This window comes from Mycobacterium sp. 852002-51152_SCH6134967, assembly GCF_001667105.1.
In the GTDB taxonomy this organism is placed as follows: domain Bacteria; phylum Actinomycetota; class Actinomycetes; order Mycobacteriales; family Mycobacteriaceae; genus Mycobacterium; species Mycobacterium neumannii_A.
Genome location: NZ_LZIK01000060.1, coordinates 1 through 57,671 on the forward strand (window position 1 = coordinate 1; position 57,671 = coordinate 57,671).

Sequence of the window (57,671 nt, forward strand, 5' to 3'; positions counted from 1 at the left end):
CCAGCGAGCGTGGCTCATGCTTGTCTTCGCGCGATTCCAGCGTCGCCTGCTGGGCCAAAGCGATGATCTCGGTGTTGCCGGGGGCGGGCTCGGGGTTGGCCGGTGGGTCGCCCTGGTGGACGTCCGACGACGCCGGTCCGTGCGTCGAGGGCTGTTGATCGCTGTCGTCGCTCGAGCTGCCACTGCTGCCGCTGCTGGAGCCGCTGCTGCTGCTTGAGGACTGACCGCTGGTGGACTGAGAGGTGTTGGCCGGCTCGTTGTCGGTGATCGGGATCGGCGGGAAGTTCAGCCGCTCTTCGGGGATGTCCGGGGGCGGTACCGGCGGCTGACCGTTGATCAGCAGCGGGCCCTTGGCGCTGTTGAGCAACGTCGACCAGCCGCCGTTGCCCAGCGTGGCTCCGATGCTGCAGGACACCTGACGACTGCCCGCCGCCCAGCTCGGCAGCGAGATCGTGCTGTAGATCAGCGTCAGCGTGGTGCTGCGTAGCTCGATGGGCGCCAGGTAGGCGTCCGTCATCCGGGTGCACGCGTCCTTGATGAAGCTGTCCTGCTCGGGCTCGGGCGGCAGTCCGCCGGGGAACCTCTCGGCGAGGTTCACCGCGCCGGTGACCTCCATCGCATGCGGCGCCGCGCAGTCGACCGGGATGTCGGTGGGCTGGTTGGTGGTGGGGTCGATGCCCAGGCAGGTGCCCGCAGGCCACACCTTGGACTGGTCGACCTCGGCGACCTTGCCGGAGAACGCCAGCTGCTGGTTGTTCGGGCCGGGCAACTGCAGCCCGCACAGCATGCGGCGCTCGCCGGACTGGCGCCAGGCCTTGTCGCCGGACCACAGCATGCTCACGGTGAAGCGGCTGTTCGGGTCGAAGCGCGGACCCAGGTAGTTCTTCACGGCCGTCGAGCACTGCTCCTGGCTGATCTGCTGGATACGCGCGCTCGACGGCGGCGCGGCGTCCGGACCGTATTCACTGCCCGGGAAGGTCCGCATATCCACCGACTCGGCGACCTCGAACCGGTGCTCCTGGCTGCAGTCGACTATCTCGGCGGCGTCGGGTGTCCGGTCGGGCCAGTTGAGGCAGTCGCCCGCCTTGGCATGTTCGAACGTCGCATTGCCCCGGGGCCCGAGGGAGATCGTGCTCGCGGTCAGCCCGCTGGCGCCGTCGTTCTGCGGCAGGGCGGTGATGAGGCCCGCGATCAGCAACCCGCCCAGCGCCGTCAACACGAGCGCTCGGCGCGTCGGCGTGGCGTGCAAACTGGTCCACCACGCCACCCGCTGCTGCGCCTGTGCGTCGCCTTGCTGCAGATCGGCGGGTTCATGCTCGCCGAACGGGCGACCGGGTGCCTCCAACATCTGCTCCATTGTGACAGGCGTGTCAGGTGCTGTGACAAGTGATGCAGTTGTAAAGTTACGCGGTTGTGCTGGCCTGGGTGCTCGACCAGTAGGGTTGCGCCCGTGATCGACCTCAAGTTGCTGCGCGAAAACCCGGATGTGGTCCGTGCCTCGCAACGCGCCCGCGGCGAAGATCCGAGCCTCGTCGACGCGTTGCTCGAGTCCGACGCCGCGCGCCGGGCCGCGGTGTCGGCGGCCGACAATCTGCGCGCCGAGCAGAAGGCCGCGAGCAAGAAGGTGGGCAAAGCGTCGCCGGAGGAGCGGCCCGCACTCCTGGAGCAGGCCAAGGAGCTCGCCGAGAAGGTCAAGGCCGCCGAGACCGCGCAGGCCGACGCCGCGCGGACGTTCACCGAGGCGCACATGGCGCTGTCGAACGTGATCATCGACGGGGTGCCCGCGGGCGGCGAGGACGACTTCGTCGTACTCGACACGGTCGGTGAGCCACCGCGCATCGACGACCCCAAAGATCACGTCGAACTCGGTGAGTCGTTGGGTCTCATCGACCTCGAACGCGGCGCGAAGGTGTCCGGTTCACGCTTCTACTTCCTCACCGGGGCCGGCGCCCTGCTGCAGCTGGGCCTGCTCCAACTGGCCGTCAAACTCGCCACCGCGAACGGGTTCACGCTGATGATCCCGCCGGTGCTCGTGCGCCCGGAGATCATGGCGGGCACCGGTTTCCTCGGCGCGCACAGTGAGGAGGTCTACCGGATCGAGTCCGACGACCTGTATCTGGTCGGCACCTCCGAGGTGCCGCTGGCCGGATACCACGCCGACGAGATCCTCGACCTGTCCGACGGGCCGCTGCGCTATGCGGGGTGGTCGTCATGCTTCCGGCGCGAAGCGGGCAGCCACGGCAAGGACACCCGCGGCATCATCCGCGTGCACCAGTTCGACAAGGTCGAGGGCTTCATCTACTGCAAGCCCGCAGACGCCGAGGCCGAACACGAACGCCTGCTGGGCTGGCAGCGCCAGATGCTGGCCGATATCGAGGTGCCGTACCGCGTGATCGACATCGCCGCCGGTGATCTCGGATCCTCGGCGGCGCGCAAATTCGACTGTGAGGCTTGGGTTCCCACGCAACAGACCTACCGGGAGCTGACCTCGACGTCGAACTGCACCACGTTTCAGGCCCGCCGGCTGGCGGTGCGCTACCGCGACGAGAACGGGCGTCCGCAGACCGCGGCAACGCTCAACGGGACCTTCGCGACGACGCGGTGGCTGGTGGCGATCCTGGAGAACCACCAGCAGCCCGACGGCAGCGTCCGGGTGCCACAAGCGCTGAGGCCGTATGTCGGAACCGACGTCCTGATGCCGGTCAAGTAGGACAAGCGCCTCGCAGGGCGAAGAGGTGGTTTCGCGCGCCCGGACACGGGTAGACGCGTTCGCATCCCGACTCTAGGAGGCGCCGTGAAGGCGATGGTTTACCGCGGCCCGTACAAGGTACGGGTCGAAGAAAAAGACATTCCGCCGATCGAGCATCCGAACGACGCGATCGTGCGGGTGACCCTCGCGGCGATCTGCGGTTCGGACCTGCACCTGTACCACGGCATGATGCCCGACACCCGGGTCGGCATGACCTTCGGCCACGAGTTCATCGGTGTGGTCGAGCAGGTCGGGCCCTCGGTGCGCAACCTCAAGGTCGGCGACCGGGTCATGGTGCCGTTCAACATCTTCTGCGGTTCGTGCTACTTCTGCGCCCGCGGGCTGTACTCCAACTGCCACAACGTGAACCCGAACGCGACGGCCGTCGGCGGGATCTACGGCTACTCGCACACGTGCGGTGGATATGACGGCGGGCAGGCGGAGTTCGTCCGGGTGCCGTTCGCCGATGTGGGCCCGGCGCTCATCCCCGACTGGATGGCCGACGAGGACGCGCTGATGTGCACCGACGCGCTGGCCACCGGCTACTTCGGCGCGCAACTCGGCGACATCGTCGAGGGTGACGTCGTCGCGGTCTTCGGCGCAGGTCCGGTCGGCCTGTACGCCGCGAAATCGGCATGGCTGATGGGCGCGGGCCGGGTGATCGTCATCGACCACCTCGAGTACCGGTTGGAGAAGGCTCGCACGTTCGCCCATGCCGAAACCCTCAACTTCGCCGAATACGACGACATCGTCGTGGAGATGAAGAAGACCACCGGTTATCTCGGCGCCGACGTGGCGATCGATGCCGTGGGCGCCGAGGCCGACGGCAACCTGCTGCAGCACGTCACGGGCGCCAAGCTCAAAATGCAGGGCGGTTCGCCCGTCGCGCTGAACTGGGCGATCGACGCGGTGCGCAAAGGCGGCACGATTTCGGTGATGGGCGCCTACGGACCGATCTTCTCCGCGGTCAAGTTCGGCGACGCGTTGAACAAGGGACTGACGCTGCGGATGAACCAGTGCCCCGTCAAACGCCAGTGGCCCAGGCTGTTCTCGCATATCCAGAACGGCTATCTCAAACCCAATGACATTGTCACCCACCGCATTCCGCTCGAGCACATCGCCGAGGGGTATCACATCTTCTCCGCCAAGCTCGACGACTGCATCAAACCGATCATCGTGGCGAACGCCGCCTGAGGGGAATCATCATGACCTACACCGCCGACCGTCCACCCGTTCCGACGTCCGAAGACCTGCGTGCTCGCATCCCGGGGTGGGGTGCCGACCTCGACCCGGCCGACCGGCCCTCGGTGCCCAAGCTGAAGGCGGTCGAGACCGGTGCGCATTGGGACTTCCCCGACCGCCAACCCGAGAAGTGGCCTCGGGAGCGGTCCATCGAACACAAGTTCCTGACACCGGTTTTCGGTACGTCGATTCCGCCGAGGGGGCTCTCGGGTGCGATCCGGCGCTACTCGTACCGCACGTACAGCGAGGGCCGTGCCGCGCACTGGCTGCTGCTGATCCTCGCCGACCGCGTCGACGCCGTAGAACACCACGTGCAGTCGCTGCTCAGCCTTCGCCCGGACAACCCCATCACCCAGACCGGAGTCATGACCGAGCTGACGCACAACGGCCTGGCCGCGCGCGCGAAAAGTAAACGTGCGGACGTCAACCACATGTGGCTCGACCCGCTGATCGTCGGTGGCCCATGGGTAGCGACGGCCGGGGTCGGGCTGCTGGCGGCGCGCCGGTTGCGTCGCAACCGGCGCTAAGGCCGCAGCAGCTCGTCGAGGACCTCGATGAGCTGGTCGGGGTGTTCGGGCGTGAACGCCGGTCGCCACCGGTTGCCGTCGACGTCCAGGGTGACCAGCGTGGCCTTCAGCGGCCTGCGCACGTCCAGCGGCAGCCAGCGGCGCAGATCCGAGCTGCCCCAGAACCGGTAGCGGTGCATCCAGTCCAGTGGTGAGGCGGTGTACCCGCGGATCGCCGGCAGCGGAATGACTTTCGATGTGCCAGAGGGGAAGTGGTACCGGCGCAGCGTGACCGCCTCCCGGTCGACCTGGATCATGCCGTCGTCGTAGAGCTGTTGCGGCACACTCACTTTCGCTCGCTCCGCAACTCGTGGCCCTTGGTGGTCAGGCAGCGGCCGTTCTGCAGATTCCACTGCCATCCGTGCAGATTGCAGGTCAGCGTCGAACCCTCCACCACGCCGAACTTCGACAGGTCGGCCTTCAGGTGCGGGCAGCGGCGCTGAATCTCCCAGCCGTCCAGCGTGATCGACGCGGAGTCGTCGTGTGCCTCGGCGAACCAGCCGTCGGCGTACGCGATCCGCTCGTCGGTCAGGCACTTGAAGAACGTGTACAGGTACTCGTTGTATCCGCCGACTCGCCAGGCCCGAAATCGGGTGGACAGGAAGATGGTGTTGACCCAGTCGGGTTCGTTGTCGCGCAGCACGGTGCGCACCAACTCCGGCGGGATCGCAAAGCCGTAACGGAACTTCTCTGCAGAGATCGGTTCGCGAACAACGCGTTTCGGAAAGTCGACGACCACGGTCTCGGACCCGAGCCGCAACTCGACGGGGTAGCCGATACCGTCGCAGATCTGATCACTCTGGATCATGATCGGCTCGAACGCGGTGCGTAGCGGCTCCAGTAGCGACTCGCCCGCCGCGTCGGCCCAGCTCGCCTTCTCCGCGGCCAGCACCGGAGCCATCCGCTCGGCGTAGTCGGCGATGTAGTCGGCCTTGCCGGTGGTGAAGATCGACTCCACCTCGTCGTCGGGCAGCGGGTGGTTCAGTGAATCCAGTTGCGAGCCGGTGAAAGTGGCCGTCGAACCCGGAATCAGCAACAGCCCGCCGTCGTGGCCGTGTGTGCGCATCTGCTCCAGAAAAACCATCTGGTCGGGGAAGATGTTGGCCGGGTCGTCGTGGTCGTCGTTGAGGTCGCGCAGGTCCGGATCGAGGAAGCACGGCGGGCCTGCCGACGGGATGACCCAGGTGGCGCCGACCTGTGCGATGTACTGGCGGCAGCGGTCCATCTGGCGCTGGCGCTTCTGGATGCCGAACGCCTCCTTGGCGCGCACGGGCATGTCGTAGACCATCGGGTACCAGATGGCGCCGGAGTACTGGAGCATGTGCACGTCGACGTGGCCGAAGTCGGCGTGCACGACGTCGAGGTCGACCGGGCGTGCGTCGTTCATGTTGAACGCCACGGTTTGACCATCGTCGACGACGAGTCCCGAGTCGCCGATCGGGCCGTCGGCCGGGGCTCGCAGCGCGATGATCATCACACCGAGGTCGCCCTTGGGGCCGGACACGGTGTGGCGCACCGAGTCGACAGTCTCGAAGAACCGGTGAAAGCCGAGCTTCTCGAGTTCGCGCCGCAGGTCGGGCACCGGATAGTCCGGCAGCAGCACGACGGCGTCCTTGTTGACGTGCTCGCGCAGTAGTTTGGGGTCGAAGTGGTCGCGGTGCAGGTGCGAGACGTACAGGTAGTCGCAATCACCGAGCGCTTCCCAGTCCAGGTCGCTGTTGTCGGGGAACGGGAACCACGACGCGAAGTAGGCAGGGTTCACCCAGGGGTCACACAGGATGCTCCCGGCCGCTGTGTCGATGCGGAAACCCGCGTGGCCGATGCTGGTGACCTGCACAAATACCCTTCCTGCGAATGTGGATGCCTGCCGCGAGTCTAGCCCGCCGCAGGCTCGTCCCCATCCCACGCGCGGCGGAGCCCCGGGGTGGCGCAGGCATCGGCGGGCCTCGACGAACTCGGCACCGCCGACCTCGAAGGTCGTGTGGTCACGCGACTAGGCTGCCTGATGTGGAACCCGTATACGGCACCGTCATTCAGCTGGCGCGGCTGATCTGGCGCGTGCAGGGACTCAAATTCACCGTCACCGGTGTGGAGAACCTGCCGAGAACCGGCGGCGCGGTCATCGCCATCAACCACACGAGCTACTTCGACTTCACCTTCGCGGGGCTGCCCGCCTACCGGCAGGGCATGGGGCGCAAGGTGCGGTTCATGGCGAAGAAGGAGGTCTTCGACCACAAGATCTCGGGCCCGGTCATGCGCAGTCTGCGCCACATCGAGGTGGACCGCGAGAGCGGGGCCGTGTCGTTCGAGCAGGCCTGTCAGAGGCTCAAGGAAGGCGAGTTCGTCGGCGTCTATCCGGAGGCCACGATCAGCCGCAGCTTCGAGATCAAGCAGTTCAAGTCCGGCGCCGCGCGCATGGCGATCGCGGCTGGCGTGCCGATCGTTCCGCACATCGTTTGGGGCGCCCAGCGGATCTGGACCAAGGGTCATCCGAAGAAGATGTGGCGCCCCAAGGTGCCGATCACCGTGGCCGTCGGCGAACCGATCGAGCCGACGTTGCCCGCGGCGGACCTGACGGCCCTGCTGCACTCCCGGATGCAGCACCTGCTCGAGCAAGTCCAAGACGGCTACGGCCCGCACCCCGCCGGCGAGTTCTGGGTGCCGCACCGGTTGGGCGGGGGTGCGCCGACGCTCGCCGAGGCCGACCTGATGGACGCGGAGGAGGCCGCAGAGAAGGCCGCCAGGCGTGCCCAGCGTCCCGACCCCAGCGGAGCAACCGGGTAGCCGCCATGGAGCCGGTCTTCTACACGCTCGAGGTTCTGGTCAAGGCGGCGGTCAGGATCAATGGCTACAAGATCAGCTACCGGGGCTTGGAGAACATCCCCGCCAGCGGCGGTGCGGTGATCGCGATCAACCACACGAGCTACGTCGACTGGTTGCCCGCCGCGCTTGCGGTGCACTATCGCAAGCGGCGCCTGCGGTTCATGATCAAAGAAGAGATGCAGGACGTGAAGGTGGTCAACTTCCTGATCCGCCGCACCGGCACGATTCCGGTGGATCGCCGCGCCGGTGCGGGCGCCTACGCCGTCGCGGTTGAACGCCTGCGCGCCGGTGAGCTCGTCGGCGTCTACCCGGAGGCCACCATCAGCCGAAGCTTCGAGCTCAAGGACTTCAAGACCGGCGCGGCCCGCATGGCCCTCGACGCCGATGTGCCGCTCGTTCCGCTCATCGTCTGGGGTGCGCAGCGGCTGTGGACCAAGGACCATCCCCGTCGTCTGAGGCGCAACAGGATTCCGATCACGGTGCAGGTGGGTAACCCCCTACGGGCCGGCGAGACGATGGAGCAGACATTGCAGGAATTGCGTTCGGCGATGACCGAAATGTTGCACGAGGCGCAGCGCGACTATCCGCACCCGGAAGGGGCGTACTGGGTGCCGCGCCGACTCGGCGGTTCCGCACCCACCCTGGACGAGGCGAAGGCTCTCGACGAGGCCGAACTGGCCGAGCGTGCCCGCAAGCGTGCCCTGCGCGAAGCCAAGAGTCACCGGTGAGCCCGGACACCGGCGAACACGGATTCCCCCGGCGGTCCCGGCTATGAACCGGCCCTTGCTGATCGCCTCCGACGTCGATGGGACGCTGCTCGACGACGACGAGAAGGTCTCGGCGCGTACCAGGTCCGCGGTCACCGCCGCGGTGGAGTCGGGCACCGAGTTCCTGATCGCGACGGGGCGGCCGCCGCGGTGGGTGCAACCGGTCGTCGACGCGTTGGGTTTCGCCCCGATGGCGGTGTGCGCCAACGGTGCGGTGCTCTACGACCCGGCCACCGACCGCATCGTGTCGGCGCGCACGTTGACCACCGACGTGCTCGCCGAGCTCGCCGACATCGCGACGCGGATCATCCCGGGGTCTGGCCTGGCCGTCGAGCGGGTGGGCAACAGCGCCCACGACGCCGCAACCCCGCAATTCGTCAGCTCTCCCGGGTACGAACACGCATGGCTCAATCCGGACAACACCGAGGTGTCGTTCGAGGACCTGCTCAGCGCGCCCGCGATCAAACTGCTCGTCCGGAAGGCGGGCGCGCGCAGCTCGGACATGGCGGCCGAGCTCGCCGATCACGTTGGGCACGTTGCCGATATCACGTACTCGACCAACAACGGCCTGATCGAGATCATGCCGGTCGGCATCAGCAAGGCCACCGGGGTCGCCGAGGTGGCCGAACCGCTGGGCATCACCGCCGATGAGATCGTCACATTCGGCGACATGCCCAACGACGTGCCGATGCTGCAATGGGCCGGTCTGGGGGTCGCCATGGGCCACGCCCATCCGGCCGCGCTGGCCGCGGCCGACGAGGTCACCTCGACCAACAACGACGACGGCGTCGCGCGCGTGCTCGAGCGGTGGTGGGGGTAAGCCTTAGGTGCTGATCGGTGGGGTGAATCGCTCGAGTTGCACGGGCGGGGTGTCGAAGTCCGGCTTCGGCAGTTCCACGGGGATCCCGTCGAAAACGCGTGTCACCGTGCCCTTCTCGCGGTCGAAGTTCAGCGTGCCGTGCTGGAAGTTCTGCACGATCCACAGCGGCTCCTGGATCTCACCGCTGGTGGGAAGACCGAGCGCACCGCGTTCGAAACCCAGTGTCCCCCAAGCTTTGTAGATCTCACCGGTGACCGGTTCGGCGCCGCTCACCGGTGACCAGTAGATCGCGCCGCGTTCGAACGTGACGTAGCGTGCGCCATCCTGGCCCGAGGCCTCCAGCGACGTCGGCCTGCCCAGCGGGCTCTTCATCCCGCCCATCGCTTCCCACTTCGCGAATATCGCGCCCCCGCGCAGTGATTCGGCCAGGTCGTCGGGTCCTGGCGGTTGGTTGAAGCGCGCGGCGATGTCGCGGATGTGGTCCATCAGCGCGTAAGCCGCGTTACCGGGGCATTCCGTGGCGCCGACGTCGCGGTGGGTGAAGATCGCGGGCAGCCGCGGTGTCGCCCCGGTCGGGAACTTCGAGAACGACCCGCCGCCCGACGCCAGCACCACGGCGCCGCGGGGGTCGACGTGGTCGAGGCCGAGCCGCCATCCCAGCAGCCGGGCCGTGGTGCGCAGCTGGATCGGCGTCGGCGGCACCACTTCGAAGTTGCCCATCATCGCGACACCCCAGGTGTCGTGGTTGAACCCTCCGGTGTGCGCACCTTCGACGGGTCTGGTGATACCGCCCGCGCGTCCCTCGAAGACCTGTCCGAACTTGTCGACCAGCGCGTTGTAGGCGATGTCGCACCAGCCCAGTGTGCGGGTGTGGTACTCGTAGATCGATCGGATGATGCCTGCCGAGTCCTGCGGTGCGTACTCGTTGCTGCCCGCGGTGTGGTGCACCACCCCCGCCCGAACTCCTGAGTCCAACCGAGGGTCTCCGCACCGCATGGATTCGTCGGCGCCCCACTGCGCGCGGTTGATGATGTTGGGCGGCACCCCGGGCGCGTTCACCGCCGACGGGGGAGGCAGCGTGTCCACCGGCGGCGCCTCCGGCGGGCTGATCAACACCGCGTTGAGGTTCTGCCCGAAGGAATGTTGCGTGTTCGCCGGGACGTAGCCCAGTTCCGGGGCCGACTGGGGCGCCGCTTGCGGGATCCTGGGCGCGTCGGGCGGACGGGTCACGGCGATCTGCACGGTGGTGGTGCGGCCCACGAACACGGGTTCGGTGCCCGCCGGTCCCGCCGACGGAGTATCCGGGCCGACACCTTCGAGGGGTTCGGCGTCGTACCAGGGTCCCCAGGTGCCGTCGGCTTTCTTGGCGCGTACGCGTGCGGTGGTGCCGGTGAAGTCCTGAGCGGTCAGCGCCACCAACGAGAATGGCGTGTCCTGGTGGATCTCGCGGATCGTCTCCCCGCCGCCCAGCCCCGTCAGCGGTCGCTGCGCCAGTTGCGGTGCCTCGGCGATCGCGTCGTCGTCACCGCCGCCGGGCAATCCGAACAACGCCGTCGGCAACATCACGACCGTCGCCGCAAGCGCGGTGAACAGCAGTGACGGCGTGGGACGGCGAGTCGGCACGGACTGATGTTACGTATGTGCCAGGTGATGCTCGTGGTGCGACACGGTTCGAAGCAGGACTAATCGATCGCCGAACCGGCACCGGCACCGCAGAGCCGAAGCGGCTTCTGCGGTGCCGTCTGGTGACAGGTCTCAGGCGCCGGGTGCGGGTGCCGGCACGGGGGCCGGGACCGGAGGCACCGCCGGCGCGCCGGGCGGCTTGGCCGCCGACATGATCGCCGGCATCACCATGCCCTTGAGCAGGTCGATCGCCTGCCCCGCACCGAGTTGATCGGCCATGCTGGACAGCTCGCCGATGATGCCGCCGCTACCGGAGGTGCCGGTCGCCGCGGGCATCGTCGCCAGCGAGGGGTCGCCGAGGATCGGATAGGTGCCTGCGGCCGGGTCCAGCCCGATCGGTGCCGCGATCGGCACTTCGCTCGGAGCGGGCAGCCCCGTGGCCGACGAGATCGGGGTGGCACCCAGCGCCGGATCGGTCAGCGCCGGCGGCGTCGACAGTCCCGGCGTGGTCAGCCCCGGCGTGGTCAGGCCGGTGTCACCGGTCGGGCTGGTCAGCGCAGGGCTGGTCAGCGCGGGGTTGGTCAGAGCCGGATCGGTCAGTGAGGGAGCGGTCGCGGTCACGCCGGGAACCGTCGCGCTCGGGGCCGTCAGGCTGGGAGCCGTCAGGCCGGGTGTGGTGAGCCCGGGCGCGGTCAGGCTGGGCGACGTCAGCTCGGGCGTGGTGAGCGCCGGCGTGGTCAGGCCCGGAGAGGTCAGCGTGGTGGGCGAGCTCGCGCCCGTTCCGGTCAGGACGCCGGTCGGCATAGGCGGAAGGTTGATGCCGAACTGCGAGAGGCCCTGGGTCAGGGCGGACATCAGCTCGTTCGGAAGATCCGTGATCGTCGCCGCCTGGACGAATTCGCGGTGCTGGGGGGCCGGCTTGGTGGCCTCCGTCAGCTCGGTCACGGCGACTACTGCTGCGGGACTCGCGACTGCCAGGGCCAGGACTGCGCTCGTGGCTGTCGACAGCCTGCGTCGACGTCGGTTCGGCACGGAAGTCTCCTCAATACATGGGCTACGACTATTAGTGGTCGCTTGTGGTTCGGCTAGGCGATTCAGGTGAACAGCCCAGGTCGTGCACTGTCGGTAGTCGAAACCGACGTGATCGACGGTACTGATGTGACTTCTGAGGCGAAAGTGACGATATGTAATCGTGAGCCGATCGCAATATTCGGCTCCTGTCGGATTCGGGCGGTGCGCTCGCGGTCGGATACCCTTGCTGCCGATGACCACGCCTGTTTCTCCGGTCGCTCCGCTCTCCGGAGCCCGTTTTGACCTCTTTGTCGTCGGCTCCGGATTCTTCGGCCTGACGATTGCCGAGCGCGTGGCAACACAGCTGGACAAGCGGGTGCTGGTCATCGAGCGCCGCCCGCACATCGGCGGTAACGCCTACTCGGAGGCCGAGCCGCAGACCGGTATCGAGGTGCACAAGTACGGCGCGCACCTGTTCCACACCTCCAACAAGCGGGTCTGGGACTACGTGCGTCAGTTCACCGAGTTCACCGGATACCAGCACCGGGTGTACGCGATGCATGGCGGGCAGGCCTATCAGTTCCCGATGGGGCTGGGGCTGGTGTCGCAGTTCTTCGGCAAGTACTTCACCCCCGATGAGGCGCGACAACTGATCAGGGAGCAGGCCGCCGAGATCAAGACCGAGGACGCGCAGAACCTCGAAGAGAAGGCCATCTCGCTGATCGGGCGCCCGCTCTACGAGGCGTTCGTCAAGGGCTATACGGCCAAACAGTGGCAGACCGATCCCAAGGACCTGCCCGCGGCCAACATCACCCGGCTTCCGGTGCGCTACACGTTCGACAACCGCTACTTCAACGACACCTACGAGGGGCTGCCCGCCGACGGCTACACCAAGTGGTTGGAGAACATGGCCGCCGACGACCGCATCGAGGTCCGGTTGGACACCGACTGGTTCGATGTCCGCGACCAACTGCGCGCCGAGAACCCCGATGCGCCGGTCGTATACACCGGTCCGCTCGACCGGTACTTCGACTATGTCGAGGGACGGCTGGGGTGGCGAACCCTCGACTTCGAGATGGAGGTGCTCGACACCGGGGACTTCCAGGGCACGCCGGTGATGAACTACAACGATCTCGATGTGCCCTACACCCGGATCCACGAGTTCCGGCACTTCCACCCCGAGCGCACGTATCCGACCGACAAGACGGTCATCATGCGCGAGTTCTCCCGGTTCGCCGACAACGACGACGAGCCCTACTATCCGATCAACACCGAAGCCGACCGCGCGTTGCTGGCCGCTTACCGGGCCCGAGCGAAGGCCGAAACCGCTTCTGCCAAGGTGTTGTTCGGGGGCAGGCTGGGGACCTACCAGTACCTGGACATGCACATGGCTATCGCCAGCGCGTTGAGCATGTACGACAACACACTCGCACCGCACCTGCGTGACGGTGCACCACTGACCGAACCAGGCCCAGAAAGCAGTAGCGCATGAGCGAGATTCCCTCCGGCGCACTGGAATCCGTGGAATCGAAGGCGGTCAGCCTGCTGGCCCGCGTCATTCTGCCGCGTCCAGGCGAACCGCATGACGTCCGCAAGCTCTACATCGAGGAAGCGGAAACCAACGCCAAGCGCGCACACGCGCCGTCGCGCACCGAACTCGAGATCGGCACCGAATCGCAGGTGTCGTTCGCGACCTACTTCAACGCGTTCCCGGCCAGCTACTGGCGGCGTTGGTCGATCCTGCAGTCGGTGGTGCTGCGGGTCGAGTTGACCGGCAGCGCGCGTGTCGACGTCTACCGGTCGAAGGCCACCGGCGCGCGGATCACCGTCGGTGGCGCCCCGATCGTCAGCGAGCGCGACGGTGAACCCGCCCACGTCGAGTTCGAGGTCGAGCTGGGCCCGTTCGAGGACGGTGGCTGGATCTGGTTCGACATCGCCACCGATGCAGCCTCGACGCTGCACCACGCCGGTTGGTACGCGCCGGTGCCGGCACCGAGCCGGGCCAACATCGCCGTCGGCATCCCCACCTTCAACCGTCCCGCGGACTGCGTCAACGCGTTGGCGGCGCTGACGTCCGATCCGTTGGTGGACGAGGTGATCAGCGCCGTCATCGTCTCCGATCAGGGGACCAACAAGGCGAAGGACCATCCGAACTTCGGCGAGGCGGCGGCCGCCCTCGGGAACCGGTTGACCATTCACAACCAGCCGAACCTCGGGGGCTCCGGCGGCTACAGCAGGGTGATGTACGAGGCGCTGAAGAACACCGACTGCGAACAAATCCTGTTCATGGACGACGATATCCGCGTCGAGCCCGACTCGATCCTGCGGGCGTTGGCGATGAACCGGTTCGCGAAGACGCCGACACTGGTCGGCGGCCAGATGCTCAACCTCCAGGAGCCCTCGCACCTGCACGTCATGGGGGAGATGGTCGACTCCGAGAACTTCATGTGGACCAACGCGGTCAACACCGAGTACGACCACAATTTCGCCAAGCACGCTCTGGCGGACGAGGATTCAGCGCGTAGCAGGTTGCTGCACCGCCGCATCGACGTCGACTACAACGGCTGGTGGATGTGCATGATCCCGCGTCAGGTCGCCGAGGAGCTCGGCCAGCCGTTGCCGCTGTTCATCAAGTGGGACGACGCCGACTACGGCCTGCGCGCCGGTGAGCACGGTTATCCGACCGTCACGCTTCCCGGCGCCGCGATATGGCACATGGCGTGGAGCGACAAAGACGACGCGATCGACTGGCAGGCGTACTTCCACTTGCGCAACCGGTTGGTCGTCGCCGCGCTGCACTGGGACGGCAACGTCAGCGGCCTAATCGCCAGCCATCTGAAGGCAACACTCAAACACCTTCTGTGCCTTGAGTATTCGACAGTCGCGATTCAGAACAAGGCGATGGACGATTTCCTGGCCGGGCCCGAGCACCTGTTCTCGATCCTGGAGTCGGCGCTGCCCGAGGTGCGCAAGATGCGCCAGCAGTACCCGGACGCGGTGGTGCTGCCGAGCGCGGCCGAGCTGCCGACGCCGTCGGACAAGCGCTGGCGCAAGAAGGTGCGGATCCCCACCAACGCGGTGGCCATCTCGACGCGGTTGTCGCGCGGCGTGATTCACCAGCTGCGGCCGCATGACCCCGAACACCATCGGCGGCCCCAGATCAACGTCGCCACCCAGGACGCCCGGTGGTTCTCGCTGTGCCGGGTGGACGGCGTCACCGTGACAACGGCCGACGGCCGCGGTGTCGTGTACCGCCAGCGCGACCGCGAGAAGATGTTCGAGCTGCTGCGCGAATCGCTCAAGCGCCAGGCGCGCCTCGCACGCAAGTTCAACCGGATGCGCAAGGTCTACCGCGAGGCGTTGCCGACTCTGACGAGCAAGCAGAAGTGGGAGACGGTCCTTTTGGAGTCGCCTGCACATGGATGAGAGCTCTCTCCTGAGCCCTGCGGTCGGGGACGCAGCTCTTCGCCCGCGGGACCAGCGCGGCGAGGAGGCCGCTCTGGTCGCGGTGCAGTCCGCGCTCGGTGACCGCCCCGCGGTCCTTTCGGCGGCGCGCGCGTTGTCCCATTTCGGCGAGCACAGCCTCGGCTGGTTGGCAATCGCCCTGTTGGGGGCGCTCTTTCAGGCCGACCGTCGGCGGGACTGGCTGGCCGTGGGCGCAGGTGCGTTCGCCGCACACGCCGCAGCGGTGTTGATCAAGCGGGTGGTCCGCCGGGAACGGCCGCACCATCCCGCGATCTCGGTCAATGTCGGCACGCCGAGCCGGCTGAGCTTCCCGTCCGCGCACGCGACGTCGACCACGGCGGCGTCGGTGCTGATGGCCAGGGTCACCGGGTTGCCGCTGCCTGCGCTGCTGGTGCCGCCGATGGCGTTGTCGCGGTTGGTGCTCGGCGTGCATTACCCCAGCGACGTCCTCACCGGCGTCGCGGTCGGGGCAGTCGTCGCGAAGGCCGTCGGCACGGTGGCCGACCGCGCCGAAGGGAACGCATGAGCATCTCCAGTGACAGCAGCGCAGAGAGCGTACGGCCGATGAATGGACAACCGGCACCGCAGAAGGGCCCGCCGCGCAACGCCGCGACGGGTCTCATCAAGGCGATCCGACCGCGGCAATGGGTGAAGAACCTGCTCGTGCTGGCCGCGCCGATCGCCTCCCTCGGCGGCGATGTCCAATACGACTACGGCAGCGTCGCGATCAACATCCTGATCGCGTTCGTGACGTTCTCGCTGGCCGCCTCGTCGATCTATCTGGTCAACGACGCCCGCGACGTGGAAGCCGATCGTCAGCATCCCACGAAGCGGTTCCGGCCGATCGCTGCCGGTGTGGTCCCGGAATGGTTGGCCTACACCGCAGCTGTGGTGTTGGCGGCCGCGGCGCTGGCCATCTCGGTGCTCGCCTCGACCAACCTGACGGTGGTCATCGCGGTTTACATCGGCATGCAGTTGGCGTACTGCTTCGGCCTCAAACACCAAGCGGTGCTCGACATCTGCATCGTGTCGTCGGCGTACCTGATCCGCGCCATCGCGGGCGGCGCCGCGGCGGGCATCCCGCTGTCGCAATGGTTCCTGCTCGTGATGACGTTCGGTTCGCTGTTCATGGTGGCCGGCAAGCGGTATGCCGAACTACAGCTCGCCGAACGCACGGGTGCCAAGATCCGCAAGTCGCTGGAGAGCTATACCGCGTCGTATCTGCGCTTCGTGTGGACGTTGTCGGCCACGGCGATGGTGCTCTGCTACGGCCTGTGGGCCTTCGAACGTGACGGCACCACCGCATCGTGGTATGCGGTCACGATCATTCCGATCACCATCGCAATCCTTCGGTACGCGGTCGACGTCGACGGCGGATTGGCCGGGGAGCCCGAGGAGATCGCGCTCAAAGACCGGGTACTGCAGCTGTTGCTGCTGGCGTGGATCGGGACCATCGGTGCCGCCGTCTTCCTCAGCTGAGACCCTCCGCCGACCGGTGCCGGGCGGGTGGGTCGGTGAGATCGAACGCAGCCTCGCCCGCTGGCCAGCGTTCCGTTACGACAACACGGTCCGGATCAGCCTGTGGATCAGCGTGCTGGTGGTCGTGGCGCTGTTCGGCTGGGGCGCATGGCAGCGGCGCTGGATAGCCGACGACGGCCTGATCGTGCTGCGCACCGTGCGAAACCTGTTGGCAGGCAATGGGCCGGTGTTCAACGCCGGTGAGCGCGTCGAGGCCAACACCTCGACCGTGTGGACCTACCTGGTCTACCTCGGCGCGCTGGTGGGTGGTTCCGTGCGGCTGGAGTACGTCGTGCTCGTGCTGGCGCTGGTGCTCACCCTGTTGGGTGTGGCGTTGGTGATGTTGGGCACCGGCCGGTTGTATGCGCCGAGCCTGCAAGGCCGGCGTGCGCTGATGCTGCCTGCGGGCGTGCTGGTCTACATCGCGCTTCCGCCCGCGCGCGACTTCGCCACCTCCGGTCTCGAAAACGGTTTGGTGCTGGCGTATCTGGGCCTGCTGTGGTGGATGATGGTGTGCTGGTCCCAGCAGCTGCGCGGCCACCGGACGACTCCTGCCCCTGTCCTCCGCGGAGGCGCACCGACAATCCGCAGACAACCCCTCGGACCCCAGGCGCCACCCCCGGCAGGCGGAACCTTCGACATCGCACTGGCTTTCGTTGCGGGCCTGAGCGTGCTGGTTCGGCCCGAGCTCGCCCTGATCGGCGGGTTGGCTCTCGTCATGATGCTGATCGCGGCGCGCGACTGGCGCCGCCGCGCGGTGATCATCGTCGCCGGAGGCCTGCTTCCGGTGGCCTATCAGATCTTCCGGATGGGCTACTACGGCCTGGTGGTCCCCAATACCGCGGTGGCCAAGGACGCCAGCGGAGCGAAATGGTCGCAGGGCTTCGTCTATCTGGCGAACTTCAACCAGCCCTACCTGCTGTGGGCGCCGGCGATCCTGCTCGCCGGGCTCGCGGGGGTCGTGTGGGTGATCCGCGGACGTCCCCGACCGAACCGCGCCGCGATGGCCTCGGGCTCCGGACGCCTGGCGCGGATGGTGCAGAGCCCCGCCGCCGTGGTGATCTTCTTCCTCGTCAGCGGTCTGCTGCAGGCGATCTACTGGATCCGCCAGGGTGGGGACTTCATGCACGGCAGGGTGCTTTTGACCCCGCTGTTCGTCATGCTGGCGCCGGTCGCGGTGATCCCCGTCGTCCTCCCCGACGAAGCCAGGATGGCGCGCGGCGCGGGCTATCTGTTCGTCGGCGCCACCACCGTGCTGTGGCTGGCGGTCGCCGGATGGGCGCTGTGGGCGGCCAATTCGCCGGGAATGGGCCGGGACGCCACCCGCGTCACGTACTCCGGCATCGTCGACGAGCGGCGGTTCTACTCCCAGGCCACGGGCCATGCGCACCCGCTGACCGCCGCTGACTACCTCGACTATCCGCGGATGCGCGCGGTGCTCGAGGCGTTGGAGAACACACCCGACGGTGCCCTGCTGCTGCCGTCGGGCAACTACGACCAGTGGGACGTGGTACCCGCGCTGCCGCCGCCACCGGACGCGCCGGAGGACTACCAAGGTCCGCACACGGTCTTCTTCACCAACCTCGGCATGCTGGGCATGAACGTCGGACTCGACGTTCGCGTCATCGACCAGATCGGGCTGGCCAATCCATTGGCCGCACACACCGAGCGCCTCGAGGACGGCCGAATCGGCCACGACAAGAACCTTTTCGCCGACTGGGCGATCGCGGAGGGGCCGTTCCTCAAAGAGCCGCCCTTCATTCCGGGTTACATCGACGAAGACTGGGTCAGACAGGCCGAGGCGGCGCTGAAGTGTCCGGAGACCGACGCGATGCTGAACTCGGTGCGCGGCCCGATGAGCCCGCGTCGGTTCCTGTCCAATCTCGTGCACGCCTACCAGTTCACGCAGTACCGGATCGACCGCGTGCCCCTCTATGAGATCGAACGCTGTGGGTTACCCGTTCCGGAACCGGAATCCGAGCCGTACACGGGCATGCCCGCCACGGGTCCGTAACGCCGCGACCCCTCCGGGCCGATAAACAGACGCGAACTGCTCTTTTCGCGGCGCCCGAGATACGAACGGATGGATCGACCTGTGCGAACTTGGCTTCGCCGCGTACTGGCGGCGACAGCCGCGGCCGTGGCGCTGCCGAGTGCGGCTGCCGTGGTCGGTGCGGCGCCGCCGGCGGGCGCGTTCTCCCGCGAGGGACTTCCCGTCGAGTACCTCGACGTCTACTCCCCGGCGATGAGCCGCATCGTGCGCGTCCAATTCCAGCCTGCCGGAACGGAATCGGGCGATCAGAGGGCGGTGTACCTCCTGGACGGCATGCGGGCCCGCGACGACTACAACGGCTGGGACATCGAAACCGCCGCATTCGAGTGGTTTTTCGAGTCGGGGGTGGCCACCGTGATGCCGGTGGGCGGGGAGGCCAGCTTCTACGCCGACTGGTACACGCCTTCGAGTTTCAACAGCCAGCCCTACACATACAAATGGGAGACCTTCCTGACCGACGAGCTGCCCGCCTGGCTGGCCGCCAACAAAGACGTCTCCACCACCGGCAATGCGGTCGTGGGCGTGTCGATGTCGGGCAGCGCGGCGCTGATCCTGTCGGCCCACCACCCGCATCAGTTCGCTTATGCTGCGTCGCTTTCGGGGCCCCTGAACACGTCGGCGCCGTCGATGCAGCAGGCGATTCGGGTGGCCATGCTCGACGCCGGCGGTTACAGCGTCGACAACATGTGGGGTGCGCCGTGGGACGGGGCGTGGAAGCGTCACGACCCGGTCCACCAGGCGGCCAGGTTGGCGGCCAACAACACTCGCCTCTGGATTCACTGTGCCCCAGGCGGATCCGCGCCGTCAGAAGCCGACACCGACCCGAACCAGACCTTCGACGCCCGCAGCCTGGAATCGATGGCGCTGAAGAGCAACAAAGACTTCCAGACGGCCTACCTGACGGCCGGAGGAAACAACGCCACGTTCGAATTCCCTCCCCAGGGAAATCACGCGTGGCCGGACTGGGGTGCGCAGTTGCAAACCCTGAAACCCGACCTGGTCACAACGCTTCGTGGTGGAGCGGCGTGACCAGCGTGGACATCGCTCGAATGGGTAGATCACGCCGACGTGTGGTTGACTGCACGGGTTACGCGGCTTGCCTGAGGGGCGGTTCCGCGTGCGGCATACAACAGATGGGATAGATGACGCATGAAGTTCGTTGGCAAGATCCGGGGTGCCTGGGTCCGCCGGCTGGCGGGAGCCGCCCTGGCGGCCGCCGTGCTGCCGGGCTTGGTGAGCGCCATCGGAGGCTCGGCCACCGCGGAGGCTTTCTCTCGTCCGGGTCTGCCGGTCGAGTACCTCATGGTTCCGTCCGCAGGGATGGGCCGTGACATCAAGGTTCAGTTCCAGAACGGCGGGCCGAACGCGCCGGGCGTGTATCTGCTCGACGGTCTTCGTGCCCGCGATGACTTCAACGGCTGGGACATCGAAACCGCGGCGTTCGAGTGGTATCTGGACTCCGGCCTCGCGGTGATCATGCCGGTGGGTGGCCAGTCCAGCTTCTACAGCGACTGGTACAAGCCGGCCTGCGGCAAGGCAGGTTGCTCGACCTACAAGTGGGAGACGTTCCTGACTCAGGAACTGCCCGCGTACCTCGCGGCCAACAAGGGCGTGAACCCGAACCGCAATGCCGCAGTCGGCTTGTCCATGGCCGGATCGGCCGCGATGACGCTGGCGATCTACTACCCGCAGCAGTTCCAGTACGCCGCCTCGCTGTCCGGGTTCCTGAACCTGTCCGAGGGCTGGTGGCCGATGCTGGTCGGGCTGTCGATGGGTGACGCCGGCGGCTACGAGTCCGAGGACATGTGGGGCCCGTCGAGCGATCCCGCGTGGAAGCGCAACGACCCGATGGTCAACATCGACAAGCTGGTCGCCAACGGCACCCGCGTCTGGGTGTTCTGCGGTAACGGCAAGCCGGCCGAGATCAACGGCCGCGTCGCCGGTGACAACTTCAACGCGAAGTTCCTGGAGAGCTTCACGCTGCGCACCAACGAGACGTTCCAGGAGCAGTACCTGGCCGCGGGCGGTAAGAACGGCGTGTTCAACTTCCCGCAGGGCGGCACGCACGACTGGCCGTACTGGGGTCAGCAGCTCCAGCAGATGAAGCCGGACATCCAGCGCGTGCTCGGCGCCACGCCGCAGCCGTCGACCCCGATCGCGACCGAGGCCTCGGTCACGACGACGGACGCCGGTAACTGACTGGTACGGCAATAGGTTCATAGTTGGCGGCGGCGATCCTTCGGGGTCGCCGCCGTCGGCTTTCTTGCTTTCGCGTGCGCGGTGGCCTTTTGCTCCTCGCGTCCGCGGGGCCTTTTCCGACCACGCCCGCGCCGGTGTGTGATTGACTACCTCGCGCGGGGACAGCAGATCAATGTGAGGTGGGCGAACCGATGCAGGGGATCTTCCGGGCGATCTTGACCGTGGCGCTGGCCGCCGGTCTGTGGACCGCGGGTACGGCCGTCGCGCCGAAGGCCGAGGCGCAAGTCGAGATGCTGATGGTGCCCTCGGCGGCGATGGGACGCGACATCCCGGTCGCCTTCCAGGGCGGCGGCCCGCACGCGGTCGTGCTGCTCGACGCGTTCAACGCCGCACCCGACGTCAGCAACTGGGTCACCGCGGGCAACGCGATGAACACCCTGGCGGGTAAGGGCATCTCGGTGGCCGCACCCGCGGGCGGCGCGTGGAGCATGTACACCAACTGGGAGGCCGACGGCAGCCGCCAGTGGGAGACGTTCCTCGCCGACGAGCTGCCGAACTGGCTGGCCGCCAACAAGGGTCTGGCCCCCTCGGGGCACGGCATCGTCGGTGCGGCGCAGGGCGGCTACGGCGCGATGGCGATGGCCACCTTCCATCCGGACCGCTACCGCTTCGCCGGCTCCCTTTCGGGCTTCCTGACCCCCGAGCGCACCGGCGTCGACGGCGCCATCACCGCCGGACTCGCGCAATTCGGCGGTGTGGAGACCCGCAACATGTGGGGCCTGCCACAGCTGGGCCGGTGGAAGTGGCATTCGCCCAATGTCCATGTCCAGTTGCTGGCCGACAACAACACCCGGCTGTGGGTGTGGAGCGGTCCGGTCGGAGGGTGCACCGATCCGCCCGCGATGATCGGCTACTGCGACATCGCCGCGGGCACCAATCGCGAGTTCTACCAGCACTACCGCTCGGTGGGCGGCAAGAACGGACACTTCGACTTCCCGCCGAGCGGCAGCCACGACTGGGGTTCCTGGAGCGGTCAGCTCGCGGCGATGAGTGGCGAATTGGCGACGACGATCGCTTAGCCGGCGACCCGCTCTTTTGGAACCGGGGCCGTACGTCGGCAGCCGGTACCTTGGAGGAGTGCAACGCTCGGTACGGACGACTGCGGCAGGGTCGCTGCTGATCGCTTCGGCGACGGCGCTGCTCACCGGGTGTTCGGGCCCCGACGTCATGGCGGCCATGGGTTTGCCGACGTCGGAGACGGCGCCCGCGCCCGGGCAGCCCGCCGAGACCACGGCCCCGCCGTCGGCGACCGGGCACTCCAGCACGCTCGTGCTGACCGATCGCCAGCGTGGTTATCTCGACGCACTCACCGCGGCCGGGGTGAAGCCGTCGAGCGACCTGCTGGCGCTGCGTGTCGGGTCGTACGTGTGCCAGGCGCGTGCCGCCAAGCACGACGACCAGAAGGTCTGGGATTCGATCTATCCGCTGGTGCGTGGTGATGCGATGGACCACATCTCCGGTAGGGCGCCGACCGTCAACGTCGACGCGGCAACCGCCGATTACATTCGCATCGCAACCGAACGACTCTGCTAGCAGGAGCCCAACCGACACATGGCCACTACCAACCGGCGGAAACGCCACCGTATCCTCGCGCTCATCGCGGCCGGCGCGATGGCGCTCGTGGTGGTGCTGCTCATCATCATCGTCGTCGTGATCCTGCGTAAGCCCGAGGGCCCGACCGGCGTCCCACCCACGGGCGTGCCACCGACCGCGATCAGCCCGACCAAGAAGCCGCGGCCGGAGTTCCAGGATGCGAGCTGCCCCGACGTGCAGATGATCTCGGTTCCGGGCACGTGGGAGTCCTCCCCGCAACTCGATCCGTTCAACCCGACTCAGTTCCCGATCGCGCTGCTGCTCAACGTCACCAACCCGATCCGCGGGCAGTTCGGAAACGACCGGCTCGAGGTGTTCACCGTCCCGTACACGGCGCAGTTCCACAATCCGTTCTCGCAGGACGGACAGATGACCTACGACGACAGCCGCGCCGAGGGCTTCCACGCGACGGTCAAGGCCATGACGGAGATGAACGAGCGCTGCCCGCTGACCAGTTACGTGATCGCCGGGTTCTCCCAGGGCGCCGTCATCGCCGGTGACATCGCCAGCGATATCGGCAACGGGCGCGGCCCCGTCGACGAGGATCTGGTGCTGGGTGTGACGTTGATCGCCGACGGGCGACGGCAGACCGGCGTCGGGGTGGACGTCGGCCCCAACCCGCCGGGTCAGGGTGCGGAGATCACGCTGCGCGACGTGCCCATGCTCGACGGGATGGGCCTGGCCATGACGGGTCCCCGGCCCGGCGGGTTCGGCGCACTCAACGACCGGGTCAACGAGATCTGCGCCCCCGGTGACCTGATCTGCTCGGCGCCGCCGGAAGCGTTCAACATCATGAACCTGCCCAAGACCATCGACATCCTGCTCGGCGGTGCGGGCCAACCGATTCACGCGATGTACGCCACCACGCAGTTCTGGAGTCTTGACGGGCTGTCGGCCACCCAGTGGACGCAGCGCTGGGCACAGGAAACGATCGATAACGCTCCGCAGCCGAAACATGGCTGACCTGTGACCAGACCTGATTTGGACGGCGACACCACGTCACCTAACATTAAGAAAAAACTAAGAGCAGTAAGCGAATAGCCGACCGGTACCATTCTGCGGGGTGCGGGGCTTGGGGGCGGCTCGGAATAGTTAAGTGCAATCGGCATCGAGAAGCGTGTGCCGCTGACAGGAGAGTGCGATGGGGTTCCATAACCCGTTCATCAAGGACGGACTGATCAAGTTTCCCGACAACGGGAGCCTGGTCAAACACGTCGAACGATGGGCGAAGGTGCGTGGAGACAAGCTCGCCTACCGCTTCCTGGACTTCTCCACCGAGCGCGACGGAGTCGCCCGCGATCTGCGCTGGGCCGACTTCGGCGCCCGCAACCGCGCGGTCGGTGCGCGTCTGCAACAGGTCACCCAGCCGGGTGACCGCGTCGCGATCTTGTGCCCGCAGAACCTCGACTACCTCGTCGCGTTCTTCGGCACTCTGTACTCGGGCCGCATCGCGGTGCCGTTGTTCGACCCGAACGAACCCGGCCATGTGGGCCGCCTGCACGCCGTGCTCGACGACTGCCATCCGTCGGCGATCCTGACCACCACCGATGCGGCCGAGGGTGTGCGCAAGTTCTTCCGCACCCGCCCGGCCAACCAGCGTCCGCGCGTCATCGCCGTCGACGCGGTGCCCGACGAGGTCGGCGCCACCTGGGAGCAAGTCCCCGTCGACGAGCACACCATCGCCTACCTGCAGTACACCTCGGGCTCCACGCGGATCCCGACCGGCGTGCAGATCACTCACCTGAACCTGGCCACCAATGTGGTGCAGGTGATCGAGGCACTCGACGGGCAGGAAGGGGACCGGGGCGTGTCCTGGCTCCCGTTCTTCCACGACATGGGCCTGATCACCGTGCTGCTCTCGCCGATGCTCGGCCACTACATCACATTCATGACCCCTGCCGCGTTCGTGCGCCGTCCCGGCCGTTGGATCCGCGAAATGGCCCGTAAGGAAGGCGACACCGGTGGGACCATCTCGGTGGCCCCGAACTTCGCGTTCGACCACGCCGCCGCCCGTGGTGTGCCCAAGGACGGCGAACCGCCGCTCGACCTGTCCAACGTCAAGTGCATCCTCAACGGCAGCGAGCCGATCTCGGCGGCCACCGTGCGGAGGTTCAACGAGGCCTTCGGCCCGTTCGGATTCCAGCCCAAGGCGATCAAGCCCTCCTACGGTCTGGCCGAGGCCACGCTGTTCGTGTCCACCACGCCGATGGAGGCCGAGCCGACGATCACCCTGGTCGACCGCGACGAGCTCAACAAGCACCGCTTCGTTCCGGTCCCGGAGGATTCACCCAAGGCCGTCCCGCAGGCCGGCGCGGGCAAGATCGGCGTCGCCGAATGGGCGGTCATCGTCGACAACGAGACCGCCACCGAGCTGCCCGACGGGCAGATCGGCGAGGTCTGGATCAGCGGGCAGAACATGGGCACCGGCTATTGGGGCAAGCCCGAGGAGACGACCGCGACCTTCCAGAACATCCTCAAGTCGCGGACCAACCCGTCGCACGCCGAAGGGGCCACCGACGACCAGACCTGGGTGCGCACCGGCGACCTCGGCGCCTACTACGACGGTGAGCTCTACATCACCGGCCGCGTCAAGGATCTGGTGATCATCGACGGGCGCAACCACTACCCGCAGGACCTGGAGTACTCCGCGCAGGAGGCCACCAAGGCGCTGCGCACCGGGTTCGTCGCAGCGTTCTCGGTGCCCGCCAACCAACTGCCCGACGAGGTGTTCGACAACGCCCACTCCGGACTCAAACGCGATCCCGACGACACCTCCGAGCAGCTGGTGATCGTCGGTGAGCGGGCACCCGGCGCCCACAAGCTCGACATGGGTCCCATCGCCGACGACATCCGCGCCGCGATCGCGGTGCGCCACGGTGTCACCGTCCGCGACGTGCTGCTGACCCCCGCCGGCGCGATCCCGCGCACCTCGAGCGGCAAGATCGGTCGCCGGGCGTGCCGCGCGGCCTACCTGGACGGCAGTCTGCGCAGCGGGAAGATCGCCAACGCGTTCCCCGATGAGACAGACTGAGACTCCCCCCGAATATGGCTGATACACACGACGATTCGCAGCAACCCGAGATGCCGTCCGGCGACGAGCTCCAGCTCGCGCCCGAAAAGCCGGATTCTGATGACGCCGCCGGGGCGGCTCCGAAGGCCGCGCCCAGGACCGACATCACCGTCAACGAGATGCGCGAATGGCTGCGCAACTGGATCGGCAACGCGACCGGACAGTCGCCCGACTCCATCAGCGAGAGCGCGCCGATGGTCGAACTGGGCCTGTCGTCGCGCGATGCCGTCGCGATGGCCAGCGACATCGAGGACCTGACCGGCGTCACATTGACCGCCACCGTGGCGTTCCGCCACCCCACCATCGAATCGCTGGCGACGGTGATCGTCGAGGGCGAGCCGGAGCCCGACGACGCCGGCGACGACGACGAGGACTGGACGCGAACGCGCGACGTCGAAGACATCGCGATCGTCGGCCTGGCCACCCGCTTCCCGGGCGACATGAACACCCCCGACGAGACGTGGCAGGCGCTCATGGAGGGTCGCGACGCGATCACCGATCTGCCTGAGGGCCGTTGGGAGGAGTTCCTCGGCGAGCCACGCATCGCCGAGCGCGTCGCGAAGGCCCGCACCCGCGGCGGCTACCTCTCCGACATCAAGGGCTTCGACGCCGAGTTCTTCGCACTGTCGAAGATGGAGGCCGACAACATCGATCCGCAGCAGCGGATGGCGCTCGAATTGACCTGGGAGGCACTGGAAAACGCCCGCATCCCCGCGTCGAGCCTGCGCGGCGGCAACGTCGGTGTCTACATCGGCAGCTCGCTGAACGACTACAGCTTCCTGGCGATGTCGGACCCGTCGATCGCCCACCCGTACGCGATCACCGGCACGGCGAGTTCGATCATCGCCAACCGGGTTTCGTACTTTTACGACTTCCGCGGCCCCTCGGTGGCCGTCGACACCGCCTGCTCGAGTTCGCTGGTCGCCGCACACCAGGGCGTGCAGGCGCTGCGCTCGGGTGAGGCCGATGTCGCCGTCGTCGGCGGTGTCAACGCGTTGATCACCCCGCTGGTGACAGTGGGCTTCGACGAGGTCGGCGGGGTGCTCGCGCCGGACGGCCGGATCAAATCGTTCTCGCAGGACGCCGACGGCTACGCCCGTTCCGAGGGCGGCGGAATGCTGGTGCTCAAGCGGGTTTCCGACGCCCGCCGCGACGGCGACGACATCCTCGCGGTGATCGCGGGCAGCGCGGTCAACCACGACGGCCGGTCCAACGGTCTGCTCGCGCCGAATCCCGATGCGCAGGCCGAGGTGCTGCGTAAGGCGTACAAGGACGCCGGCATCAACCCGCGCGTCGTCGACTACATCGAGGCGCACGGCACCGGCACCATCCTCGGCGACCCGATCGAGGCCGACGCGCTCGGCCGCGTCGTCGGCAGGGGCCGGGCGGCCGACAAGCCGGCACTTCTGGGTGCGATCAAATCCAATGTGGGACACCTGGAATCGGCCGCGGGCGCGGCGAGCCTGGCGAAGATGGCGTTGGCCCTGCGCAACGACAAAATCCCGCCGTCGATCAACTACGCAGGCCCCAACCCCTACATCGACTTCGACGGTGTGCACCTCAAGGTCGCCGACACCGTCACCGACTGGCCGCGCTACAGCGGTTATGCGATCACCGGCGTCTCGGGGTTCGGTTTCGGCGGCGCCAACGCCCACCTGGTGTTGCGCGAGGTGCTGCCGTCGGACCTCGTCGATCCCGAACCGGAGCCGGAACTCGAAGCCGCGCAAGACAAGTCGTCCGACGCGAACGCTGTCTACATCGGCGGGGTGCGGATGGACGAGTACGGCGAGTTCGTCAATGAGGACGATGACGACGACGCCTTGGACCGCCCCGCGCACGCGCTGCAGGACGAGCCCGAACTTCCCGGTCTGACCGATGAGGCCAAGCGCCTGCTCGAGGTCGCCCGCGAGGAGATGGACGCCGAAGAGCAGGCCGCACCGGTTGTGCCGCTTGCGGTTTCGGGTTTCCTGACGTCGCGCAAGAAGGCCACGGCCGCCGAGCTCGCCGACTGGATCGACAGCCCGGAGGGGCGCGCATCGTCGCTCGAATCGATCGGGCGCGCGCTGTCGCGGCGCAACCACGGGCGTTCGCGAGCGGTGGTGCTGGCCCACGATCACGACGAGGCCATCAAGGGCCTGCGCGCGGTGGCCGAGGGCAAGCAGCACCCGAGCGTGTTCAGCGCCGACGGTCCGGTGACGAACGGGCCGGTGTGGGTGCTCGCGGGTTTCGGTGCCCAACACCGCAAGATGGGCAAGAACCTGTATCTGCGCAACGAGGTGTTCGCAGAATGGATCAACAAGGTCGATGCCCTCATCCAGGATGAACGGGGCTATTCGATCCTCGAGCTGATCCTCGATGACGCGGTCGACTACACCAATGAGACCTGTGAGTACCCCATCGAAGTCGTCCAGACCGTGATCTTCGCCCTGCAGATCGCGCTCGGTGAGTTGCTCAAGCACCACGGCGCCAAACCGGCTGCGGTGGTGGGCCAGTCGCTCGGCGAGGCCGCCGCCGCGTACTTCGCGGGCGGCCTGTCTCTGGAGGACGCCACTCGGGCGATCTGTTCGCGTGCTCACCTGATGGGTGAGGGCGAGGCGATGCTGTTCGGCGAATGGATCCGGTTGATGGCGCTGGTCGAGTATTCGGCCGACGAGATCGACACCGTGTTCGCCGATTTCAAGGATCTCGAGGTGTGTGTCTACGCCGCACCGACCCAGACTGTCATCGGCGGGCCGCCCGACCAGGTCGACGCGATCATCGAGCGCTGTGAGCAAGAGGGCAAGTTCGCCCGCAAGATGCAGACCAAGGGCGCCAGCCACACCTCCCAGATGGATCCGCTGCTGGGCGAGCTGGCCGCCGAGCTCGTCGGCATCGAACCGCATCCGATCAAGATCGGTTACTTCTCGACGGTGCACGAGGGTCGTTACCTGCGGCCCGGTGAGACCATCCACGATGTCGACTACTGGAAGAAGGGGCTGCGCCACAGCGTCTACTTCACCCACGGCATCCGCAACGCCGTCGACAACGGCCACACCACCTTCCTGGAGCTGGCGCCGAATCCGGTGGCGCTCATGCAGGTCGGCCTGACGACGGCGGCCGCCGGTCTGCACGACGCCCAGCTGATTGCGACGCTGGCGCGCAAGCAGGACGAGGTCGACTCGATGACCGTGGCGATGGCCCAGCTGTTCGTACACGGCCACGATCTGGACTTCCGCACGCTGTTCCCCCGGCGGTCCAAGGGGTTGGCCGGCGCGTTGGATTTCGCGAACATCCCGCCGACCCGCTTCAAGCGCAAACCGCACTGGCTCGACGCGCGGTTCACCGGCGACAGTTCGGTGATGATGCCGGGCAACCACGTCGCTACCCCGGACGGCAGGCACGTCTGGGAGTACGCCCCCAAGGGCGAGCCGGATCTGGCCGGGTTGGTCAAAGCCGCTGCGGCGCAGGTCATCCCCGATGCCAAGCTGGTCGCCTCCGAACAGCGCGCGGTGCCCGGTGAGGGCGCGCGGCTGGTGACGACGCTGACCCGCCATCCGGGAGGCGCCAGCGTGCAGGTGCACGCCCGCATCGAGGAGTCGTTCACCCTGGTGTACGACGCCGTGGTGAGCCGCACCGGCACCGCGGCGGCGCTGCCCGTTGCGATGGCGACGGGATCAGCCGTCGCCGAACAGGTTTCGGCGGCACCCGCCGACGAGCCCGAGGACGATGCGGCTCCGGAGATCCTGCAGGACAACCTGACTGCGGGTGCGGGTCTTGCCGCCGGCTTCGCGAAGTGGTCGCCGGACTCCGGTGAGTCGATTCGCGACCGCCTCGGCGCAATCGTGGGCGGGGCAATGGGTTACGAGCCCGAAGACCTGCCGTGGGAGGTGCCGCTGATCGAGCTCGGCCTGGACTCCCTGATGGCCGTGCGGATCAAGAACCGCGTCGAGTACGACTTCGACCTGCCGCCGATCCAGCTGACCGCGGTGCGCGACGCCAACCTGTATGCGGTCGAGAAGCTGATCCAGTACGCGATCGAGCACCGCGACGAGGTCGACCAGCTCGCCGAGGCGCAGAAGGGCAAGACGGCCGAGGAGTTCGCCGCCGAGCAGGCCGAGCTGATGGGCGGGGCGAGCACCGTCGCCGAACTCGAGGAGAAGCTGGCCGAGGCCGGGCACCCGCTGGGAACCCAGGACGACGACAAGGGCCGGGCCGAGGTGCTCAGCGGCGCCAGCCCGGACACCGTCGGCGCCCCGGCTCCGGATCCGCAGGCCGAGCCGTCCACACGGGCCATGGACATCCCGCCGCCCCCGACCGACCCGAGCGGCCCCGCGCCCCAAGCAGCGGCGGGCGGCCCGTCGAAGTCGACGGTCGCAGCGGCCAGCAAGGTGCTCACCCAGGAGGCGGTCACCGAGGCGCTCGGCTCCGACGTGCCGCCACGCGACGCCGCGGAACGCGTCACGTTCGCGACGTGGGCGATCGTCACCGGCAAGTCGCCGGGCGGCATCTTCAACGACCTGCCCGACGTCGATGACGCGACCGCGACCAAGATCGCCGAGCGGCTGACCGAGCGGGTCGACGAGGGCACCATCACCGTCGACGACGTCCGCTCCGCGAAGACCATCGAGGAGCTGTCCACCACCGTCCGCGACTACCTCGAGGGCGGCAAGGTCGACGGCTTCGTGCGGACGCTGCGCGCCCCGTCCCAAGACTCGGACCGGATCCCGGTGTTCGTCTTCCACGCCGCGGGCGGTTCGACAGTGGTCTACGAGCCGCTGCTCAAGCGGTTGCCCGCGGACACGCCGATGTACGGTATCGAGCGCGTCGAGGGCTCCATCGAGGAGCGCGCCCGCGAGTACGTGCCGAAACTGTTGGAGCTCAACGGTTGGACGGGAGACAAGCAGGGTCGACCGTTCATCCTGGCCGGCTGGTCGCTGGGCGGTGTGCTCGCCTACGCGTGCGCGATCGGACTCAAGCAGGCAGGGGCCGACGTGCGGTTCGTCGGTCTGATCGACGCGGTCCGTCCGAGTGAGGAGATCCCCCAGACGAAGGAGGAGACCCGTGCCCGCTGGGATCGCTACGCGCGCTTCGCCGAGCGCACGTTCAACGTCGAGATCCCCGAGATCCCCTATGAGGAACTCGAGGCGCTCGACGACGAGGGCCAGGTGCGCTACGTCCTCGACGTGGTGAGCCAGAGCGGGGTGCAGATCCCGGGCGGCATCATCGAGCACCAGCGCACGTCGTATCTCGATCAGCGGGCCATCGACACCGCCGAGATCAAGCCGTACGACGGCAAGGTCACGCTGTACATGGCCGACCGCTACCACGACGACGCGATCTACTTCGAACCGCGCTACGCCACCCGCAAGCCGGACGGCGGCTGGGGTGAGTTCGTCTCTGACCTGGAGGTCGTCCCGATCGGGGGCGAGCACATCCAGGTGATCGACGAGCCGTACATTGCGAAGGTCGGGGCTCACATGAGCGAGTCGATCAGCCAGATCGAGGCCGAAAACACCGATCAGGAGAAGCAGGGCAAGTGACGACCAAAACCACCGCGGAGCTGCTGGCCGATCTTCACGAGAAGCTGGAGTTGGCGAAGGAACCCGGTGGAGAGAAGGCCATTGCAAAGCGCGAGCGCAAGGGCATCCCGAGTGCCCGCGCCCGCATCCACTCGCTGGTGGACCCCGGCAGCTTCCTCGAGATCGGCGCGCTGGCGAAGACGCCCGGCGATCCGAACGCGTTGTATGGCGACGGGGTGGTGACGGGTCACGCCAGGATCAACGGCAGGCCGGTCGGCGTGTTCAGCCACGACCAGACGGTGTTCCAGGGCTCGGTCGGTGAGATCTTCGGCCGCAAGGTGGCCAAGCTGATGGAGTGGGTGGCGATGGTCGGCTGTCCGATCATCGGTATCAACGACTCGGCGGGCGCGCGGATCCAGGACGCGGTGACCTCCCTGGCGTGGTACGCCGAGCTGGGCCGCCGTCACGAGCTGCTCCGGGGGCTGGTTCCCGAGATTTCAATCATCCTCGGCAAATGTGCTGGGGGAGCGGTGTACTCGCCTATTCAGACCGATCTCGTGGTGGCCGTTCGGGACCAGGGCTACATGTTCGTCACCGGACCCGACGTCATCAAGGACGTCACCGGCGAGGACGTCTCGCTCGACGAACTCGGCGGCGCCGATGCCCAGGCCCGCTACGGCAACATCCACCAGGTCGTGGAAAGCGAGGCCGCGGCGTTCCAGTACGTCCGCGACTACCTGGAGTTCCTGCCCGCCAACACGTTCGACGATCCGCCGATCGTCAACCCGGGTCTGGAGCCCGAGCTCACGCCGCACGACTACGAGCTGGACTCGATCGTGCCGGACAGCGACAACATGGCCTACGACATGCATGAGATCCTGCTGCGGATCTTCGACGACGGCGACGTCTTCGATGTGGCCGAGCAGCAGGGTCCGGCGATCATCACCGCGTTCGCGCGGGTCGACGGCCGCCCGGTCGGGGTGGTCGCCAACCAGCCGATGCACCTGTCCGGGTCGATCGACAACGAGGCCTCCGACAAGGCGGCGCGGTTCATCCGGTTCTGCGACTCCTACAACCTGCCTTTGGTTTTCGTCGTCGATACCCCGGGCTTCATGCCGGGGGTGCAGCAGGAGAAGGGCGGCATCATCAAGCGCGGCGGGCGGTTCCTCAACGCCGTCGTCGAGGCCGACGTGCCGAAGGTGACCATCACCATCCGCAAGTCTTACGGCGGTGCCTATGCGGTGATGGGTTCCAAGCAGCTGTCGGCGGATTTGAACTTCGCGTGGCCGACCGCGCGCATCGCGGTGATCGGCGCCGAGGGCGCGGCCCAGCTGCTGGTGAAGCGGTTCCCGGATCCGACCGCGCCGGAGGTGCAGAAGATCCGCGCCGACTTCATTGAGGGTTACAACCTCAACATGGCCACGCCGTGGATCGCCGCCGAGCGCGGGTTCATCGACGCGGTGATCGAGCCGCACGAGACCCGGCTGCTACTGCGCAAGTCGCTGAACCTGCTGCGGGACAAGCAGATCACCCGCGTCCAGCGCAAGCACGGCCTCACCCCCATTTAAGATTCCCGCGAGCGTGCGTGTCTGCACACGACACGCCGCGAAATTTGGACACTTTGCGCGCCCTCGTCGCGGCGCCAGCGTGCGGTCAGCGCCGAAAGATCTTCAGATCGGCGGAAACTCGAGCCGCTCATCGACGAGCCCGGGGTCTGGCCTGGTGTCGAACGGAGCGAACCGCGACTCGCTGAGCCGGATCCGATGCACCACCTCAGGTTAGAGGTCGGCGCCGCAGCGCGAGCGACCGCAGAATGCGGACAGACGGCGGTGTGTCGTGCGCAAACACGGTCACTCGCGCAGTCGCGTCGACGACTACGGCTTGATGCGGATGTGGCCCGGGCTGTACAGACCGCTGCGGGTGGCCGTCCCGAAGTCCAGCGTCGCCGGCGTCGCCCCTTGCGCCTCAGGGGTCATCTCGAACCGGCGCAGCGAGCCCCAGTCCCGACCCCAGTCCTCCGACAGATACGTCGCCATCACGTGCGCGCGCAACAGGAGATCCGTGATCCCCAGCAGCCCGCCGTTGAGGCCGTCCTGCCACGTGTCGGTGTCCTTGCGCTTGGCGTTGTAGTCCGGAGTGATGCGGAACTTCGGAATCTCGGTCACGCCGTTGGCGTGCAACATCGGCTGTTGGCACGGGAACGCCAGGCCGACCGCCCAGTCCATCAGCACCGGCTGCTCGGAGCCGACGTACTCCTGTACCGATCGCAGTTCGGGAACCCTGGGCGGGGTCACCGCGAGCCAATCACCTGGCGTCAACGAAAGGTCTTCGGCGACAACGCGAACGGCGACGGCGTCGGAGGGTATCTGAGCGCGAGGGAACCGCAAGTTACGCCATGACGGGATCGGGCCGAGGTCGTAGGGCACCATCCGGCCTGCGGGCATCAGCGCGCCGTCCGGGCCCCGCCGTGCGTACTCCAATTCGACCGTCTCGCCCTCGGTGCGCCCGTTGAACACGCTGTCGCCGGTGATGGTCCCGGCGGCCGTGACGACGACCAGCGGATGCGCATCGTCGGGGGCGGGCAGTTCGTACCAGGCCGACGTCAACCTGCTCTGCTGCTGGGGCCCCTCGACGTAGGTGCCCGCCAACGGAACCCGGTTCGGGTCGAGTCCGTACGGCAGCGGCACCGTCGACCCGTTGACGCCGGGCTCGTCCAGCTCGGTGGGCTGGTCCCAGTCGTAGTCGGTGCCCGGCATCGGCAGGTTCATCCGAATCGCCTCGGCGACAATCTTTTCCGGAACACCGTCGGCGGTGAACCCGACGGTCCCGACACCGCCCAACGGACCCAACGGCCCGTACTCCCCGGGCAGGGGAGCCAGGAAGCCCTCGTTCGCGTCCGGCTCGACGAGCACGTCGTCGGCCAGGCCGCAGCCACCTGCGAATGCACGCAGGTTGGCCCACGCGTTCGAATAGGTGGGGTACTGGCGAACCGCCCCGACGAGCATCGATCCGACGAACACCACCACCATGAAGCCCGCGACGACCGGGATCGGCGCCGCGGTCAGCGCCCTGGCGATGCGCCCCTCTCCGCGCGTTCGCGACGAGAAGTGCAGCCAGGCCGCCCATATCGCCACGATCGCGAACAGCGCGAAGAAGACCGTGCTGACGGTGACGCCGCCGATGGCGGGTTCGTCGTTGTTGAACGGGACGCCGTAACTCGACACGTACCACCAGCCGTTGGTGGTCGCGAAACACAGTGCGAGAACGAACAATAGGGCGGCCAAAAAAGCCATCCGGTTGCGTGACCACTTCAGCACCGCAGGCGACACCAGTACGGTGGCCAGCGCCGCCATCGCCGCCCCGACCGCGGCGAACAGTCCGAAGTGGTGGACCCACTTGGTGGGGGTGAACATCAGGAAGAACACCGTGCCCAGGATGATTCCGATCAGCCGCCACGCGGGACCCCTGGCCACGCCGGGCACCCGCCCGCGCCGCAACATGATGAACATCGAGGCGAACAACGACAGCGCGGTGATCAGGAAGCCGAAGCGACGCGACAGCGATCCGTCCACCGTCGGCAGGATCAGGTAGTAGTAGCGCAGGTTCTCGGTGTACCACTCCTGGTTCGGGCCGACGGCGGTGCGAATTCTGGTCGCCTCCAACACCGTTGCGATGGTCTGGTCGAAGAAGACGACCGTCAGGATCACCGTTCCCGCGGCCAGCAGTGGCAACACCAGCGGCCAGACGCCCACCACCTGGCGGCGCCGCACCAGGATGCGCAACAGCGGTCGACCGCCTGCCAGCAGCGCGGCCACCGCGATCAGACCTGTCGGCTGGATCCCGAGCGTGAACGCCGCCGTGATGATCGCGAACGCCGCGGGAGTGAGTCGTCCGGAGGTGATCGCCCGCTCGATCAGCACGTAGGTGATCAGCGCGCCGGTGGCGATCTGGCCCTCGGGGCGCAGGCCGTTGTTGAACGGCATCCATGCCGCCAGCAGCACCAGCCCCGCCGCCCACAGCGCAGGCTTGCTCGCGGCAACAGCGGGACCGAGTCGCGGCAGCACCTCACGAGAAAGCAACAGCCAGCACACGATTCCGCACACCAGGTCCGGCAGTCGCATCCAGATGCTCGCGTCGCTGACGCTGGTCATCATCGCCAGCAGGTTGTAGTACCAGCCGAACGGGTCCTCGGGGCTGCCGAACCATCGGAAGTAGTTCGACATGTACCCCGCGTGACCGGCCACTCGGGCCATCCCGAGGATGTAGCCGTCGTCAGAGGAGTTGGCCCCGATCACGTGCCAGACCGCGAAGCCACCGACCACCACCACATCGGTGGGGGTGAACGTCCGCCACCGCTGCGGGATCAGCCGCCTCATTCGCCTGCCGTCCATACGATCCAGGCGCCACAGCGCGAGCAGTGCGATCGCCGTCGACACGATGGCCAGCACCATCGCCGTCAGCTTCAGCGGTGTCGGCTTGGTGGTGAACCGCGTGTCGATCTCTGCCGACAGGCTCAGCCCCGGCGGCGCAGGGCCGGTCAGGTCGGTGAACACGCCGACGATGGCGGGGCGCAGGTTCGGGTCCGGGAAACCGGTGTACTGCGGCGAACCGTCCGCCTTCGTCAGCCCGACGAAGTCGGCGAAGGTGCCCTCCTCCGAGGAGGTGATCTCGATGCGTGAGCATCCCGGGGTGTCCCCGGTGCCGACCACCCGGGCCCGGGGGACGCTGGCCACCACCACGTTTCGGTCGGTGATGTCGACACGCTGCGGGTTGACCGTGACGAACAGACTCTGCAGCGCGGCCTGCTTACCGTCCTTTGGCGCGGTGCCCAACACGACTCCGCCGCGCGGCGGCATCGAGCGGATCACCTCGCACGGCACGGTCACCGACATCCGCACCGGAGTCTGCGTGATCAACGGCGCGGTGACGCTGTTCAACTCGCCCTGCTGCGGCCAGTTCAGCGATGCGGTGGTCTGTTCCACCGGAAGCAGAGGAGTCGCCACCGACAGCACGAAGCCGATCAACCCGGCGATCGCCGCGACCCAGCGGGCGATCCGCACGTCGGAACTCGATGTCTGGCTCATGGCAGCGCCCTGATGGGTCCGTTACGGCTCCAACCGAACACGCGCACCGCCCCCTGCTCGACGATCGCGTCCGGCGCCTCGGATTCGGGCACCACCCGCAGGTACCGCTCGATCGAACCCCAGTCCCGGTACCAGTCGTCGCGCAGATAGGTGGGCACGGTCGAGGTGCGCAACAGTGCCTGGATGAACAGGAATGGACCGCCGTCCTCGGCGGACTGCCACTGGTTCGAGGACACGACCACCTGCTTGAGGTTCGGGAGGATGCGGTATTCCGGCAACTCGGCGATGCCGAGATGTTCGGAGAACGGGCGCTGGCAAGGGAAGTTCGCGGCCGTCGCGATGTCCATCAGCACGGGCGTCTGCGAGCCGAGGAACTGCTGCGCGGTGACGAGCACCGGCACCCGTGGCGGGGTGAACGCGAACCACTGGTCGGTGGACAGGTTCGGGTCGTCGGCGACGATGCGCGCGACATTCGCCTCGGGCGGCGCCGATGCGAACGGGAAACGCAGGTTGCGCCAGGCCTTTTGAGGACCGGGGCCGACGTCGATCGGCTGCACCTCGGCCAGCGGCTGATAGCTGCCGTCGGGGCGGTGTATACCCCACTGCAGCTTCAGCGACTGTCCGTAGTTGAACGAGCCGTCCTCTTCGTAGAACCAGATCGCCCCCGCGGCCGCGACGGTGACCAACGGCCGGTCCGGGGTGCGTGGCGGCAGCTGGTACCACGCCGAGGTCACCTTGGCCGCGACAGTGTTCTCGTCGTAGCTGCCCATCACCGGCGTGCGGTCGGGGTTGAGTCCGAACGGCAGGAACACATTCGAACCATTCACGCCGACGGGTCCGTAGCCTCCGCCGGTGCCTGCGGCGAAACCGATCCCGATGTTGGGTTCGTTCGGTGAGCCGTCGGAGTTGACGGTGCCCGGGTTGGCGGTGATCGGCTCGGGCGGTTCGAGGGTGTCGCTGACGCCGTTGGGGTTGAAGCCCACGGGGTCCTCCCCGCCGAGCGGTCCGTACTCGCCGAAGCGTTGGCCCGGAACCGGTTGCAGCATACCGGCGTTCGTGTCGGGCTCGACGAGCACATCGTCGGCCATCGCGCAGCTGGTGTCCGAGAGCCCGGACTTCAGCGCCGAGAAGTTCGCCTTGGCGGTGGTGTAGACGGGGTAGCGCTGCACGGCGCCCTTGGCCATGGAGCCGACCTCGAGCACCACCATGATCGTCGCCACCACCAGCAGCGGCGTCGAGGCGAGCACACGGTTGCGCTTGGTGTTGGCGACCTCCGTATGCCCTGCGTAGTCCATGCGGAAGTGCAGCCACCCAGCGAGCAGGCCGGTGATGATCGCCAGCGCGAGGAAGATGCCGGTGACCGGGATACCGGCGATCACCGGCTGCTTGTCGAACCACGGCACACCGTAGTTGCCGACATAGAACCAGCCGTTGATACCCGATGTCGCCCAAGCCAATACAAACAACAGCGCGGTGACATAGAGCGCGAGGTTGCGGCGGCTGTGTAGCCCGACGCGGCTGAACGCGAACGCCGTCACCGCACCGAGCGCACCCGCCAGACCGGCGAACGCGCCGAACTGCACCGCCCACTTGGTCGGCGTGAACGTCAGCAGCAGAAGGCCGATCGCCGTCGACCCGATCAGCCTCCACACCGGCCCGCGCGCCATGCCGGCGACACCGCCGCGCCGCAGTAGCACCGCGAGCATCCCGAACAGGCAGAGCAACAGCACCAGCACCGCGAAGCGCCGGGTCAGCGACGAGTCAATGCTGTCCTCGACGGTGAGGAAGTAGTAGCGCAGGAACTCCTGGTACCACGCGATCGTCGGGCCGACGACGTACTTGATGCGGGCCGACTCCGCCACCGTGGCCAGCGTCTGGTCGCGGAACACCACCACGAAGATCAGCGCGAGCGCGGACAGCAGCGCGGCCAACGGCGCCAGCACACCGTCCACCCGACGACGCACGCGGATGGTGCGGACGATCGCGCGGGCCCCAACAAGCAGGGGCGCGATCGCGATCAGTCCCTGCGGCGCCAACGTCACGCTGAACACCGCGACGACGATCGCCAGCGCGGCAGGCCACGTCCGCCGGGTGGCCACGGCGTTCTCCACCAGCACCCACACGGCGACGGTGCCGAACGCGATCAGCGGTTCAGGTCGCAGGCCGTTGTTGAACGGCAGCCACGCCGCCAGGAACACCGCCCCTGCCGTCCACACCGTCACCCGGTTGGCCGCAAGCCGACGGCCGAGGCGCGGCAGGATGCAGCGGCTGACGATCAACCAGGCGCCGATGGCCGCCAGCGTCGCGGGCACCCGCATCCACACGCCGGCGGTGCTGACCGAGGCGAACGCCGCGAGCACCGATTGATACCAGTCGAACGGGGCCTCCGTGGCACCGAAGAAGCGGTAGTAGTTCGCGGTGTAGCCGGCGTCGGCCGAGACGCGGGCGATGGTGAGGTTGTAGCCGTCGTCCGACGACAGGGCGCCGATGACGTGCCACAGCAGCAGGGTGCCCGCGACGGCCAGGTCGGCCGCCCAGTGCCAGAAGCCCACCCGCCAGAACCGCCGCCAGGCGCGCAGCACGCGGCGACCGCTGCGGAGCCCAATGTCGCCGCCGGAGCGGCTCCGGCGGTCCAACACCGCCATCGCGACGATCGACGCGATCACGCACAAGACCCCCAGCACCATGACGGCGAGCTTGAGCGCGGTGGGGGAGGTAATGAAGCGGGTGTCGACGTCGACGCGAGCCTCGAGTCCCTCCTGTGGTGCGACCTCCAGATTCGTGAAGACGCCGGCGACCTGCGGCTTCTCCTCGGCGGCCAGCGTTCCCACGGCCCCGGGCAGCCCGATGAAGTCGGCGCCGGCCTCGCCGGGGTTGGCCCAGATGTGCAGTGTGCTGCAGGCGCCGTCCTCCACGGCGGGCCGCGGCGCGACTGCGGCGACGGAGTCGCGGAACGCCACGACAACGAGGTCGGAGGTGGCGCGCACGAAGAGCCCGTTACGGCTGGCGTCGATGCCGCCCGGCGGGACGGTGGACAGCACCAGGCCGCCGTCGGCGGGCAGCGTGGCGACGGCCCGGCAGGGGATCGAGATGTCGAGGGCCTGCGGAGCGCCGGAGACCAGCGGGGCGGTGATGTCGCTGACGAATCCGTCGGGTCCGGTGCCTTGCGGCCACAGGATGGTCGCGGTGGTCTGTTTGACCGGCAGCAGCGGGACCAGCCCGCACAACAGCACACCGGCGATGCCTGCGACGACGGCGATCAGTCGCGCGATCCGATGGGCAGGCACGAGCGTCGATGGTAGGCGACTCGATCATCGGAGTCGGTGACGCCGGGCCATTATGCCTAGATCTGCTAGGGTACGACCTAGCAGTTCTAGGTATGGGAGCCGCTCGCGTGCACATCGACAAAGATCTTGTGGCCGCCTCCGCCACACCACTGGTGCTCGGCATCCTCGCCGACGGCGAGTCGTACGGATACGCGCTCATCAAGCGGGTCAACGAGCTGTCGGGCGGCCGAATGCAATGGACGGACGGCATGCTGTATCCGCTGTTGCACCGCCTGGAACGACAGGGCTACGTCTCGGCGGACTGGCGGGTGTCCGACGGCGGGCGTCGCCGCAAGCATTACGCGATCACCGCCGCCGGTCGAGAAGCGCTCGCCGAGCGACACCGGCAGTGGACGGTCGTCGCCGAGGCGTTGGACCGCGTGTGGAGCGGCATGTCCCCCGGCATGTCCCCGGGGTGGGTGTGATGCGGGCCGATACCGAACTCGAGTCGCAGATCGCCCGTTGGCGCGGCTATATCCAGCGGCACCGCGCGATCGCCGCAGCGGACGTCGACGAGATGGAAGACCACCTTCGCGAGCAGATCGCCGACCTGTCGTGCTCCGGGCTCGCCGACGACGAGGCCTTCCTCGTCGCGGTCAAGCGGATGGGCAATGTCGACGCGATCTCGCGTGAGTTCGCCCGCGAGCATTCCGACCGACTGTGGAAGCAACTGGTGCTCGCGTCTGAGAACACCGCCGACGGTCCGGCCCAACCCAGTCGGGAACTGCTCGTCGTCCTCGCGCTCGGGCTCAGTGCGGGCATCGCGGTCAGGGTCGGATTCGCTTTGCTCGGCGACGAGATCAGCTTCGGGCGCAACGCCGCGTTTTTGGTCTTCCCGTTTCCGGCAGCCTATTTCGCCTGGAAGCGCCGGCTGCGCTGGTGGCACTGGGCGTTACTCATGGCGCCCGCCGCGGTGCTGGCCGTCGCTGTCAACACGTATCCGTTCGGCGAAGACTTCTCGACGGACCCTGACACCGAGGTGCTGGCCGCTCTCCACACGCCGATCGTGCTCTGGCTGCTGGTCGGGCTGGCCTACGCCGGCGGTCGGTGGCGATCCCATTCGCGCCGAATGGATTTCATCCGGTTCACCGGTGAATTCGTCGTCTACCTCACGCTGCTCATGCTCGGCGGCGGTGCGCTGATGATGTTGACCGCCGGCGCCTTCGATGCCATCGGCTTGGATCTGGAGGATTTCGTCAGCATGTGGGCGCTGCCCATCCTCGTACCGCTGGCGGTGCTCGTAGCGGCGTGGCTGGTCGAGGCCAAGCAAAACGTCATCGAGAACATCGCACCGGTGCTCACGCGGGTGTTCACGCCGCTGACGATCATCATGCTGCTCGCGCTGCTGGTGGCATTCTCGGCGGCCGGCAGCGTCATCGGCGTGGACCGCAACTTGCTGATCCTGATGGATCTCATCCTGATCCTGGTACTCGGTTTGTTGCTGTATGCGATCTCCGCGCGCGATCCGCTTGCCCCGCCCGCTGCGTTCGACTGGCTCCAACTGGTTCTCGTGTTCAGCGCGCTGGCCGTCGACGCGCTGATGCTCATCGCGATGCTCATGCGCATCGTCGAGTTCGGCTACAGCCCGAACAAGGTCGCCGCGCTCGGGATGAACCTCGTGCTGCTGGTCAACCTCGTCTGGTCGGCGTGGCTGGTGCTCGGCTTTGTCCGGCGACGGCGACCGTTCGGCGACATCGAGCGCTGGCAGACCCGCTACATCCCGATTTACGGGGTGTGGGCCGCGTTCGTGGTGCTGGCACTGCCGCCGCTGTTCGGCTTCGTCTGACCCGGGGGCCTTGTGCGCTCTAACGGGTCATTTCCACGCACCACGTGCGTGCGATCCACCCGTTAAGGCCCGCAAGCTCAGGACAGGCGCAGCGGCGCCGGGCTCCACAACCCGCTGCGCGTCGCCGTGCCCAGGTCCAGGCGCGCCTCCGCGGCGTTCGGATACCACGGCGTGAGCTGCTGCAGCGAGCCCCAGTCCCGGAACCAGTCGTCGTCCAGATACGTCGGCACCGTCGTGGCCCGCACCAGCAGTTCGGTGATGCCGAGCGGCCCACCGCCGAGGTAGTCCATCACCGGCGAGTTCGCCTCGGCCCCGAACCGGTCGGGCAGGATCCGCCACTTGGGCACCTCGACGACGCCGTTCTGGTGGCCGAACGGCCGCTGGCAGGGGAACGCCAACCCGACCAGCCAGTCCAGTAGCACCGGATCCGACGACCCGACGACGTCCTGAAGCGTGCGCAGCTCGGGGATCCGCGGCGGCGTCACCGCGATCCAATGCTGCGGGTCGAGGTCCTCGTCGGAGGCCACCAGTCGGATCTGAGTGGCTTCGGGCGGTATCGCGGACAACGGCGCCCGCAGGTTGCGCCACGCGGGGGAGGCGCCGACGTCGGCGAACCCGATCCCACCCCCGGGCTCGTCGGCGGCGGCCTGCTCGTCGGTCGCCCACTGCACCGTGACCTCACCCGCGTCGAACCGGCCGGCCGCCGAGATGACCAGCAGCGGGCCGGCGGAGTCGCGGTCCGGCAGCCGGTACCACGCCGAGCGCAACTGCGCGGGCTGCTGCGTGCCGGAGCGCCAGCTGCCCATCACCGGGGTGGTGGCCGGATCGAGTTTGTAGGGCAGCCGGGCCCGTGAACCGTTGACACCGGCGGCGGCCGTCGTGCCGCCCTCGGTCCCACCGTTTCCAGCTTGGTCGTCTTCGTTGTCGGTATCGGCGAAGTTGCTCGAGGTGCCCTGCCCGCTCATCGTCTCGTCGGCGGAGACGTCACTGGGAATCCCGTTGGGGTTGAACCCCTGTGCGGTGCCTGCACTGAGCGCCTCACCGACGGGCGTGCCGATCGGCCTCAGCATGCCGACGTTGGGGTCCTCCTCGACGAGCACATCCTCGGCCATCCCACACGTTTTGCCGGTCAGCGCTTCGAGGTTGGATCGGCCGACGCTCCACGCCGGGTACTGGTCGATCATGGCCAGCGTCAGCGAGAGCACCTCGAACATCACCAGCAGCCATGTGGCGATGGCCAACGGCGCCTGCAGCATTCGTTGCCAGCGCCGCTGTGGCCCGGGTGGCGACGAGTCGCGCCCGGAGAAGTGGAACCACGCCGCGGCGATCAGGGTCAGCACGGCCAGCCCGAGCAGGATCGTCGAGAAGCCGAACTTCCACTCCGGCATGGCGTTCGACCACGGCACACCGAAGTTCGACACGTACCACCAGCCGTTGACGGTGGCGAACGACAGCGCCATCGCGAACAGGACCGCGGCGCCGAACACCGAGCGGTTGCGGCGCGAGCGCATCGCCGTGGCGGTGACGGCGACGGCGGCCAGTGCGCCCAACGAGCCGGCCAGCCCGGCGAACACCCCGAAGTGATGGGTCCACTTGGTCGGCGTGAACATCATGGCGAAAAATGAGATGACCGTGATGCCGATAATGCGGCGGCTGGGTCCCAACGCCGTGCCGGGAATCCTGAACTTGCGCAACGACATCGCGACCGCAACGGCCAGCGCCAGCAACAGTGTGAGCACCGCAAAGCGGCGCGCCACCGAACCGTCGGGACTCAGCGTGAACAACCGCTCGTAGCGGATGTGCTCGTCGAACCAGCTCAGGCTCGGCCCGACCGCCGACTTGAAGGTGCTTGCCTGCATCTCGGAGGCCAGCGTCTGGTCCCGGAAGATCAAGATGATCGTGACGGTGGCCGCGGCCAGGATCGGCGCCAGCAACGCCAGATAACCGAAGCGTGAGACATGCGCGGCGACAATGGTTTTCAGTGGTCCGACGGCGACCAGCAGCGCGCCCACGGCGGCGATGCCCGTCGGCCCGGAGAACAGCGTGAGCGCACCGATGATGATCGCGATCGCCACGGGCAGCAGCCTGCTGGTGGCCACACCCCGCTCGACCGAGCACCAGGTGAGAAGGATGCCGAGGGCGATGATCGGTTCGGGGCGAAGCCCGTTGTTCAACGGCAGCCAGAACGCCAGGAACAGACCCGCCGCCGTCCACGCCGCCGCAGGTGTCTTCTTCACGGCGTGGCCCAGCCGCGGGATCACCTCACGGCTGATGACCCACCAGCACGCCAGCGCCATCACCAGCGTCGGCAGGCGCATCCACACGCTGTGCGTGCTGACCTGGGCCCACAACGCCAGCAGGTCGTAGTACCAGCCGAACGGCGCCTCCGGCGTGCCGAACCACCGGTAGTAGTTCGCCATGTAGCCGGCGTGCTCGGAGACCCGCGCCATCGTCAGGATGTAGCCGTCGTCGGCGGTGTTGGCGCCGACGAAGTGCCACCACACCAGCACCGCGGTGACGACGCCGTCGAGCGGTCGCAGCGTCCACCACCGCGGCGGTAGGAACCGTCTGACGCCGCGGCCGTCGGCGATGTCGAGAAGATGAAGCGCGACCAGGGCGATGACGGTCATCGCCACCCCGATGATCATCGCCAGGGTCTTGAGCAGCGTCGGCGACGTGCTGTAGCGGGTGTCGAGCGTCGCGGAGAACTCCAGACCCGGGGGCGCCGGACCGCTGAGGTCGGTGAAGACGCCGACGATCTGCGGGCGGAAGTCGTAGCCGCCGCGTTCACCGCGCAGCGGTTCACCGGGGTCGTCGTTCGGGATCCGTCCCGGACCCTGGACGAGGCCGACGAACTCGCCGGTCACCTTGTCGGCGTGCGCGGTGAAGGTCAGCCGTTGGCACTGCGGGCTGAGCACCTGATCCAGCGGCGCGCTGACCACCGGGGTGTTTCGCACGATCACCAGCAGGTCGTCGTTGACCCGCTCGATGAGAAGGCCGCGGTCGATGGCCTTGGGTGCCTGTTTGGGCACGGTCGACAACAGCACGGTGCGGCCCTGGGCATCGGGACCGGCCAGCCCGGCCGCCGCGCGACACGGCACAGAGATCTCGAGGTCGGTCGCGACGTAGCCGATGAGTGGGGCGTCCACGCTGCGCAGCACGCCGTTCTGCGGCCAGTTCAGTTCGGCGGTGGTCTGCGTGACCGGCATCAACGGCGTCGCGATGGCCAGCAGTGCGCCGAGCAACCCCGCGACGATGGCGATGAGCCGCACCGTCCGATGGTTCGACCCGACACCGGCTTCACGGACCACGGGGTTCGATCTTAATTGGGCTTGCGGATCGCCAACACGAACGGGCCGATGCTGGAGACCTCGAAGCGGGGGTCGTCGAACAATGTCTCGTCCAGGGCGACGTGGTAGCGGCGCACATTGGGCTGGTTCGGATAGACGTCGGAGGCCAACCGCAACGTGTAGGTGTCAGCCGCACCTGAAGGGCCGCCGCGGCGCATCAGGAATACCGTCGGCGGCTCCCACGGCAGCGTGTCGAGTGCCTCGATGAACTGGTCGGCGTCGGTCAGCGTGGCCCAGCTCTCGATGGCCTCGGCACGCTTCTCGAACTGCGCGAGGGGGTTGGCGTAGTGCGAGGTCAAGCCCTGGAAGCCGTAGTAGGGGTAGTAGGACAAAAAGCTGTAGTCGGCGGTCAGCACGACGGTCTCGTCACGGGGACGACCGGTGACCTCCGTGATCCTGGCGTCGATCTCGCGGTAGTAGCGCTCGGCGCCGGGCGGTCGCCGGTCCGCGCGCTGACCGTAGCCGTCGGTATCGGTATAGGCGACGACGATGTCGGACCGCAGCACGTCGGGGATGTCCTGGCTGTAGGTGATGGCGCCGATGGCGCCCAGCGTGGCCGCCGCCGCGACGACACGTCGCGCGTTCTCGGGCCGCACCCGCGCCGCGACTGCACGGGTGACCTCGATGAAGCCGAAGGCGCCTGCCGCGGTGAGCAGCACGGTCAGCGTCGGATTCAGTCGGAAGGACAACAATGTGGTGCCCACCAGCGTGGTCAGCATCGACAGCAGCGACCAGGCGTAGACGGCGAGCACCGCGATCGCCAGAGCGCCGGCCCGGGTAGAGGACCGCGCACGCCAGACCAACCACAGCGTGCCGAGCATGCACAGCGCTCCCAGCAGTGTGAAGTGCAGCATCGGGAATTCCAGCTGCGCGCCGTCGGTCGGCAGATAGTGCTGTGCGGTTCCGGAGTCGGCGGGCTCGCCGGAGAACGCCGCCAGAAGGTACGGCGCCCAGCCGATCAGCGCGATGGCGCCCGAGATGACCGCGATGACCACCAGCCGTAGCAGCGGTTCGATGCGTCTGCGCGCGACGGCCAGAAGCACCCCCATGATCGCCAATGTGAATGCGGCGTAGGCGAACAGCAGCGTGTAGAACAGCGCGGCGCCGCCGAGGAAGAGGCCGGTGCCGATGACGGCGGGCCAGCCGGCTCGCGTCCTCCCGCCCGCCACCCCATCCGGGTCGCCCCCGCGCAGACCCGACCAGGCGAGCACGAACACCGGCGGCAGCAGAACGCAGATGATGGCGGCGTAGGGCTCGGCCGGAGAGTATGCGAGCGTGGCTGCGGCGGTGGCGGTGGTCACGATGAGCGCGTACTCGAAGCGAATCATGGCCGCCCACAACACGAACGCCACCGCGATCGCGGCGGTGATCGACATGATCGCCCACGGTTTGAACATCTCCCACGCCGGAGTTCCGGTCAGCGCGGCCAGGCGGCCCCCGATCCAGAACCAGCCCGGCGGATAGAACGGCGGCAGACCCATGTAGGTCATATCGCGCAGCGCGGCGCTGTCGGCGAGCCGGGTGAGGTACTCGGTGCGGAACTGCTGATCGACCGAGATGCCGTACAGATAGAGCCTCGTTGCACCGAGCGGCATCGCCAGCGTCACCACCGAGAACGCTGACAGGAACAGCGTCGCCGCCACCTTCGCAAGCAGCTGCCGGCCGCGCCGCCAGACCCACCCGCTCGCCAACAACCCCGCCAGACAGGCGAACTGGCCCACCGTGGTCAGCGCGTGCAGCTGATTGGACGAGTTGTAGGCGGGCCACTCCACGCGCGCGATCGCGGCCAGCGAGACCACCGCGACGGCCATCGCCATCGCGGCGGCCGCCACCATCTGGCCGGCGACCTTGATCGGCAGGGCCCGCGCGCCGCCGCGCATCAGATGGGTAGCTTGCGGAAGATCGGCCGCGGGATGTGGCGTAACACCATCATCACGTACCGGAACGCTCCCGGCGCCCATACCAGTTCCTTGCCTTTGGCTGCCGCCGTGACGGCCAGTTCGGCGACGGCTTCCTTATCGACGGTGAACGGCGCTTCCTTCGCGCCGGTGGCCTTCCAGTGCTCGATGGTGGTCGTGGTGCGGACCTGACCGGGCCGGATCACCAGCACCCGAACTCCGTGCTCGCGCAACGCCTCTCCGAGACCAAGGTAGAAGCCGTCCAAGCCGGCCTTGGTCGACCCGTACACGAAGTTGGACCGCCGCACCCGCTCACCGGCCGCTGAACTCATCGCGATGATCTGCCCGAAGCCCTGGGCGCGCATCTTCTCGCCGATCAGCACGCCGACCGAAACCGCTGCGGTGTAGTTGATCTGGGCGACCTGCACGGCCTTGGACTGGTTCTGCCACAGCTCTTCAGCGTCGCCGAGCAGCCCGAAGGCCACGATCGCGACGTCGACATCACCGCCGCCCCAGGCCTTGTCGATCACGGCGCGATGTCCGGCGGTGTCAGTGCCGTCGAAGTCGATCCATTCGACGGACTTGGCCCCCGCGGCCGTCATCGCCGCGATCGCCTCGTCCTTGCGGGGGTGATTCGGCAGGTCCGCAAGGATGATGCGGGCATGCGCGTTGCGCAGGTAGCGCTCGCAGATCGCCAGCCCGATCTCCGATGTCCCGCCGAGCAGCAGGATGGACTGGGGGTTACCTACAGCGTCGAGAACCATCTACAGGAGCTCCAAGCGTCGTGCCATGTCGGATGCGAAGACGCCGTTCGGGTCGGCCTTGCGGCGCACGGCGATCCATTCGTCGATCCTCGGATACATCTTGTGGAACCGCTCCGCACTGACCCGGGAGTCTTTCGCGGTGTACACACGGCCGCCGAACTCCATGACCCGCTCGTCGAGCTCGTTGAGGAATTCGTTGATACCGGGCTTGTTCGGGAAGTCCATCGCTACGTTCCATCCCGCTATCGGAAAGCTCAGCGGCGCGCGGTTACCGGGCCCGAACAGTTTGAACACGTTCAGCGCCGAATAATGCCCGCGGGTCTGGATCCAGCGGATGATGGCCTTGAACTCCTCGAGCGCATCGGGCGGAACCAGGAACTGGTGCTGCGCGAAACCCGCTGGACCGTAAGCGTTGTTCCACCCGCTGACCAGATCCAGCATGTGGTAGAACTGCGACAGGTTCATGATCTTGCCGGTGTAGGTGCCGCCGAGTCGGTAGTACACCTCGCCGATCGCCATGAACGAGACCTTGTTCATGGCGCTGACGGGGAAAATATCAGGCACCGAAAGCAGTTGCGGTGCATCGAACTTCAGCGGATTCTTAGCCAGCTTCGGGGGCAGCTGATCGAGCGTCGCGAGGCTGCCGCGGCTGATCGCGGCCCTCCCGAGCTTCGGCGGCGGACTGATCAGGTCGAACCACGCGCTGGAGTAGGTGTAGCGGTCCTCGCTGCCGTCGAGGTGAACGGCGACGGTCTCATCCAAATCGCTGGTGGACACACCGTCGGCGATGAAGTACGCGGTTTCCGTGCGCGTCATCGCGATTCGGGCGCGCACCACGATCCCGGTGAGGCCGTTACCGCCGACCGTCGCCCAGAACAGTTCGGCGTCCGGCCCGTCGGGGGTGAGGGTGCGAATCTCGCCGTCGGCCATCAGCAGGTCCATCGACAGCACGTGATTGCCGAAGCTGCCTGCACTGTGGTGGTTCTTGCCGTGGATGTCGGAGGCGATCGCCCCGCCGACGGTGACCTGCCGCGTGCCCGGCAGCACCGGTACCCACAGCCCGAACGGCAGCGCGGCCTTCATCAGCTGGTCGAGGCTGACGCCCGCATCGATGTCGGCGACGGCTGTCTCGGCGCTGATCGAGTGGACCTTGTGCAGCGCGGTCATGTCCACGACCAGGCCACCGCCGTTGCATGCCTGATCGCCGTAGGAGCGACCCAGGCCGCGGGCGAGGACGCCCCGGTGCAGGAACGACGGGCTGGATGCGCTGCGGTCGGCGGCCTCGCGGACCGCGCCGGCGATCACGTCGATGTCCGGCGTGCTCAGCACCTGAGCGACCGACGGTGCCGTGCGGCCGAAGCCGGTCAAGGCACGCGAGGTCGTCGGTAAGTTCTCGGACATCGTGACGAGGGTACCGTGCGGACAGCCGGCGCCATGACCGCTGGATATCGCGCGGCCGGCAGCGGTGTCGCGTCAGCGTAGCCGGAAGATGACCGCACGCTGGACGACGAAATTGATCACCGTCGCCGTGCCCTGGGCGATGACGAACGCGACCGGCACCCGCCACGGTTTGTCGTCCCACGCCACGTACAGAACGTAGTTGATGCCGACCTGCGCGGCGTAGGTCACCGCATAGAGCGCACACACCGCGATGAACCGCGCGGTGCTCGGCGGCGCCTGAAAGGTCCACCGGCGGTTGATCAGATACGCCGTGGTGGTGCCCGCGATGAAGCTGAGCGTCTTGGCCACGTTGACGTGCAGACCGGCGGCGAGCAGGGCGACGTACAGGCCGAAGTCGACGATCGCCGAGAAACCGCCGGTGACGATGAACCGCCAGATCTGGGTGCCCAGGCTCAGGGTCGGCTGCATCGGGGGCTCGGCCACCCGGGCAGCTTACGCGGGATGTGCAGCCGTCGCGTCGCTAGGTTTCAGGTGTGCAGACCCGGTCCGGTGCGGAGATCGTCGTCGACGGCGACGTCGTCTACAAGCTGCACCGGCCGGGTACCAACCCGCGGGCACTGACGGTCCGACTCGGCATCGCTGCGAGCTCGGATTGCCTGCTCTCGCCGCTATCAACGCTTCCCGAGCCGGTCGCAGCGCGGTGGCGCACTCGATGGCCGCGCGTGCAACCCCTTGCCCCGCAACCAGAGTCGGTGCCGTGGTCAGAAGCCGGACAGCTGTTGGCCAGCCTGCACCGGGAGCCATGGTCGTCTCGAGTGCCCCCGCACGGCTGGCCGCGACGGCTGCGGCGCGCGGTTGACGTGCTGCGCTCCGACGGCGATCCGACGGTGCGACGGGCCGCGGCCGCCCTGCCCGACGCGGTGTGGCGGCCCGGCTCACCGGACCGTCCGCACACGTTGGTGCACGGTGACTGGCATCTGGGCCAACTGGCGCGCCCGCACGCAGATTCGCCATGGGTCCTTCTCGACGTCGACGACCTGGGTGCCGGCGATCCGGCGTGGGACCTGGCTCGACCGGCCGGATTCTGGGCGGCGGGACTGATCCCGGACGCCGACTGGCAAAGCTTCGTCGACGCCTACCGCGCCGCCGGCGGCCCCGCGCTGCCCGACGCAGACCCGTGGCCGGTGCTCGACGCGTTCGCGCGCGCGGCCGTGGTGCAGGCGGCGGCCCACCACCCTGACGAACTGTTGGTGGCGGCCTGCGCGCGGATGGGCTGAAGTTGGGTGGCTAGCTGGAGAAGAACAGCCGGCCGAACCCCTGCTTGCGGTAGTACTTGTTGCCGCGATGGCCCCAGCCCGGACCGTATCCGTATCCCGGCTGGGCAGGCGGCGGAGGCGGTGCGGCCTGCACGAACCGGTTCTCCATCTGAGTCAGCGACTCGAGCTCACCGAAGTCGAGGAAGATGCCGCGACAGGTGTCGCACTGTTCCAAGTGGATGCCGTTGCGTTCGTAGGTCCGCATCGAGCCCGCACACTTCGGGCAGGTCAGCGTGCCCGTCGGTGCGGACGGCGTGGAGGACGGCGGCTGATATGGCGGGATGCTCATATCCGCATAACGGCCGTAAGCGACGCCTGAGTTCCGCGGCGAGGAAGCTACACCCAATAGGCGACACGGCCGCGGTACTGCCGCATGGCGAACGCCGCGAAGGTCCAGCCGACCACGGTCAGCACGATCACCACTACCCAGTGGCGCAGTTCCTGGTCGGCGCCGAGCAGCGGGGCCCGCACGATGTCGAGATAGTGCAGCAGCGGATTGAGCTCGACGACCTTGGTGTACTGCTCGGCACCCTGCTGTCGCAGGGTGGACTCGTTCCAGATGATCGGGGTCATGAAGAACAGCAGCTGCACCAGGCTGACCAGCAGCGGGCTGATGTCGCGGTAGCGGGTGGCCAGGATGCCGAAGCACAACGCCACCCAGATGCAGTTGAGCACGATCAGACCCAGCGCGGGGATGACCGCCAGGTCCGTCCACTTCCACGGCTTGGGATAGATCATCGCGATGATCACGAAGATGATCATGTTGTGGGCGAACAGAATCATCTGTCGCCACACCAGCCGGTAGACGTGCACCGACAGCGGTGTCGGCAGCTGTTTGATCAACCCCTCGTTGGCGACGAACACGTCGGCGCCCTCCAGGATCGCCGCGTTGATCAGGTTCCACACGATCAGACCGAGGGTGACGTACGGAAGATGTTCGGAGAGCTCGAGTTTGAACAGTTTCGAGTAGAGCAGACCCATGGCGACCGCGGTGGCACCGGTGGCGATCGTGATCCAGAACGGGCCGAGAACCGAGCGGCGGTAGCGCTGTTTGATGTCCTGCCAGCCGAGATGCAACCACAGTTCGTGCTTCCCGAAGCCCTCAACCAGGTCGCCCCAGGCCCGGCGCATGGTCTTCGACTGCGCAGCGGCGTCGGTGAACGTCACGGCTGAAGCCTCCCGAACCTCTCCTTGCGGCCCATGCGCCGCAACCGGATCCACTCCATCAACCCGGCGGGGTCGCGGCGCGACACCAGAAAGAACCAACCGAAGCGCGCCCACTCCTGCAACTGCAGACGACGCAGCCCCGGCTGGGACAACAGATATCCGCGGTTGCGGTAGGTATAGAAACGCTTGGCAGCGTTTTCCGGAAACTGCGTGTGCATTCTGCCGCCGAGGATCGGTTTGAACTCGTCACCGCCCTGCGGATGCAGGTACACCGCGTCGAGGCAGGTGCCGAACGGTAACCCGGAGCGCACCAGCCTGCGGTGTATTTCGGTCTCGTCGCCCCGGACGAACAGGCGCAGATCAGGCACGCCCGTCGCCTCCAGCGTCGTCGCGGCGAACAGCGCGCCGTTGAACAGTGATGCGATGCCCGGCAACAGATCTGAACCGGATCCGGTGCGTAACTCGTCGACACGGCGACGCCACACTAGTCCACGACGCAGGGGAAAGGCCAGCCGCCCGGGATCGTCCATATCGCAGACCATCGGCGACACCTCGGCAAGTCCGTGGCGGGCGGCGCATTCGATCAGCGTGCCCAGCACCTCCGAGTCGGCCGGGCGGCCGTCGTCGTCGGCCAACCACACCCAGTCCGCGCCGAGCGCCAGAGCATGCAGTATGCCCAACGCGAAACCGCCCGCGCCGCCGAGGTTCCGGCGTGATCCGAGGTAGGTGGTGGGGATGGGTTGTCCGGCAACCAGTTCGGCGACGCGGGAATCGTCGTCGTTGTCGACGACGATCAGGTGGTCGGGCGCGCGGGTCTGGGCCGACACCGACTCCAGTGACTTCGCCAGGTCGTCGGGACGACGATGGGTGACCACCACCGCGCAGATGACGGAGCTGGTTGGCTCCTCGGGCAAGCCCTCGTCGGCCGTCATCCCTGTCGCGTCTCTTCGAGCACTTCCCGGACATGCCGGGCGGCGTCCTCGCCTTCATAGGCACGCACGACGTCCTCGATGCCGCCGGTCATCTTGATCGTGCCGTGGTCGATCCACATCGCGGTGTTGCACAGCCGGGCCAGAAACTCGTTGGAGTGGCTGGCGAACACCAGGATCCCGGAGCGCGCGACGAGTTCGGCCAACCGGGTCTGCGCCTTCTTCAGGAACTCGGCGTCCACCGCGCCGATACCCTCGTCGAGCAGCAGGATCTCGGGGTCGATGCTGGTCACCACGCCCATCGCCAGACGCACGCGCATACCGGTCGAGTAGGTGCGCAACGGCATCGACAGGTAGTCCCCGAGCTCGGTGAACTCGGCGATCTCGTCGATCTTGGCCGTCATCTGCTTGCGCGTCTGTCCCAGGAACAGGCCGCGGATGATGATGTTCTCGAAGCCGGAGATCTCCGGGTCCATCCCGACGCCGAGGTCGAACACCGGCGCCACCCGGCCGCTCACGGTCGCCACCCCCCGGGTGGGCTCGTAGATACCCGACAGCAGGCGCAGCAGCGTCGACTTGCCCGCACCGTTGTGCCCCACCAGACCCACCCGGTCGCCGAGTTCCAGCGACATGGTGATGTCCCGCAGCGCCTCGATGACCACGACGTTGGAGTCGTTGCGGCCGATCGCGCCGCCGGCCTTACCGAGGAACGCCTTCTTCAGCGAGCGTGACTTCGCATCGAAGATCGGGAACTCCACCCACGCGTTGCGGGTCTCGATATGTGGGACCAACGCATGCCCCTACAGGTACTGCCCGGTCCCCGGATGCGACGGACCGCCGCCGCGCATCGCCACTCCCGGTGGCAGCGCGCCTTGGCCCCGCATCTGCTCCAGCTGCTGCCGTGCCGCCATCTGCTGGGCGAACAGCGCGGTCTGGATGCCGTGGAACAGGCCCTCCAGCCAGCCCACCAGCTGGGCCTGCGCGATACGCAGCTCGGCATCCGAGGGTACGGCCTCTTCGGTGAACGGCAGCGTGAGCCGCTCGAGCTCGTCGCGCAGCTCGGGGGCCAGGCCGTCTTCGAGTTCGGTGATGCTCGTGCGGTGGATCTCCCGGAGCCGGTTGCGGCTGGCCTCGTCGAGCGGAGCTGCGCGCACCTCCTCGAGGAGCTGCTTGATCATGGTGCCGATCCGCATCACCTTCGCCGGTTGCTCGACGAGGTCGGTCAGCGACCTGCCGTCCTTTTCCTCGTCGGTCTCGGCTCCGGTGTCGGCTCTGCTGATGATCTCGATGTTGTCGTCGTCGGTCATACTCCCTGCGTTCCCTCTAATCTCCACGGCATTCGTCGCGCAAGCCTCGCGATGCCCTCGACCGCGAACCAACTAGCGACACTAGTCGGGTCGTGCACGGGACGGTCCGCACGCTGCGCACAGGCGAACCCCGGTCGGTGACCGCAAACCGGTCGCTCAAACAACTTCGGCAATCCAGCAAACGGTTCATCGGCGGCCACCATGGCGAATAACCAGGCGGGTTAACTTGAGGCCGCGTTCTGGCGATGTGGCAGACGTGACCAGCAACGACAACGGGTTTAGCACTCCGAATGCCAAGGTCACTGGACTAGTATGGCTGCCCAGCAGACCCAGTCCGACATGGCGGGTCGGGCCGAGTATCGGCCAGAATCGTGTGGGTTCGCGAACTCACGGACGCTCGAAGGTGGGCTGGCATGGCATACGACGTCGCCCGGGTGCGTGGTTTGCACCCGTCTCTGGGCGACGGGTGGGTGCGTTTCGACGCCGGGCACGGCATGTTGTTGCCCGACACCGTCGGCCGAGCTGTGTCCACGGCGTTCCGCGGGTCGATGGCCACCCCGGTCGGTCCGCACCCCTCGGCGCAGCGCAGCGCCGCAGTGCTGGAGGCCGCGCGGCTGGCCGTGGCCGATCTGGTCAACGCCGATCCCCGCGGTGTGGTTCTGGGCGCTGACCGGGCGATCCTGCTGACCTCGCTGGCGGACGCGTCGTCGTCGCGTGTCGGCCTCGGCTACGAAGTGGTGGTCACCCGTCTGGATGACGAGGCGAACATCGCGCCATGGCTGCGCGCCGCGAATCGCTATGGCGCCAAGGTGAAGTGGGCCGAGGTCGACATCGAGACCGGCGAACTGCCCAGCTGGCAATGGGAGAGCCTGGTCACCAAGCCGACCCGCTTGGTCGCAATCACTTCTGCCTCTTCGACTTTGGGTACCGTGACCGACCTGCGCGCGGTGACGAAACTGGCACACGATCAGGGCGCACTGGTGGTCGTCGACCACTCCGCGGCCGCGCCCTACCAGTTGATCGACATCGACGAGATCGACGCGGACGTGGTGGCGGTCAACGCATTGGCGTGGGGCGGTCCGCCCATCGGAGCCCTGGTCTTTCGCGATCCGGCGCTCATCGGCTCCTTCGGTTCGGTATCGCTGGATCCGGACGCACGCGGAGCGGCGCGGCTCGAAGTCGGTGCGCACCAGTTCGGTCTGCTGGCCGGAGTGGTGGCCAGCATCGAGTACCTTGCCTCCCTGGACGAGAACGCGCGCGGTACGCGCCGCGAACGCCTCGCGATCTCGATGCACTCCGCGAACGCCTATATGAGCCGGCTTTTCGACTATCTGCTGATCTCGCTGCGGTCGCTGTCGACGGTGATGGTCATCGGTGCGCCCGAATCGCGAATCCCCGTACTCAGTTTCGCGGTCAACGGCGTGCCCGCGGAGCGGGTGGTTCAGCGCCTGGCCGACAACGGCATCCTGGCGATATCGAATGCGAGTTCGCGCGTGCTGGACGTGATCGGCGTCAACGACATCGGCGGCGCGGTGACGGTGGGACTGGCGCACTACACCACCACCGCCGAGGTCGATCAGCTGGTGCGCGCGCTCGCTTCGCTGGGCTGACGGCAGCGCTAATCCGTTACGCGCAGAAGCACTTTCCCCGACACCTCGCCCGACTGCAGCAGCTCATGCGCCGCCCCGGCTTCCTGCACCGGGTACTCGGCACCGATGATCGGACCAACCTCACCGCGCTCGATCATCGGCCACACGTTGGCCACCACCTCGGCGACGACGTCGCTCTTGCTCCCCTTGCCGCTCACCGGGCGCGCGCGAAGAGCGGTGGCGATGACGCCCGCGCGCTTGCCGAGCAGCTTGCCGATGTTGAGTTCGGCCTTCACACCGCCCTGCATCCCGATGATCACCACTCGCCCGTCGTTGGCGAGCGCATCGATGTTGCGGTCGAGGTAGGCCGCGCCCATGATGTCGAGGATCACGTCGGCGCCGCCCTCGGCCCTGACGCGTTCGACGAAGTCCTCGTCGCGGTAGTTGATCGTCACCTCGGCCCCGAGTTCGGCGCACAGGTCCAGCTTGTGGGCCGACCCGGCGGTCACCGCCACGCGGCAGCCGAGCGCGCGGGCCACCTGGATCGCGTGGGTGCCGATGCCGCTGGCACCCCCGTGGATGAGGACGAGCTGGCCCGCCGTCAAGCCCACGGTCATCACCAGGTTCGACCACACGGTGCAGGCCACCTCGGGTAAACCGGCTGCTTCGTGCAGCGACACGGAGTCCGGAACCGCCATCACCTGCCCGGCCGGCACGGCCACATACTCGGCGTAGCCCCCGCCCGCCAGCAACGCGCAGACCTGTTGTCCGACCGCCCAATCGGAAGTCTTTTCGCCGACCGCCGCGACCGTTCCCGAGACTTCGAGGCCGAGGATTTCACTGGCGCCCGGCGGCGGCGGGTATTTGCCCACGGCCTGCAAAAGGTCGGCCCGATTGATGCCGGCAGAGGCGACCTTGATCAGAATTTCGCCCTCGTCCGGCGTGATGTCGGGAACCTCTTGCCAGGTCAATCGACCCTCCGGGCCGGCGACGATTGCATGCATCCGGATAACGCTACTAGCCTGCGTCGACAGTCTCACGAATTAGTCGCCAGCAATGTGATGGCCGTTTACTATGACCGCATGGAGGGGATTATTGCGGGTCGTACCGCGGGGGATATGCCGGGGCTGGACATCGCGGAGCAGCGGTCCTGGCAAAATTTTTTGGATGCCGCGCTCCGGCTGTATGCGACCTTGAATCGGTCGCTGGTGGATAAGCATCATCTGACGCTCAACGACGTCAGGTTGCTCGACATCCTGGATAAGTCACCGACGGGATCGGCCCGCATGGGCGATCTCGCCGAGGGCTTGATGTCGTTGCCGAGCCGGGTCACCCGGCAGATCCGTCGCCTGGAGATGCAGGGCCTGGTGCGCCGGGGGGCCAGCCCCGACGACGGCCGTGGTGTGCTCGCCAGCATCACCGACGACGGGCGGACTGCGGTACGCGACGCGATGGTCACCTACGGCGAGAGCGTGCGGGCGCACTTTCTCGACCGGCTGTCGCGGCCCCAGGTCGCGGCGATCGGTGAGAACTGCAGGCGGATCAGCGTCGGACTCAAGAACGGGTCGATGAACGCCAAGCTCGGCCGCGTCTGAGGGGATTCCCCGTCGCGACGGTGTGAGCCGCCCCGTACTCTTGTCGGCGGTGGCGTGGCAGAGCGGCCTAATGCACTCGCCTTGAAAGCGAGAGACGGCTAACACCGTCCGGGGGTTCAAATCCCTCCGCCACCGCTCATGACATGCGGTGCGCGATGCGCGCCAACACCCGCACGCCCGAATCGATCTGGGACTCAGTGAGGTTGGCGTAGCCGAGGAGCAGGCCCGGTGGCGCCGATGCCGGGTCGGCGTAGCACGGTGCGAGCGGTTCGACCCGCACGCGCCGTTCGGCGGCCAGCCGTACGAGGTCGTCGATCGGGAATCGGTCGGGGAAGCGCACCGTCAGGTGGACACCGGCCGCGGCGCCGAGGACGGTCGCTTGCGGTAGGTGTCGGCCCAGGGCCCCCAGCAGAGCATTGCGGCGGGTCAGGTATCGGCGACGCATCTGGCGCAGATGCCTGTCGTATCCGCCCGATCCCAGCAACTGCGCGAACGCCAACTGGTCCATCACCGAACTTCCGGTGTCCGCAAGACCTTTGGCCACTTTGACCGGGCCGACGAGATGTGCGGGCAGCACCATCCAGCCGATGCGAAGACCGGGCGCCAGGGTCTTGCTGGTCGAGCCGACGTAGACGACGCGGTCGGGTGCGATTCCCTGCAACGCGCCGACGGGTGCCCGGTCGTAGCGGTATTCGGCGTCGTAGTCGTCCTCGATCACCAGATGGCCGGCTCGGACCCAGTCCGTCAGCTCAGTGCGCCGCAGGGCCGAAAGGACGACCCCGGTCGGGGACTGGTGCGCGGGGGTGGCCAGCACTGCGTCGGCACCGCTGGCCGCCAGCGCGCCGACATCGAGCCCGTCTTCGTCGACCGGAACAGGAACCGGTTCGATACCGTTGTTACGCAGCACCATTCGGTGCAGCCAGAATCCGGGGTCCTCCATGGCCAGTGAGGATGTCGGCAATGACCGCGCGAGCAACGCGATGGCCTGTGTCGCTCCGGAGCACAGCACGATGTGTTGCGGTTCGGCGAGCACACCGCGGACGCGTCGCAGATAGTCGGCCACCGCAACGCGCGTGGTGAACAGCCCCTGAGGCGCCACGTA

Annotated in this window: 43 protein-coding genes and 1 tRNA gene (1 of these 44 running past the window's edge); 25 read left to right on the plus strand and 19 right to left on the minus strand. The window is 67.4% G+C overall.

The features are described 5' to 3' along the window. A partial coding sequence (locus tag A5790_RS16960) for a septum formation family protein (protein WP_197696814.1) occupies window positions 1–1,357 on the minus strand: 1,357 nt, incomplete at its 3' end. Between the two features lie 93 nt (window positions 1,358–1,450). Here A5790_RS16960 and serS point away from each other — a divergent pair. From serS to A5790_RS16975, 3 genes are all read left to right on the plus strand, one after another. Beyond that, on the plus strand, window positions 1,451–2,710 hold the full coding sequence (serS, locus tag A5790_RS16965; protein ID WP_066846634.1) for a serine--tRNA ligase: 1,260 nt from the start codon (window positions 1,451–1,453) through the stop codon (window positions 2,708–2,710). A gap of 84 nt (window positions 2,711–2,794) precedes the next feature. Beyond that, the gene (locus A5790_RS16970; protein WP_066846637.1) at window positions 2,795–3,943 is read left to right on the plus strand and encodes a zinc-dependent alcohol dehydrogenase; all 1,149 of its coding nucleotides are present in this window, start codon (window positions 2,795–2,797) and stop codon (window positions 3,941–3,943) included. Window positions 3,944–3,954: 11 nt separating this feature from the next. Further along, a complete protein-coding gene (locus A5790_RS16975; protein ID WP_066846640.1) occupies window positions 3,955–4,518 on the plus strand; it encodes a hypothetical protein in 564 nt (187 codons plus the stop codon). Here the strand turns inward: A5790_RS16975 and A5790_RS16980 are convergent. Both A5790_RS16980 and A5790_RS16985 read right to left on the minus strand, forming a co-directional pair. After that, window positions 4,515–4,847, minus strand: coding sequence for a hypothetical protein (locus A5790_RS16980; protein ID WP_064394890.1), 333 nt, complete (start codon window positions 4,845–4,847; stop codon window positions 4,515–4,517). The two genes, A5790_RS16975 and A5790_RS16980, sit on opposite strands and share 4 nt — an antisense overlap. Beyond that, window positions 4,844–6,394 (minus strand): MBL fold metallo-hydrolase, encoded by a 1,551-nt coding sequence (locus A5790_RS16985; protein ID WP_066846644.1) that lies wholly within the window; start codon window positions 6,392–6,394, stop codon window positions 4,844–4,846. Before A5790_RS16985 ends, A5790_RS16980 begins: the two co-directional genes overlap by 4 nt. 170 nt (window positions 6,395–6,564) lie before the next feature. On the opposite strand from A5790_RS16985, the gene A5790_RS16990 reads away from it, so the two are divergent. The 3 genes from A5790_RS16990 to A5790_RS17000 are packed head-to-tail and all read left to right on the plus strand — an operon-like array spanning window position 6,565 to window position 8,967. After that, window positions 6,565–7,341 (plus strand): 1-acyl-sn-glycerol-3-phosphate acyltransferase, encoded by a 777-nt coding sequence (locus tag A5790_RS16990; protein WP_066846647.1) that lies wholly within the window; start codon window positions 6,565–6,567, stop codon window positions 7,339–7,341. 5 nt (window positions 7,342–7,346) lie between these two features. Continuing rightward, window positions 7,347–8,108 (plus strand): 1-acyl-sn-glycerol-3-phosphate acyltransferase, encoded by a 762-nt coding sequence (locus tag A5790_RS16995; RefSeq protein WP_066846650.1) that lies wholly within the window; start codon window positions 7,347–7,349, stop codon window positions 8,106–8,108. Between the two features lie 22 nt (window positions 8,109–8,130). Then, the gene (locus tag A5790_RS17000; RefSeq protein WP_369829794.1) at window positions 8,131–8,967 is read left to right on the plus strand and encodes an HAD family hydrolase; all 837 of its coding nucleotides are present in this window, start codon (window positions 8,131–8,133) and stop codon (window positions 8,965–8,967) included. A 3-nt stretch (window positions 8,968–8,970) separates the two neighbouring features. On the opposite strand, the gene A5790_RS17005 is transcribed toward A5790_RS17000, so the two are convergent. Together A5790_RS17005 and A5790_RS17010 are read right to left on the minus strand one after the other, a co-directional pair. Continuing rightward, window positions 8,971–10,530 (minus strand): N-acetylmuramoyl-L-alanine amidase, encoded by a 1,560-nt coding sequence (locus A5790_RS17005; RefSeq protein ID WP_369829795.1) that lies wholly within the window; start codon window positions 10,528–10,530, stop codon window positions 8,971–8,973. Between the two features lie 192 nt (window positions 10,531–10,722). Then, entirely contained in the window at window positions 10,723–11,622 is a 900-nt protein-coding gene (locus A5790_RS17010) for a hypothetical protein (RefSeq protein ID WP_066846658.1), read from the minus strand. A gap of 232 nt (window positions 11,623–11,854) precedes the next feature. Between A5790_RS17010 and glf the strand changes: the two genes are divergently transcribed. The 13 genes from glf to A5790_RS17075 all read left to right on the plus strand — a co-directional run bounded on the left by glf (window position 11,855) and on the right by A5790_RS17075 (window position 32,625). Beyond that, window positions 11,855–13,093: a UDP-galactopyranose mutase gene (gene glf / locus A5790_RS17015; protein WP_066846661.1), complete on the plus strand. Its 1,239-nt coding sequence runs from the start codon at window positions 11,855–11,857 to the stop codon at window positions 13,091–13,093. Window positions 13,094–13,122: 29 nt separating this feature from the next. Next, window positions 13,123–15,027, plus strand: coding sequence for a glycosyltransferase (locus A5790_RS17020; protein WP_369829796.1), 1,905 nt, complete (start codon window positions 13,123–13,125; stop codon window positions 15,025–15,027). Further along, window positions 15,020–15,592, plus strand: a complete 573-nt coding sequence (locus A5790_RS17025) for a phosphatase PAP2 family protein (protein ID WP_082699026.1) — start codon at window positions 15,020–15,022, stop codon at window positions 15,590–15,592. The genes A5790_RS17020 and A5790_RS17025 overlap by 8 nt, the downstream gene beginning before the upstream one ends. Window positions 15,593–15,630: 38 nt before the next feature. Next, on the plus strand, window positions 15,631–16,545 hold the full coding sequence (locus tag A5790_RS17030) for a decaprenyl-phosphate phosphoribosyltransferase (RefSeq protein WP_064394909.1): 915 nt from the start codon (window positions 15,631–15,633) through the stop codon (window positions 16,543–16,545). Then, on the plus strand, window positions 16,523–18,598 hold the full coding sequence (gene zomB / locus A5790_RS17035) for a flagellar motor control protein ZomB (RefSeq protein WP_066846676.1): 2,076 nt from the start codon (window positions 16,523–16,525) through the stop codon (window positions 18,596–18,598). Before A5790_RS17030 ends, zomB begins: the two co-directional genes overlap by 23 nt. Window positions 18,599–18,667: 69 nt before the next feature. Beyond that, window positions 18,668–19,666 carry an alpha/beta hydrolase family protein gene (locus A5790_RS17040; RefSeq protein WP_066846679.1) on the plus strand — a complete coding sequence of 333 codons (999 nt, stop codon included), beginning with the start codon at window positions 18,668–18,670 and terminating at the stop codon, window positions 19,664–19,666. Window positions 19,667–19,786: 120 nt separating this feature from the next. Beyond that, window positions 19,787–20,836 carry an esterase family protein gene (locus A5790_RS17045; protein ID WP_066846682.1) on the plus strand — a complete coding sequence of 350 codons (1,050 nt, stop codon included), beginning with the start codon at window positions 19,787–19,789 and terminating at the stop codon, window positions 20,834–20,836. A 191-nt stretch (window positions 20,837–21,027) separates the two neighbouring features. After that, on the plus strand, window positions 21,028–21,915 hold the full coding sequence (locus A5790_RS17050) for an alpha/beta hydrolase-fold protein (RefSeq protein WP_066847140.1): 888 nt from the start codon (window positions 21,028–21,030) through the stop codon (window positions 21,913–21,915). Between the two features lie 58 nt (window positions 21,916–21,973). Further along, window positions 21,974–22,429, plus strand: coding sequence for a DUF732 domain-containing protein (locus A5790_RS17055; protein ID WP_066846685.1), 456 nt, complete (start codon window positions 21,974–21,976; stop codon window positions 22,427–22,429). An 18-nt stretch (window positions 22,430–22,447) separates the two neighbouring features. Continuing rightward, window positions 22,448–23,452, plus strand: a complete 1,005-nt coding sequence (locus A5790_RS17060) for a cutinase family protein (protein WP_066846686.1) — start codon at window positions 22,448–22,450, stop codon at window positions 23,450–23,452. A gap of 178 nt (window positions 23,453–23,630) precedes the next feature. After that, complete coding sequence (gene fadD32 / locus A5790_RS17065; protein ID WP_066846689.1) at window positions 23,631–25,520, plus strand: long-chain-fatty-acid--AMP ligase FadD32; 1,890 nt, start codon at window positions 23,631–23,633, stop codon at window positions 25,518–25,520. Between the two features lie 50 nt (window positions 25,521–25,570). Then, complete coding sequence (gene pks13 / locus A5790_RS17070; protein ID WP_156656439.1) at window positions 25,571–31,078, plus strand: polyketide synthase Pks13; 5,508 nt, start codon at window positions 25,571–25,573, stop codon at window positions 31,076–31,078. Continuing rightward, window positions 31,075–32,625, plus strand: a complete 1,551-nt coding sequence (locus A5790_RS17075) for an acyl-CoA carboxylase subunit beta (protein WP_066846693.1) — start codon at window positions 31,075–31,077, stop codon at window positions 32,623–32,625. Before pks13 ends, A5790_RS17075 begins: the two co-directional genes overlap by 4 nt. 306 nt (window positions 32,626–32,931) lie before the next feature. Here the strand turns inward: A5790_RS17075 and A5790_RS17080 are convergent, their stop codons facing one another. Then, window positions 32,932–36,141: an arabinosyltransferase domain-containing protein gene (locus A5790_RS17080; RefSeq protein WP_066846695.1), complete on the minus strand. Its 3,210-nt coding sequence runs from the start codon at window positions 36,139–36,141 to the stop codon at window positions 32,932–32,934. After that, the gene (locus A5790_RS17085; RefSeq protein WP_066846702.1) at window positions 36,138–39,428 is read right to left on the minus strand and encodes an arabinosyltransferase domain-containing protein; all 3,291 of its coding nucleotides are present in this window, start codon (window positions 39,426–39,428) and stop codon (window positions 36,138–36,140) included. The genes A5790_RS17080 and A5790_RS17085 overlap by 4 nt, the downstream gene beginning before the upstream one ends. 107 nt (window positions 39,429–39,535) lie before the next feature. Here A5790_RS17085 and A5790_RS17090 point away from each other — a divergent pair, with 107 nt between their 5' ends. Both A5790_RS17090 and A5790_RS17095 read left to right on the plus strand, forming a co-directional pair. Further along, complete coding sequence (locus A5790_RS17090) at window positions 39,536–39,892, plus strand: PadR family transcriptional regulator (protein WP_066847143.1); 357 nt, start codon at window positions 39,536–39,538, stop codon at window positions 39,890–39,892. Then, complete coding sequence (locus A5790_RS17095; protein ID WP_066847146.1) at window positions 39,892–41,253, plus strand: permease prefix domain 1-containing protein; 1,362 nt, start codon at window positions 39,892–39,894, stop codon at window positions 41,251–41,253. Before A5790_RS17090 ends, A5790_RS17095 begins: the two co-directional genes overlap by 1 nt. 77 nt (window positions 41,254–41,330) lie before the next feature. Here the strand turns inward: A5790_RS17095 and A5790_RS17100 are convergent, their stop codons facing one another. From A5790_RS17100 to A5790_RS17120, 5 genes are all read right to left on the minus strand, one after another. Continuing rightward, window positions 41,331–44,564: an arabinosyltransferase domain-containing protein gene (locus A5790_RS17100; protein WP_066846705.1), complete on the minus strand. Its 3,234-nt coding sequence runs from the start codon at window positions 44,562–44,564 to the stop codon at window positions 41,331–41,333. 11 nt (window positions 44,565–44,575) lie between these two features. After that, window positions 44,576–46,483, minus strand: coding sequence for a galactan 5-O-arabinofuranosyltransferase (locus tag A5790_RS17105; RefSeq protein WP_066846707.1), 1,908 nt, complete (start codon window positions 46,481–46,483; stop codon window positions 44,576–44,578). Beyond that, a complete protein-coding gene (locus tag A5790_RS17110) occupies window positions 46,483–47,265 on the minus strand; it encodes a decaprenylphospho-beta-D-erythro-pentofuranosid-2-ulose 2-reductase (RefSeq protein WP_066846709.1) in 783 nt (260 codons plus the stop codon). The genes A5790_RS17105 and A5790_RS17110 overlap by 1 nt, the downstream gene beginning before the upstream one ends. After that, entirely contained in the window at window positions 47,266–48,666 is a 1,401-nt protein-coding gene (locus tag A5790_RS17115) for an FAD-binding oxidoreductase (RefSeq protein ID WP_066846711.1), read from the minus strand. It abuts the gene before it with no gap. A gap of 72 nt (window positions 48,667–48,738) precedes the next feature. Then, window positions 48,739–49,134, minus strand: coding sequence for a GtrA family protein (locus A5790_RS17120; RefSeq protein WP_066847148.1), 396 nt, complete (start codon window positions 49,132–49,134; stop codon window positions 48,739–48,741). Between the two features lie 65 nt (window positions 49,135–49,199). Between A5790_RS17120 and A5790_RS17125 the strand changes: the two genes are divergently transcribed. Continuing rightward, window positions 49,200–49,943 (plus strand): phosphotransferase family protein, encoded by a 744-nt coding sequence (locus tag A5790_RS17125; protein WP_066846713.1) that lies wholly within the window; start codon window positions 49,200–49,202, stop codon window positions 49,941–49,943. A 10-nt stretch (window positions 49,944–49,953) separates the two neighbouring features. On the opposite strand, the gene A5790_RS17130 is transcribed toward A5790_RS17125, so the two are convergent. From A5790_RS17130 to A5790_RS17150, 5 genes are read right to left on the minus strand one after another with little or no spacing between them, the layout of a single operon-like run. Further along, a complete protein-coding gene (locus A5790_RS17130; protein WP_064394864.1) occupies window positions 49,954–50,271 on the minus strand; it encodes a zf-TFIIB domain-containing protein in 318 nt (105 codons plus the stop codon). A gap of 47 nt (window positions 50,272–50,318) precedes the next feature. Continuing rightward, entirely contained in the window at window positions 50,319–51,149 is an 831-nt protein-coding gene (locus A5790_RS17135; RefSeq protein ID WP_066846723.1) for an ABC transporter permease, read from the minus strand. Further along, complete coding sequence (locus A5790_RS17140) at window positions 51,146–52,081, minus strand: glycosyltransferase (protein ID WP_066846726.1); 936 nt, start codon at window positions 52,079–52,081, stop codon at window positions 51,146–51,148. The genes A5790_RS17135 and A5790_RS17140 overlap by 4 nt, the downstream gene beginning before the upstream one ends. Further along, window positions 52,078–52,869, minus strand: a complete 792-nt coding sequence (locus tag A5790_RS17145) for an ABC transporter ATP-binding protein (protein ID WP_066846730.1) — start codon at window positions 52,867–52,869, stop codon at window positions 52,078–52,080. Before A5790_RS17145 ends, A5790_RS17140 begins: the two co-directional genes overlap by 4 nt. 9 nt (window positions 52,870–52,878) lie before the next feature. Then, window positions 52,879–53,385: a bacterial proteasome activator family protein gene (locus tag A5790_RS17150; protein WP_066846733.1), complete on the minus strand. Its 507-nt coding sequence runs from the start codon at window positions 53,383–53,385 to the stop codon at window positions 52,879–52,881. Window positions 53,386–53,798: 413 nt separating this feature from the next. Between A5790_RS17150 and A5790_RS17155 the strand changes: the two genes are divergently transcribed. Then, entirely contained in the window at window positions 53,799–54,995 is a 1,197-nt protein-coding gene (locus A5790_RS17155) for a cysteine desulfurase-like protein (protein WP_066846736.1), read from the plus strand. A gap of 8 nt (window positions 54,996–55,003) precedes the next feature. On the opposite strand, the gene A5790_RS17160 is transcribed toward A5790_RS17155, so the two are convergent. After that, window positions 55,004–55,978, minus strand: coding sequence for an NAD(P)H-quinone oxidoreductase (locus A5790_RS17160; RefSeq protein ID WP_066846747.1), 975 nt, complete (start codon window positions 55,976–55,978; stop codon window positions 55,004–55,006). 78 nt (window positions 55,979–56,056) lie between these two features. On the opposite strand from A5790_RS17160, the gene A5790_RS17165 reads away from it, so the two are divergent. Together A5790_RS17165 and A5790_RS17170 are read left to right on the plus strand one after the other, a co-directional pair. Beyond that, a complete protein-coding gene (locus A5790_RS17165) occupies window positions 56,057–56,569 on the plus strand; it encodes a MarR family winged helix-turn-helix transcriptional regulator (RefSeq protein ID WP_066847150.1) in 513 nt (170 codons plus the stop codon). A 48-nt stretch (window positions 56,570–56,617) separates the two neighbouring features. Beyond that, window positions 56,618–56,704: transfer RNA gene (locus tag A5790_RS17170), tRNA-Ser, on the plus strand. Window position 56,705: 1 nt separating this feature from the next. Here A5790_RS17170 and A5790_RS17175 read toward each other — a convergent pair. After that, window positions 56,706–57,671, minus strand: partial view of a PLP-dependent aminotransferase family protein gene (locus A5790_RS17175; protein WP_231987820.1) — the 3' portion only. Its footprint extends 432 nt past the window's final position; only the last 966 of its 1,398 coding nucleotides appear in the window; its start codon lies beyond the right edge, outside the window; the stop codon is at window positions 56,706–56,708.

Excerpts from the sequence above, each read along its gene's own strand:
- A5790_RS17165 (WP_066847150.1), top strand. The coding sequence starts at position 56,057 with ATGGAGGGGATTATTGCGGGTCGTACCGCGGGGGATATGCCGGGGCTG.
- fadD32 (WP_066846689.1), top strand. The coding sequence starts at position 23,631 with ATGGGGTTCCATAACCCGTTCATCAAGGACGGACTGATCAAGTTTCCC.
- pks13 (WP_156656439.1), top strand. The coding sequence starts at position 25,571 with ATGCCGTCCGGCGACGAGCTCCAGCTCGCGCCCGAAAAGCCGGATTCT.
- A5790_RS17050 (WP_066847140.1), top strand. The coding sequence starts at position 21,028 with ATGCAGGGGATCTTCCGGGCGATCTTGACCGTGGCGCTGGCCGCCGGT.
- A5790_RS17120 (WP_066847148.1), bottom strand. The coding sequence starts at position 49,134 with ATGCAGCCGACCCTGAGCCTGGGCACCCAGATCTGGCGGTTCATCGTC.
- A5790_RS17005 (WP_369829795.1), bottom strand. The coding sequence starts at position 10,530 with ATGTTGCCGACGGCGTTGTTCGGATTGCCCGGCGGCGGTGACGACGAC.
- A5790_RS17060 (WP_066846686.1), top strand. The coding sequence starts at position 22,448 with ATGGCCACTACCAACCGGCGGAAACGCCACCGTATCCTCGCGCTCATC.
- A5790_RS17115 (WP_066846711.1), bottom strand. The coding sequence starts at position 48,666 with ATGTCCGAGAACTTACCGACGACCTCGCGTGCCTTGACCGGCTTCGGC.
- A5790_RS17140 (WP_066846726.1), bottom strand. The coding sequence starts at position 52,081 with ATGACGGCCGACGAGGGCTTGCCCGAGGAGCCAACCAGCTCCGTCATC.
- A5790_RS17160 (WP_066846747.1), bottom strand. The coding sequence starts at position 55,978 with ATGCATGCAATCGTCGCCGGCCCGGAGGGTCGATTGACCTGGCAAGAG.
- A5790_RS17150 (WP_066846733.1), bottom strand. The coding sequence starts at position 53,385 with ATGACCGACGACGACAACATCGAGATCATCAGCAGAGCCGACACCGGA.
- A5790_RS17030 (WP_064394909.1), top strand. The coding sequence starts at position 15,631 with ATGAATGGACAACCGGCACCGCAGAAGGGCCCGCCGCGCAACGCCGCG.
- A5790_RS17110 (WP_066846709.1), bottom strand. The coding sequence starts at position 47,265 with ATGGTTCTCGACGCTGTAGGTAACCCCCAGTCCATCCTGCTGCTCGGC.
- A5790_RS16995 (WP_066846650.1), top strand. The coding sequence starts at position 7,347 with ATGGAGCCGGTCTTCTACACGCTCGAGGTTCTGGTCAAGGCGGCGGTC.
- A5790_RS17080 (WP_066846695.1), bottom strand. The coding sequence starts at position 36,141 with ATGAGCCAGACATCGAGTTCCGACGTGCGGATCGCCCGCTGGGTCGCG.
- A5790_RS17130 (WP_064394864.1), bottom strand. The coding sequence starts at position 50,271 with ATGAGCATCCCGCCATATCAGCCGCCGTCCTCCACGCCGTCCGCACCG.
- glf (WP_066846661.1), top strand. The coding sequence starts at position 11,855 with ATGACCACGCCTGTTTCTCCGGTCGCTCCGCTCTCCGGAGCCCGTTTT.
- A5790_RS17040 (WP_066846679.1), top strand. The coding sequence starts at position 18,668 with ATGGATCGACCTGTGCGAACTTGGCTTCGCCGCGTACTGGCGGCGACA.
- A5790_RS17155 (WP_066846736.1), top strand. The coding sequence starts at position 53,799 with ATGGCATACGACGTCGCCCGGGTGCGTGGTTTGCACCCGTCTCTGGGC.
- A5790_RS17025 (WP_082699026.1), top strand. The coding sequence starts at position 15,020 with ATGGATGAGAGCTCTCTCCTGAGCCCTGCGGTCGGGGACGCAGCTCTT.
- A5790_RS16975 (WP_066846640.1), top strand. The coding sequence starts at position 3,955 with ATGACCTACACCGCCGACCGTCCACCCGTTCCGACGTCCGAAGACCTG.
- A5790_RS17105 (WP_066846707.1), bottom strand. The coding sequence starts at position 46,483 with ATGCGCGGCGGCGCGCGGGCCCTGCCGATCAAGGTCGCCGGCCAGATG.
- A5790_RS17095 (WP_066847146.1), top strand. The coding sequence starts at position 39,892 with ATGCGGGCCGATACCGAACTCGAGTCGCAGATCGCCCGTTGGCGCGGC.
- A5790_RS17045 (WP_066846682.1), top strand. The coding sequence starts at position 19,787 with ATGAAGTTCGTTGGCAAGATCCGGGGTGCCTGGGTCCGCCGGCTGGCG.